We start from the raw sequence: 42,718 nt of genomic DNA on the forward strand, positions 1-42,718 counted from the left end.
GATCGCGGCGAGCGCTCCGGCCAGCACGGCGGCGGCGGCGATTCGCTTCACGAATCCGAAGTTGCGGGTGATGGTCATGGCGTGCTCCGTTCTGTTCCGGCAGATAGAACTTCTACGGTGAGTCGATATATGTGGGTCCGTAGTTCTATGTGCCGCTATTTAACGGTACGGTACACGAGTGTTTGGATAAGCGGCTATGCATTTCCCATGCCTGGGAATGAGTTGCTCTGCCGCCCGGGGTGCCGCGCTACTACCGGCGACCGGCGCGCTTCGGACCCGAGAGTCGGTACGGCGGACGCCGTGCTGTATCCGTCCCGCTCACGAGCCGGGTCAGGGCCTCGATATCCAGGTCGTTCTCCGCATGGGCGACGTCGGCCTTGCGACCCCCGGATATTCGCGCAGCCGGGGCAGCTTCTCCGGCCGGAGTACTCGGGTCGGCGGATGGTCCGTCGGCACTGCGATCTATGGCTCTTGACGCCGGCACGATCGAGCGGCGGCTCAGACGGTCCGATAACGGCTGGTCAGGGTGGCTTTTGGCGCATATATGCGAACGCGCCCTGGCCCCCGCCCGTCCTACGCCCGACCGTCCCGCGCCCCGCCCACTCGACCCCCCCGACGCTCCCACCGCCGGCCACGATCACCCGGCCACCATCACCACGCCAGATCTGGACCGGCCCGAACACGCCGCCCGGCCCGGCGTCACCTCCCGCACCGTACGGCGCGATATCGAGCTCGCACACCCTCGGCAGTTCGGTCCGGGACGACCAGGGCGGCGGTTATCGACTCGTCTCGCGGCCGCTGGTCCGGGAGTGCCGACGGCATCGCGCGCGTGCATCCCGTACTCACGCGACACCGAGATTCCCTGGATCGAGGCCCACGCGGCGGACGGCGCGTCGCCGGTTCGGCCGCCGCCTGGCCGCCGTCATCGGTGAACGCGGTAAGCCGGCCGGCCCGATCCCGCGGCCCGAACCCGGACTACGCCGCTCAGGCCGGCGGTGGACCGGGCCAGCGCCAGTTCGCCACCTCGGGAATGTCCTCGCCGTGCTCGCGGGTCCAGGTACGGGCCCGCAGACGTGCGTCGGCCATCTGCTGGCGTAGCCCCGCCGCCTGCTGCCGTAGCGCCGGCACCCGGTCGATCACATCCATCACCAGGTGGAATCGGTCGAGGTCGTTCAGCATGACCATATCGAACGGGGTCGTGGTGGTGCCGCGTTCCTTGTACCCCCGCACGTGCAGGCCCGAATGGTTGGTGCGGCGGTAGGTGAGCCGGTGGATCAACCAGGGATAGCCGTGGAAGGCGAAGACCACCGGGGAGTCCCGGGTGAACAGGGTGTCGAATTCGCTGTCCGGTAGCCCGTGCGGATGTTCGTCGGCCGGGAGCAACCGCATCAGATCGACCACGTTCACCACCCGCACCCGCAGCCAGGGCAGTTCCTCGCGCAGGATCGCCGCGGCGGCCAGCGTTTCCAGGGTCGGTACGTCACCGGCGCAGGCGAGGACCACATCGGGGGTGGTGGCCGGTTCGTCGCGATGGCCCGCCCACTCCCAGATACCGATACCGCGGGCGCAGTGCAGTGCGGCATCGGTGGGCCCGAGCCAATCCGGTTGCGGTTGTTTACCGGCGACCACGACGTTCACGTAGTGCCGGGAGCGCAGGCAGTGGTCGTACACCGACAGCAGGGTATTGGCGTCCGGCGGGAGATACACCCGCACGATCTCGGGTTTCTTGTTCAGCACCACGTCGAGGAAGCCGGGGTCCTGATGGGTGAAACCGTTGTGGTCCTGGCGCCATACATGCGACGACAGCAGATAGTTCAGACTCGCCAGCGGCTGCCGCCACGGCACCTCCGCGCTCGCGTCCAGCCATTTCGCGTGCTGGTTGAACATGGCGTCCACGATGTGGACGAACGCCTCGTAGCAGGTGAACACTCCGTGCCGGCCCGTGAGCAGATATCCCTCGAGCAGGCCCTGGCACATATGCTCGGAGAGCACCTCGATCACCCGGCCGCGGCGATCCAGTTTCTCGTCGTGGACACCGATCTCGGCCTGCCAGTTGCGTCCGGTGACCGCGAGGATGTCCTGCAGCCGGTTGCTGGCCAGCTCATCGGGGGCGAAGGTCAGGAAATTATCGGGATTGTCCGCGGTGACCTCCCGCAACCAGCCGCCGAGCACCCGGGTCGCCTCGTGTGCCGTCCGGCCCGGCTCGGTGACATCGACGGCATGACCGCGCCAGTCGGGCAACCGCAGATCCCGAACCAGCGCGCCCCCGTTGGCCACCGGATTGGCGCTCATCCGCCGGCCGCCGGCCGGTACCAGCCGGCGTAACTCCGAGACGGGCGCACCGGTCTCGTCGAACAGTTCCTCGGGCCGGTAGGAGCGCAGCCATTCCTCGAGCACCACCCGATGCGACGCGTCGTCCCGGGCACTCGGTAGCGGGACCTGATGGGCGCGGAATGTGCCCTCCACCGGATCGCCGTCCACGATCGGCGGCCCGGTCCAGCCCTTCGGGGTGCGCAGTACGATCATCGGCCAGTGCGGGCGGGTGGTATCGCTTCCGTCCCGCGCGGCCCGCTGGATCTGCGCGATCCGCTCCAGGCAGGTGTCCACGGCGGCGGCCATGTCCTGATGTACCCGCGCCGGCTCGGCGCCGGCGACGATCAGCGGTTCGTAGCCGTACCCGCGCAGCAGCGAGACGAGCTCGTCCTCGGGGATGCGGGCCAGCAGGGTCGGATTCGCGATCTTGTACTCGTTGAGGGCGAGAATCGGCACGACCGCGCCGTCGCGCGCCGGGTTCAGGAACTTGTTGCAGTGCCAACTGCCCGCGAGCGGACCGGTCTCGGCTTCGCCGTCGCCCACTACGCAGAACACGGTGAGATCCGGGTTGTCCAGCGCGGCCCCGAACGCGTGCAACAGCGAATAACCCAGCTCCCCGCCTTCGTGGAAGGAGCCCGGCGTCTCCGGCGCGCAATGGCTGGGAACGCCTCCCGGAAAGGAGAACTGGGCGAACAGCGCGCGCATGCCCTCGCCGTCGCGCGGCACATGACTGTACAACTCGGAATAGGTGCCCTCGAGCCAGGCGCAGGCATTCGGTCCCGGTCCGCCGTGCCCGGGCCCGGCGACGAACACGGCGTTCAGATCGCGGGCCAGGATGGCGCGGTTGGCATGCACCCAGACCAGGTTCAGCCCCGGCACGGTGCCGAAATGGCCGAGCAGCCGGGGCTTGATGTGCTCCGGCGCCAAGGGCTCGCGCACCAGCGGATTCGCCATCAGATAGATCTGTCCCACCGACAGATAGTTGGCGGCCCGCCACCACGCGTCGAGGCATTCCAGCTCCTCGGCGTCCAAGGGGCCCGGGGCCGCCGACAGCACATAGGGCCGGGGCGCGACGGATTCACCGCCGCGACTGCCCACATTGTCGGCGCTGGTGTCCCCGCCTGCACTCGCCAACTGCGTCATACGCCTAACCTCCTGGAGGTCGTGGTCGCGCCGGGCTCCCGCACCCCGAGTGCGGACTGCCCCCACGATAGCTGGAGGTGTGCCACACTGCCCTCGGTTCGCCGATGGCGGCCGGCGGAACTTCTCTGCTCACACCCTCGCCTTACCCGTATCGCGAAGCGGAAACCGGTGCCCGCGCCGGGATCCGGCGGCCGCGGAGCCCGCGGCGCTGCCGCTGCCCCGCCCGACGGGCGCTGAGCCGTGCGCTATCTCGGCCCTCCCGCACCCGGCCGGATCGGCGCTACCGGGCCCGGCCCGGAGATTCGCCGCTCGTCGCCGGCCCGAGAGAACACGGCGGTATGTCCCGATGGCCGGGGCGGGAGTCGGTATCGCCCCGGGAGACTCCGCCCGATCGGACCGGGCCCGCGCGGACGACGGGTCGTCCGGGCCGGAGCGGTTCTTCGTGACAGCCCCGCGATGCCCGGCGGTAGGGTGCGGCACATGCAGACAATCGGCAGGATCCTCGCTGTCACCACCGTCGCCGCGGCCGCCTTCGGCCTCGGCGGCTGCGGCTCCGACGACTCCGGTGGCACCATCACCTCCACGACGGCCGATTCGTCCGCCGCGCCGGGGCAGACCGCACCCGCCGCATCGAAGGGCCGCGAATGCACGGCCGACGATATCGACGTCCAGGGCGGGTTCGGCGAAGCCCCGCAGATCACCCTTCCCGACGACTGCGACCCGCCGAAACGACTCGTGACCGAGGACCTCGTCCCCGGCTCGGGCCCCGGCGCCGCGCCCGGTCAGCAACTGACCATGAACTACGCCCTGGTCACCTGGTCGGACAAGCAGAAACTGGACTCCTCGTTCGACCGCGGTGAACCCTTCGAACTCACCCTCGGCGACGGTATGGTCATCCCCGGCTGGGAGCAGGGCCTCGAAGGTGTCCAGCAGGGTGCCCGGCGGTTGCTGATCATCCCGCCCGACCTCGGCTACGGCGCGGGCGGCAACGGTGTGAAACCGAACGAGACGCTGGTCTTCGTGACCGACGCCGTCTCCGTCCCTCGAGGATGAGCCGTCGGGGCTCGGCGAACGGTCGCCATCCGTGGTCGGGGCGGGTGCCGGTCCCGAAGCGGCGGAGCGAAGGCGCGCCGCGACCGATCGGCGGAGTGGAGAATCGCGGTCACGCGGGCCCCGACCCGCGCCGCCGTAAACACAGCACCGGGCTGCAGGGCGCGTGACCCGGTCAACTACCCTGGTCGGGATGCGTATCCCGGGCGCGTGAAACCGCAGGTGCTCGCCGCTTCGGACGATACGCCGAGGGTGCGTACCCGCGCGCCGTCGCCAGACCACGCGCCATCACCCGGCCACCAGCACGGATATCGTGCGGGCCGGCGAACACGAACCGACGAGAACAAGGAGCATGTCCGTGAAGAGCACCGTCGAGCAGCTGAGCCCGACCCGGGTCCGGATCAATGTCGAGGTGCCCTTCGAGGAGCTGAAGCCGGACTTCGATCGCGCCTACAAGGCCCTGGCCAAGCAGGTGCGCATCCCCGGCTTCCGTCCGGGTAAGGCGCCGGCCAAGCTGCTCGAGGCGCGTCTGGGCCGCGGCGCGGTGCTGGAGCAGGTCGTCAACGACGCCCTGCCCGGCCGCTACAGCGAGGCCGTCACCACCTCCGAGGTCAAGGTCATCGGCCAGCCGGAAATCGAGATCACCAAGATCGAGGACGGCCAGGAATTGGCCTTCACCGCCGAGGTGGACGTCCGGCCGGAGATCACCCTGCCCGAGGACTACAGCACCATCGCGGTCACGGTGGACGCCATCGAGATCACCGATGCCGATATCGACGAGCAGCTGCAGTCGCTGCGCCAGCGTTTCGGCACCCTGACCGGTGTCGAACGCCCGGTCCAGGACGGCGATTTCGTCTCCATCGATCTGTCCGCCACCGTCGGCGGCGAAGAGGTGCCGGAAGCGGCCACTTCCGGACTGTCGCACGAGGTCGGGTCGGGCCAGCTCATCGAGGGCCTGGACGAGACCCTGATCGGGATGTCGGCCGGTGAGTCGAAGGAGTTCACCTCGACCCTGGTCGCCGGTGAACACGCCGGGCAGGAGGCTACCATCACGGTGACCCTCGGTTCGGTCAAGGAACGCGAACTGCCCGAGGCCGACGACGAATTCGCTCAGCTCGCCAGTGAATTCGACACCATCGACGAGCTGAAGGACGATCTGCGCTCCCGCGTCGAGCGGGTCAAGAAGGTGCAGCAGGCCGGCGATATCCGCGACAAGGTGCTCGAGCAGTTGCTCGACAGCGTCGAGGTGCCGCTGCCCGAGGCCGTGGTGAAGGCCGAGATCGACGCGGTCGAGCACGACGCCATCCACGGCTTCGACCACGACGAGGCCAAGTTCGCCGAGGCGCTGGCGGCGCAGGGCTCGAGCCGTGAAGAGTTCGACGCCGACACGAAGGAAGCCGCCGAGAAATCGGTCAAGACCCAGCTGCTGCTGGACGCGGTCGCCGAGGCCGAGGGCACCCAGGTCGGCCAGGAGGAGCTCACCGAGCGCATCCTGTTCCAGGCCCAGCGCTACGGGATGGCGCCCGAGCAGTTCATCCAGCAGGTGCAGCAGGCCGGCCAGCTCGGTGCGGTCTTCGCCGACGTCCGTCGCGGCAAGGCTCTGGCCGAGGTCGTCGGCAAGGTGACGGTCACCGACACCGAGGGCAACAAGGTCGACACCGACGAAATGTTCGGCAACGCCAAGGAATCCGACGAGGAGACCACCGAGGAGGCCACCCCCCACGCGGAGTGACCCACGCGAGAATTGCGGTAGGAAGCCCTGAGACCTAGGCGGTGTTGGCAATCCGGAGACAGAAGATCGACAATCGTCCCCGGTGCGCGCACATCCGAAGCCTCGGGGTTTCTGCTTTCCGCGAGGATGGGGATGCCTCCGGTACGCGCTGTGCCGGGACTTCGAACGACGCGTGTGCACCCGGTGCCGAGTTGCGGCGCTCGGGGGCCGGGAAGAGCGAGTCGAGTCACGGGGAATCGAGACCGGGCTTGCTCGGGAAGGCGAGAACAAGTGGGCTCGCTCGTGAAGGCGCTGTGTTTTTTGGCGCGCCTTCGGCGCGCGGGGTTGAGGCCCCCTTGGTCTCGCCGTTTCGGCCTCGAGACTCGAGCCTTCGGCTCATGCGATGTGCGGTGGGCCGTCCACAGGGTGCGACCTTTGAGCACCTTCGGCCAAGGGCCGAGACGGGCCTCAACCCTTCAAGGTGTGTCGTAAAACTCGACTCATGCGGTCGCGTCGCACACCGAGTTCCCGATCTACGGCTGGTCAGGTCCGTCCACGGTGCTACGTGGTACTCGGCTCGATGTGTTGTGTCGCATGGCGAACCCTGGAGCGCGGGCTCTGCTTGCCCGCGTCCGCAGGTTCTGGAACGGTTTCCCTCTACGAACGGCCGCATCCTCCTGGTGCCGAGTTCAGCGAGGCCCACAAAGGGTTGCGGCCCGTCCCGCCGCTTTGCCGAAGGTGCTCAACGGTCGCACCCGCGGACGGCCGACCGCACATTGCATGCGCCGAAGGCGCGAGTCTCGGGCCCTGAACAGCGGGACCGAGGGGGCCGCAACCCCGCGGCGCCGGAGGCGCCGCAATCTATATTGCGCTCTGAGCGAATCGGGGTGGTACCGGGAGTTCGGTGCCGCCCTGCTTCGTTAATGTTTGTGACAGCAACGAGCCGGCGAGAGAAGGCAGGTATCCGTGACAATCAATAAAGCCGAGGTCATGACAGCTCCGACCGCTGGGCTCAATCTCAGCGATTCGGTGTACGAGCGCCTGCTGCGGGAGCGCATCATTTTTCTCGGCACCCAGGTCGACGACGACATCGCGAACAAGATCTGCGCGCAGATCCTGCTGCTGTCCGCGGAGGACCCGACCAAAGATATTTCGCTCTACATCAACTCGCCGGGCGGGTCGGTGAACGCGGGTATGGCGATCTACGACACCATGCAGTACGCCGAATGCGATATCGCGACCACCGCGATGGGTCTGGCCGCCTCCATGGGGCAGTTCCTGCTGACCGCGGGTGCTCCGGGCAAGCGTTTCGCCCTGCCGCACACCCGGATCATGATGCACCAGCCGTCGGCCGGTATCGGTGGTTCGGCCGCCGATATCGCGATCATGGCCGAGCAGTTCGCATACACCAAGCGTGAGCTCAACGAGTTGCAGGCGATGCACACCGGTAAGCCGGTGGACCAGATCAACGCCGACGCCGACCGCGATCGCTGGTTCACGCCCGAACAGGCGCTGGAATACGGCTTCATCGATCGTGTGATCACCAATGCGCGCCAGGCGGGCGGCACGGGCAGCAACTAGGGCGTTGTCGGCGGATCCGCGCCGGGTGCCGGCCGGATTCGCGAATCCGTCCAGCGGACAGCTCACTCACAGACTTGGAGACGAATATGGCCAATCCGAACGATCCTCGTGGCCTCGGCGGTATCGCCCCGGCGGGCCCGCAGTCGCGCTACATCCTGCCGTCGTTCATCGAGCATTCGAGTTTCGGCGTCAAGGAATCCAACCCGTACAACAAGCTGTTCGAGGAACGCATCATCTTCCTCGGCGTGCAGGTCGACGACGCGTCGGCGAACGACATCATGGCGCAGCTGCTGGTGCTCGAATCGCTGGATCCCGACCGCGACATCACGATGTACATCAATTCGCCGGGTGGTTCGTTCACCTCGCTGATGGCCATCTACGACACCATGCAGTACGTGCGCGCCGATGTCGCGACCGTCTGCCTGGGTCAGGCGGCTTCGGCGGCGGCGGTGCTGCTGGCGGCGGGAACCCCGGGTAAGCGGGCCTGCCTGCCGAACGCCCGGGTGCTGATCCATCAGCCGTCGGTCGAGGGCGGTATCCAGGGGCAGGTGTCGGATCTGGAGATCCAGGCGGCCGAGATCGAGCGGATGCGCCGGTTGATGGAGACCACCCTGGCGCGGCACACGGGTAAGGACGCCGATGTCATCCGCAAGGACACCGACCGCGACAAGATCCTGACGGCCGAGGAGGCCAAGGAATACGGGATCATCGATACGGTGTTCGACTACCGCAAGCTCAGCGCTCAGAAGTGAGGCGCTACCGGGTCCGGCGCGCCGTGTGAGCGGTACGCCGGACCGGCCGGGCGGCGGGGCCCGGCCCAGGTGGATTCCCGCTGCGGCGTGGCGACACACCCCGGATGGTTCGCTATCCGGAAAACGTGCCGTGACGCGGTATCCGCGTGAATCCCCGCACAACCGCGACGAGAAACCTGCCCGAGTTGTCGACCTCCATCGCACACACCGGGTACGGTCAAACCCAGGGACCTTTGTTCCCGGTTGACAGCACCGCCCTTCGATCCGGGTGATCGAGCCGGATTTTCTCCACCGCAGGCGGCGGTCGGCTGGAAGCTGGACGGATGGTTGCACGCGAACAAGGAAGTAGGGACCCACGAGATGGCGCGCATCGGCGACGGCGGCGATCTGCTCAAATGCTCGTTCTGCGGAAAGAGCCAGAAGCAGGTCAAGAAGCTCATTGCGGGACCAGGGGTGTACATCTGCGACGAGTGCATCGATCTGTGCAACGAGATCATCGAGGAGGAGCTGGCCGAGTCCAGCGAGGTCAAACTCGATGAGTTGCCCAAACCCGCGGAGATCCGGGATTTCCTGGAGAACTACGTGATCGGGCAGGATACCGCCAAGCGCACGCTGGCGGTCGCTGTGTACAACCATTACAAGCGTATTCAGGCCGGCGACAAGGGTCGTGACGCGCGCGGGGAGAGCGTCGAGTTGGCGAAGTCCAATATTCTGATGCTCGGCCCCACCGGCTGCGGTAAGACCTATCTGGCACAGACGCTGGCGAAAATGCTGAATGTACCGTTCGCGATCGCCGACGCCACCGCACTCACCGAAGCCGGTTATGTCGGTGAGGACGTCGAGAACATTCTCCTCAAACTCATCCAGGCCGCCGATTACGATGTGAAGCGCGCCGAGACCGGCATCATCTATATCGACGAGGTCGACAAGATCGCGCGCAAGAGCGAGAACCCGTCGATCACGCGCGATGTCTCGGGTGAGGGCGTGCAGCAGGCGCTGCTGAAGATCCTGGAAGGGACGCAGGCGAGTGTGCCGCCGCAGGGCGGCCGCAAACATCCGCATCAGGAATTCATCCAGATCGACACGACCAATGTGCTGTTCATCGTGGCGGGGGCGTTCGCCGGCCTGGAGAAGATCATCTCCGACCGCACCGGGCACCGGGGTATCGGGTTCGGCGCCGAGGTACGGTCCAAGGCCGAGATCGACACCACCGATCATTTCGCCGAGGTGATGCCGGAGGATCTGATCAAGTTCGGTCTGATCCCCGAGTTCATCGGCCGGTTGCCGGTGGTGGCGTCGGTGACGAACCTGGACAAGGACTCCCTGGTGAAGATCCTGTCCGAGCCCAAGAACGCACTGGTCAAGCAGTACATTCGGCTGTTCGAGATGGACGGCGTGGATCTGGAGTTCACCCGGGACGCACTCGAGGCCGTGGCCGATCAGGCCATTCTGCGGGGTACCGGCGCCCGAGGGCTGCGCGCCATCATGGAGGAAGTGCTGCAGCAGGTCATGTTCGATATCCCGAGCCGGGACGATGTGGCCAAGGTCGTCGTGGACGCGGATACGGTGAACGACAATGTGCTGCCCACCATCGTGCCGCGCAAGCGGGAGCGTCCGGAGCGCCGCGACAAGTCGGCCTGAGGCACGCGCGAATCGCTGCCCGACGCGACGGGGCCGGTCCGGAACCGGCCCGCAGTACTCGGTGACCCCTCGGCATTCGTGCGATGGAGGAGCAGGTCATGGTGACGCGGCTGTCTGGGCGGCATATCCGGTTCGCGCGGTGCGTCGACACCGATACGCCCACGCGGGTCCACCGCGTGGGCGTACTGCTGTCGGTGACAGCGGCGGTGCTGCTCGCCTTCCTGGGCGCGGCGCCGCCGGCCGGTGCGACCGTCCGCGAGGTCAGCGTGACCCCGGACCTGAACGCCGGTATCCGGACGAACTACGGCACCGGGTGCAGCTACACCGTGCGTGCCTGGCTCACCGAGGCGGTGACCGCGGTGACCTTCCTCGACAACGGGATCCCGTTCGCCACGGTCGCACCGGCCGGCGGTGGGCTGGCGCTGGTGCACTGGGTGCCCGCCTCCGAGGGGGATCACACCCTGCAGGCGGTCCAGCCGACCGGCGGGAACGACCAGGCGCCGTACGTGCGGGTCTTCGTCGGCCGGGGCGAGCACATCGGCTACGCCTGCTGGGTCATCTGAGCCGCGCCGGCGGTGTCATGCCCAGGGCACGCGGCAGGAATCGGTGCCGAATCCCTGCGCGGTGATGCCGAGGGCGTGGTTGTTGCGGGCCCGCGAGTTCTCCAGGGCGATCTGATAGGTCAGCTCGACCAGTCCCGCCTGGCCGAAGCGTTTCTCCAGGTCGGCGACCTGTTCGTCGGTGACGGTCATCGGAGTGGCGGTCATGGCGTCGGCGTAGGCGATGGCCGCGCGTTCGTCTTCGGTGTAGTGCGGTGACGTCTCGTAGTCCGCGATGTGCTGGAGCCGCTCGATGTCCAGGCCGTCCAGCCGTTGCAGCATGGTCCCGAAGTCGACGCACCAGGAGCAGCCGACGGTCCAGGCCGTGCGGTAGACCGCGATCTCGCGGATCGCGGCAGGCAGCTTCTTCGACACCTTCTCGGCGAGCATCTCGTGTACGCCGCCGGCCACCAGCAGGCCGGTGTGGTGGGCGCCCACGGCGAATGGTTCGGGGACTTCGCCGAACCGGCGTTTGGCGAACCAGTACAGTGCCCTGGTCAGTAGCCCAGCATTCTCCGGGGCCACGGCCGGAATGCGTGATGTGCTCATCGGGTCTCCTCTGAGGTGGGTTCGTTTCCCTGCAACTCGGACGAGACAGCGACCCGCGACGTGACGCCCGGACCGCCTGCTGTGACCGAGCGCACCCGTGCCCTGTGCTCAGGGTATGCCGGGTGCGCGATACGGGCCAGGCCGGTGACGGGCTGCCCAGGGGTGGAACGAGTGGCGACTCAGTGCAGACGAGTCGCCGCGCGGCTCATTCGGGCTCCACGGACATATCGTCGGCGCCCCAGTAGGCGCGCATCCGGACGATTCGGCCCTCCGCGTCGAACTCCATGGTGTCGATCGGGCTGAGGGTCATGCGGTGTCCGCCCGCCCGGGTCACCAGAGTGAATACGAAGGCGGCGTGATTCCCGGCGATCCGCACGGTGTCCGGGGCCAGACTGGTTTCCCGCTCCAGGCTCGTGATCACGTCGTAGAACTCGCGGATGGCCTGGTGCCCCTGTTTGGGCTCGGTGCCGATCGGGTCCTCGATCACGGCGTCGGGCGCGTAGAGATCGACGATTTCCGCGGTCGGTCCCGAGCCGACCAATTTCACGTACTGCTCGACTACGTCGCGGATCTCCCGTGCCATCACCACTCCTACCGAAAATGAAACGTGTTCTAGATTTGGAAGCGTAGCAGTCGGTGGCGCGTCCGGTCGCCCGATCGCGCCGGAGAAAGATATGCGCATGAATGTCCGCCACTTCGGCGTAGCGGGGAAATGCCTGGTTATCGCGCTGACCGCGCAGGGCGGGCGGGTATCTCCGCTGACCCCTCGGTTCGCCGTTGAACCGCCGCCGTGCAGGTGTCCGTCTGCTGTGAATTTCGCAGCAGCGGGTTCGAGTGTTACGTGTTCCAGGCGTTCTTCCGTGCCGGATCCCATTGACCGGTCCGCCGGTATCCGGGCCCCCACCGGGTGATCGAATCAGAAATCATTGCTATGACTGCAGGTCCGGACGGTGTGTCGATCGGTCGGTGTCGGTATTGTGATGTTGAATCGACCCGGTCAAACCAGATGTTCGAGCGATGAGTGAAAGCGGAGGAGATATGGCACTGCCAACGATGACCGCGGAACAACGCACGGAGGCTCTGGCCAAAGCGGCGGCGGTGCGCAAGGCGCGCTCCGAACTGATCGGTCAGGTGAAAGACGGCAAAGTCTCTGTCGCCGACCTGCTGCGCAAGGCCGATAGTGATGAACTGGTCAAGAAGACGAAGGTGGTCGCCGTGATCAAGGCGCTGCCCGGCGTCGGCCCGGTGAAGGCCGCCAAGCTGATGGACCAGGCGGATATCCCGGAGGATCGCCGGATCGGCGGGCTGGGCGCTCGTCAGCGGGCGGCGCTGCTGGAGGCGCTGGCCAACTGAGGAGGTGGAGCGTTCGATAGTGGACGCTCCGAACTCCGGCCGTGGCCGAGCCGGTCGGTGACACGACCGGCGTGGCCCGGCGGGCGGCTGTCGCGAGCCGCCGTACCCGATCGGGCACGTCGATTCCGGGCGGTTCGCGGCCCCGGCCGGGGGAATATGGATGCGTGGCGAGATGGCCCTTCGTGCGGAACTCGAATCGTTCCTCGACGAATACCAATCGACTCTGAGCGCCTACGACGCCGAGCGTACGGCCGCCCTGTGGGGGACTCCGGGCACCATTGTCGCGGACGATTTCGTCGGTGCCCTGCATTCGCGGGAAGAGATGGCGCAAGGATTGGCGCAGGCTCATCCCATTTATCAGACGCTGGGTCTGGCACGGGTCGACCACACCGTGGTCGATTACGCGGAACTGACCGGTTCGCTGATCCGGGCGCGGGTGCGCTGGCATTTCTACGACAGCGACGACGCATTGCTCACCGACAGCGATTACGAGTACCTGTTGCGTCGTGACGACGAGGGTTTGCGTACCTATGTGGCGGTCGCCATCGACGAGGCCGAGAAACTGGCCCGGGTGGCGGCGGACAGGGGTGTCCGGCTGCCGGGTATGTGAGCGACGCGCCCGCGGGTGTCCGGTCCTAATCGCCGGAGGTGCCACGTGCGGTGAGCAGGGCCGCTATTCCGTCGAGAATGCGCTCGGTACCGAATTCGAGGGCGGCGTCGCGTTGCGGCGCCCCCGCTCGTGTTCCGGCGGCGGGCGGAGGTTCGGATACGGCCGCGATCAGCCGGGGGAATCGGTCGCCCGCCAACTCCAGTGCCGCGGCCATCGCACCGGTGAATTCTTCCTCGGTGGCACCGGGGCCTACGACCTGCTGGGCCAGGCTGCGTACGTGCCCGTTGAGTACGACGAGCGTGTCCAGCCGCTCCGGGCCGGTCAGCGCGATATCCGCCATCGTTTCCAGTGCGGCCTCGGTCCAGCCCAATTCGTTGGGGCCCATCGGCCGCGCTCCGGCGAGTAGTTCCATCACCCAGGGGTGGCGCCGGTACCGCTCGAAGGTGAGCAGCGCCCAGGACCGTAGGCCGGTGCGCCAGCGCGGAGATCCCGAAGTGTCCAGTGCCGGCAGGCCGGACAGCGCCTCCTCCACCATCAGGGCCGTCAGCTCCGCCTTGCCCGGCAGGTGGCGGTACAGCGACATCTTCGTGTAGCCGAGGCGATCGGCCAGCCGCTGCATGGACAGGGCTGCCAGGCCCTCGGTATCGGCCAGTTCGACCGCCGCGGCGACGATCGCGGCCCGGGTGAGCGTCGGCTTGGGGCCCCGGGTCGGGCGCCGGTCGGTTCCCCAGAGCAGCTCGAGCGTGGTCGGCGTCGCCATCGGGTTCCTCTCCGGACGTGGATTGACGTGGAACTGTGTCTACCATACGCTGAATGGCGTCCGGCGGAAACAGTTTCCATCGGACGCAGATAATGGATGGAGTTCGTCATGCAGAACCGCACCGTTCTCGTCTCCGGCGCGAGCATCGCCGGCCCGGCGCTCGCCTACTGGCTCGACCGCTACGGGTTCGACGTGACCGTGGTCGAACGGGCCCCGGCCCTGCGCCCGGGCGGGCAGGCCGTCGACTTCAAGGGGTCCGTGCAACGCACGGTGCTCGAGCGGATGGGTGTCCACGACGAGATCCGGCGGCGCAGTACCGGCGCCACCGATATGGTCTTCGTCGATGCCGACGGCCGGGAGCAGGCACGGATGTCCGGTGACTTCACCGGCGGCGACGTCGAGATCCTGCGGGGCGATCTGGCCCGGATCCTCTACGACCTGACCAGCCGGCGCTGCGCCTACGTGTTCGGTGACTCGATCAGCGCACTGCGGGAGACCGGGGACGGGGTCGAGGTCGAATTCGAGCACGGTCCGGCACGCCGCTTCGACCTGGTGTTCGGCGCGGACGGTATCCATTCCCGGGTCCGCCGGCTGGCGTTCGGGCCGGAGGAGAAGTTCGTCGGGCACCGCGGTTACTACTACGCCATCGCCGGGGAACCGCTCGCCGCCGGGCACAGCGACGGACCGCGGCGGCGAGTGTCCCACGCCTACAGCGCACCGGGCCGGCTCGCGGTGCGCGGTGGACCGAAGGCGCAGCAGATGTATATGTTCGCCGCCGCCGCGCGCGCGTTCGCCGACGACGCCGAGAAGCGGCGCGTCCTGGTCGAGCACTTCGCCGGAATGAACGGACCGGTCTCCGAGATGCTCGCCGAACTGCCCGGACACGACGACTTCTACCTGGACGCGCTGGCCCGGGTGCGGATGCCCAGCTATGTGTCGGGCCGGGTGGCCCTGGTCGGCGACAGCGCCTACGGCAACACCCTGGCCGGCTTCGGGACCGGTCTGGCAGTGGTGGGAGCGTATGTGCTGGCGGGCGAACTCGCCGCCGCCGCGGGTGAGTACACCGAGGCCTTCGCCCGATACGACCGCATCATGCGCCGGTACGCGAAACTCGGGGGCAGCAGTAGCCCGGGCCCGTTCCTGGCGCCGAAAACCGCCCTCGGCCTGCGGTTGCGGAACTGGTTCCTGGGGTCACGCTGGTTCGACCTGATGGACAGATTCGCCGGCGACGCCAAGGACGACATCGAGTTGGCCGATTACGCGGCTACGCTCGCGCGGTAGCGAGTACGGTCGGCGCACACCGAGGGAGGTGCCGCGGCCACTCGTCCCGGGTCACCCGGTGGCGCCGATACCGCGGATACGCTCCGGGTGGCTGTAGATGTTCAGGGTCTCGCCGCGTACGAACCCCGCCAGGGTGAGACCGGACTCGTCGGCCAGGTCCACCGCCAGCGAACTGGGCGCCGAGACGGCGGCGAGGACCGGGATACCGGCCAGGACAGCCTTCTGTGCCAGTTCGAACGATGCCCGCCCACTCACCACGAGCACGAGATCCGAGGCCGGGATACGGTTCTTGCGCAGCGCCCACCCGATCACCTTGTCCACGGCATTGTGGCGGCCGATGTCCTCGCGCACGACCAGGGTCGTACCGTCGGCGGTGAACAGGCCCGCCCCGTGCAGCCCGCCCGTGGCATCGAAAACCGACTGGAGGGCGCGCAGCCGATCCGGCAGGGCCGCCAGCACTTCGACATCCAGCAGCGGTCGCGGGGCCGGCAGCGGATACCGGCTGCGCATCCGGACCTCGTCGAGCGCGGTGCGCCCGCAGAGCCCACAGGCGCCGGTGGTGAGGAACGGCCGGTCCGGCAGCACGATCGGGGCGTGCAATCCCACATCCAGCACGTTGTAGGTGTTGCGGCCCGCCTCGTCGGTACCGGCGCAGTAGCGGGCGCTGTGGATATCGGCGGCCGTGCCGATCAGGGTTTCACCGAAGAGGAATCCGTGCACCAGGTCGATATCGTGGCCGGGGGTGCGCATGGTGACGGTGAGCGATTCGCCGCGCACCCGGATCTCCAGCGGCTCTTCCACGGCCAAGGTATCGGGGCGGACGATCTCCCCGGACGGGGTGATCCGCCGCATGCGGCGGCGGGCGGTGACTCTGCTCATCGGCGGTGGGTATGGGGTTCGAGCCGGACGGTGACGGCCTTCGACACCGGGGTGTTCGAGCGGACGGCCACATGATCCAGCGGCACCAGTGGGTTCGTCTCGGGATAGTAGGCGGCGGCATTGCCGCGCGGAGTGGAGTAGGCCACCAGCCGGAAGCCCTCGACCCGCCGGTCGGCGCCGTCGCTCCACTCCGAGACCAGATCGACGAGATCGCCCTCGCGGAAACCCAGTTCGGTGATATCCGCGGCGTTCACCAGGACCACCCGGCGCCCCTGGTGAACGCCGCGATAGCGGTCGTCGAGGCCGTAGATCGTGGTGTTGTACTGATCGTGGCTGCGCACGGTCTGCAGGATCAGCCGCCCCGGCGGCACCGGCACCCAGCGCAGTTCGTTCACCGCGAAATTGGCTTTCCCGGTGGCGGTCCGGAATTCCCGGGAATCGCGCGGCGGATGCGGCAGTACGAACCCGTTGCGCTGTCGGACCCGGGTGTTGTAATCGGCGCACCCGGGCACCACCCGGGCGATGGCATCGCGGATGAGGTCGTAGTCACCGCGGAACCGGTCCCACGGCACCGGATGGTCCGGACCGAGCAGTTCCCGGGCGAGTTCGCAGACGATGGCGACCTCGCTGCGCAGTTCCGGGCCGACCGGTGTCAACCGGCCGGTGGACAGGTGCACCATCGACATCGAATCCTCCACCGAGACCTGCTGCCGCACACCGTTCTGGATGTCCAGGTCGGTGCGGCCCAGGGTCGGCAGGATCACCGCGGTCTCCCCGTGCACGATATGGCTGCGGTTCAGTTTGGTGGAGACCTGCACGGTCAGCGCGCACCGGCGCAGCGCCGCTTCGGTGACCGCGGTGTCGGGGGTGGCGGAGACGAAATTGCCGCCCATACCGAAGAAGACGCGGGCACGGCCGTCGCGCAGGGCGCGGATGGCGGCGACGGTGTCGTAACCGTGCGCCCGCGGGCTGGTGATCCCGAACTCCCGGTCCAGGGCGGCCAGGAAGGATTCGGGAGCCTGCTCCCAGATACCCATGGTGCGGTCGCCCTGCACATTGGAATGCCCGCGCACCGGGCACAGACCCGCCCCCGGCCTACCGATCATGCCGCGGGCCAGCAGCAGGTTGGCCGCCTCTTCGATGGTGGCCACCGCGTGGGTGTGCTGGGTGAGCCCCATCGCCCAGCACACGATGGTGCTCGTCGAACCGGCCAGCAGTGCGGCGGTGCGTTCCAGGTCGTCGCGGGAGAGTCCGGTCGCGGTGAGCACGGTGTCCAGGTCGACAGCTCGGATATGCCGCTCGTAGTCGGCGAAACCCGCGGTGTGCCCGTCGACGAAGGCCCGGTCCAGTACGGTGCCGGGAGCCCGGTCCTCGGCCTCGAACAGCAGTTTGGCCAAGCCCTGGAACAGCGCCATATCGCCACCCAGACGGATCTGCAGGAAATCGTCGGCGATATCCACCCCGGTGGTCAGCCCCCGCACGGTCTGCGGATCGCGGAAACCGATGAGGCCGGTCTCGGGCAGCGGGTTGATCGCGATGATCCGCGCACCCGACTTCTTCGCGTCGGCCAGGGCGCTGAGCATCCGCGGATGGTTGGTGCCCGGATTCTGGCCGGCGATCAGGATCAGATCGGCGGCCGCGAAATCGTCGATCGTCACCGAACCCTTGCCGATCCCGATCGAACCGGTCAGAGCGGTGCCCGAGGACTCGTGGCACATATTGCTGCAGTCGGGCAGATTGTTGGTCCCGAAACTTCGCACCAGCAGCTGATACAGGAAGGCCGTCTCGTTGGCGGTACGACCGGAGGTGTAGAAAACCGCCTCGTCGGGGGAGTCCAGGTCGCGGAGTTGCTCGGCGACGAGCCGGTAGGCCGCCGCCCAGGAGAGGGGGGAGTAGTGCGTATCGCCGGGCCGCCGGACCATCGGATGGGTGAGCCGGCCCTGCCGCCCCAGCCAGTACCCGGACCGTTGCGCGAGTTCGTCGATCGAATACCGGGCGAAGAACTCCGGCCCGACCGTTTCGAGTGTCGCCTCCTCGGCGACGGCCTTCGCGCCGTTCTCACAGAATTCGGCAGGCCGGCGGTGCCCGGTCGGCTCCGGCCAGGCGCAGCCCGGGCAGTCGAAACCGTTCACCTGATTGACCCGAGCCAGCGTCCGCGCGGTGCGCACGACACCCATATCGGATACCGCCCGCCGCAGTGCCACGGCCACCGCCCGGACGCCGGCCGCCTGCTCCTTCGGTGGAGTGACGGTCAGCTCGGACTCGTCGATATCGTCGATCGGGGCGTTGCGGTGCATACCCACCATTGTGAGCTCTGCGATGTGCGGTGTGCGGTCGGCCATCCATAGAGGGTGGCCGTCGAGCACCTACGGTGCTGTGAGTCTCCTCAGGTCTGCCCGGGGGGACTTCCCAGGTCGGCCTGGTGGACTCCCCGGGTCGGCCTGGTGGACTCCCCGGGTCGGGCCAGGTTTCGGTTGGGTGGTCGGCGGTTGGGTAGGGGTTGCTCACCTGCGATGTTGTGGCCTGTCGGCTCGGCCCGGGTGGCAGTTCCCGGGTGGGGTCCGGCTCGTGGATGGGTGATCGGGTGTCCGGAGCGGGTCGGCAGCGGTTTCGGGTGCGCGGTCGGCCGTCCATCGACCGGCGACCATCGCGGGTCGATAGTGGCGTGAGCCCGCTCGCGTGGGGGCACCGCGTGTTCCGCCCCCGTCCGCCTACTTCGAATGTTCGGCTTGCGTGTCCGTGCCCGGGGCCCAGAGGTACACCGGGATCAGGTGGCGCCGCCGTGATAGGTGAGGACCTGTTCGCTGATGCGGATCCGGCCGCCGGGCGGGAGTTCGGTCGGGGACTGGCTGATCCGGGTCCACCGCGGTTCGCCGGGGGTGGAGACGAAGGTCCCGGCGGCGGTGCCGGCGTCGCGGAGGAACACTTTGCCCGAGTCGACCGACAGGTAGGCGTGGACCCGGGAGATATGGCGGTCGCGCTGCAGGACCAGGGGAGCGGCGGTTTTGCGGCGTACCGATTCGTCGACCGAGGGGCCGCGGCCGATGACGTAGGCCCGGTCCAGCGGGTAGGCGGTACCGTCCTCGGCCACCAGGGTCGGCGGGGCGGGATGGGCATGCTCGGCGCTGGGGGTGCGAGTGTGTGGGTGGGGCCGGGCCGGGTCCTTGCGCAGGCGGATCGGTTCGGGATCCACGCGCATGGGCGCGGGTGCGGCCGACCACGCGCGGGTGCCGGGCAGTGGTTCCGCGGCGGGCGCCTCGGCCGGACCGGTACGGGGCCCGGAGTGCGAGTCGGGTTCCGGCTCGGTCGCGGCCAGCCCGGCCGGTGCCGTCGCGACGGGTGCGTAGGTCCCCGCCGCTTTCTTCGCCGGTGTGACGGACCGGTTCCGGTTCTCGGTGCTGCGGCGTACCGCGGCCTTGATGACGAAACCCCCGCCGGGCACGACTCCCGCGCGCAGATCGGTGCGTGGATACGGGGTGATCCGGCCGTCGGCGCCGGGGCCCACGGTCAGGGTGCGCACCGGGTCCCGCACGATCTCGTCCACCCAGGTGAAAGCGCGGGCGCCGACGAGTCGCCGGGAGCCCTCGGCGCCGGAGATCATCGCCGATACCGGGCCGCGGAGCAGGACCAGGGTGCCGTCGGCGGTGGGCGCGACGAGTCCGAACGGGGGTGGCTCCGAACCGGTACCGAAGACGACCGCGGCGAGCCGCTGCGCGATGGCCGCTCCGGGGTGCTCGGCATCCGCCACGGCCTCGACCGCGCCGAGTATCCGCTCGGTGGAGGCATTGGCCCCCACGAGATAGATCACGACGTCACCGAATCGCGCGACCAGGCCCTCGCCCGGTGCGATCCCGATAGTGGACGTATCAACGCGCACCCGCGGCTCCTTCCTGGCGCACTACCGGATCCAGCATAGATGCGAATCCGTTACCCGGCGTATGAGATGGTGACGACGGATTGCCGGGGTGAGCGGGGAGACCGCCGCGCCGCACGGAACGGAGAGTAGGGATCGTCATGCCGCTCAGCGCATCGGTCGAACGCACAGCGTTGGTCGCGGTCGAGGCGTCGACCACGCGTCCGGCGCCGTCGATGCTCCGCCCGTCTCGCTACCTCGAGCGGTCGGGGCGAGCTGTCCCGGCTCGTCCCGGCTCGCCGGTTGTTCTGCGGGCGGGTGCGGCGTGATCCGGGCGGCGAGCGCGGCGGATATCCCGGTGCTGCAGGAGATCGAGGTGCGGGCGGGGCAGCCGTTCGCGGCGGTGGGAATGGACGCCGTAGCCGCCGACGACCCGCTGCCGGCCGAGGTACTGGGCGAATTCGTGTTGGACGATCGCGCGTGGGTCTGGACGGGCGCGGACGGGGGTCCGGTGGGTTATCTCATCGCGAGCGTCGTCGACGGGAACGCCCATATCGACCAGGTGTCGGTCCTGCCCGAATACCGCGGGGCGGGTATCGGCCGGCGCCTGATCGATCACGCGGTGCGCTGGGCCGCCGACCACCGGCTGCCGGCGATAACGCTCACCACCTTCACCGAGGTGCCGTGGAACGGGCCCTATTACCAGCGGCTGGGTTTCCGTTATCTCGATCCGGCCGCGGAGACCCCGCAGCTGCACGCCCTGCGGGCGGCCGAGATCGCACACGGCCTCGACCGCTGGCCCCGGTCGTGTATGTGGGCCGCGACCGAGACCTGGGAGTACGCCTGAGATCACCCCGCGCAGGCGGCCACCGCGGCTTCGGCGGCGGCCAGGGCGGCGGCTCGGTCGGCCGGGACCAGCCCGATCCGGGTGCGGCGGTCCAGCAGATCACCGGCGTCGAGGGCGCCCTCCTGTTCCAGTGACCACACGAACTCCGCCGCGAGCACGTCCAGGCCGGGGGCGACCGGGGTGGCGAGTTCGGGATTCGCGGCGGCCAGCGTGACAACCGCGGGGGCATCGGCGCCGTAGCGTTCGATCAGGAGCTGGGGTGCGGCCAGCCGGTCCCGGGCCACCCCCGCGACGGCGCCGGCCAGCGGCAGATCCTTCGTCCGGCACGGGCCGGCGCGCAGCCGCGATCGGGCCACGGCGGCGTCGACGGCGTCCTGCGCCATCTTGCGGTAGGTGGTGAGTTTGCCGCCGACCACCGTCACCAGGCCGCTCGGCGCGGTGAGGACCGCGTGTTGCCGGGAGATATCGGCCGTGCTGTCGCCGGCAGTGCGCAGCAACGGCCGCAGGCCGGCGTAGCCGCCGCGGATATCGGCGTGCGTCAGCGGGATACGCAGCACCGTGTTGACCGTGTCGAGCAGGAAGTCGATCTCGGGGCCGGTGGGCCGCGGTTCGTCGGGGACGGGCCCGGGCGCGTCCTCGTCGGTCAGCCCCAGGTAGACCCGTCCGTGCGGGGCGGGCAGGGCGAAGATGAACCGGCCGACGGCGCCGGGCACCGGCACGGTCAGGGCCGCGGTGAGTCCGCCGAAGGCGGCGGCGTCGAATACCAGATGGGTGCCGCGGCTGGGCCGCAATTCGATGCTCGGATCCACCTGGTCCGCCCAGACACCGGCCGCGTTGATCACGGCCGCGGCGCGGACCTCGAGGGTTTCGCCGGTCGAGGTGTCGCGGAGGATCGCTCCGTCGCCGCCTACCTGTTCGGCGGTGACACGGGTCAGCACGGTCGCGCCGTGCGCGGCCGCCGTGCGGGCGAGGGCGACCACGAGTCGCGCGTCGTCCACCAGTTGCCCGTCCCAGGCCTGCAACCCGCCGCGCAGTCCGTGCTGCCGCACCGTCGGTGCCAGTCGCAGCGCCTCGGCGCGGGTCACCCGCCGCGACCGGGGTAGCAGTGCCCCCGGCGTGCCCGCCCCCAACCGCAGCGCGTCGCCGGCCAGGAATCCCGCCCGGATCAGGCTCCGGGTGGACAGTCCGATACCGGGCAGCAGCGGGACGAGCTGGGGGAGCGGCCGGACCAGGTGCGGAGCATTGCGGCGCAGCAGGATTCCCCGTTCCACCGCGCTCTCGTGCGCGATGCCGACCTTCCCGCTCGCCAGGTAGCGCAGTCCGCCGTGCACCAGTTTGGAACTCCATCGGCTGGTGCCGTGCGCGAGATCGTGGCGTTCCACCAGCACGGTGCGCAGTCCGCGGGTGGCCGCGTCGAGTGCGACACCGGCGCCGGTCACGCCGCCCCCGATCACCAGCAGGTCGATGTCGGGATGGTCACCGAGAGCCGCGAGCTCACGGCGCCGGCGGGAGGCGTTCAGCGCGGGCCCCGCAGTGGGAAAAGGTTTCTCGGCCATCTGTTTCTCGGCACGGCGCCCGCCGGCGTGGCGGAACGGATTGCGGGGACGATCGCCGCTTCCGGATGCGCCGAGCTCTACTCCTTCCTGGAAGGTGGGATCACGGGGCGAGGTAGCTGTCGAGGGCGTGGCGGAGTTCGGTGTCGAGCGCGGAGCCGTCGAGCAGATGGGCGACCGTGGCCGCCGATTGCACCGCCGACTGGGTGATCAGCAGGACCATGGCCGCCAGCCGGTCGGGGTCGCCGGCCCGGACCGACCCGTCCGCCTGCCCGTCCCGGATGCCGGTGTCGAACAGCTCGAGCAGTTGCCGCTGGTTGCGGCCCAGCCGGCCGAAGACGTAGGTGAGCATCAGGTCGGTATCGGTGCGGAAGATCTTGCCGAACAGCGGGTTCGATCGGACCTCCGCCGCGCCGGTCACCACACCGGTGACCAGCCGTTCCCGGGCCGGGCCCGTGGTCGGCACGGCCGCCGCGATGATCTCGCGCAGTTCGCGCACCAGGAGTTCGGCGACCAGATCGCGGCTGTCGGCCCATCTGCGGTAGACCGTCGGCCGGCTCACACCGGCCCGGCGGGCGACCTCGGTGAGCGTGGTGCGCCGGACACCGAACTCCGCGACGCACGCGCGGGCCGCGTCCAGGATCGTCTGCTCGACGGCTGCTGCGCCGGATGACACGGACTCGACCTCGTCTCCCGCTCGGGTTACTACTTGACACTCCATGTAAAACTGTAACGCATGACAGGTGACCAAGGCGAACGTCCGGTGAACTCGGCCTCGAGCGCGCGGCGACCGGATATGGTGTGGGACGCCTGGGGTGTTCCCGCCGGACACACACCGCTGCCCGAGCAGATCCGCGGCCTGCTGACACAGGTTTTCGCAATCTCCGGGGAGCCGGCGACGCGTCGTGATGAGGGCGATGTGCCGCTCCGGCCGTCGGTCCTGTCCCCGGACCGGCGGGCCGGTCTGGCAGATCTCGTCGGCGCGGGCCATATCTCCACCGAACCGGTCGCCCGGTTGCGCCACGCCGGCGGCAAGAGCACGCCCGACCTGCTGCGCCGACGCGACCCGGCCCCACAGGACGCACCGGACGCGGTGGTCTTTCCCGCCGGCCACGACGAAGTGGCAGCCGTCCTCGCCTACTGCTCGGCGCACGGCATCGCCGTGGTGCCCTTCGGCGGCGGCACCAGTGTGGTCGGCGGGCTCGATCCGGTGCGCGGCTCGTTCGACACGGTGATCGCGTTGGACCTGCGCCGGCTGGATGCCCTGCTGGACTGCGATCCGGTCTCCGGCACCGCGACCTTCGGCGCCGGGGTCACCGGCCCGCGTGCCGAACAGTTGCTCGCCGCGCACGGTCTCTCGCTCGGGCATTTCCCGCAGAGTTTCGAATTCGCCAGTATCGGCGGATTCGCCGCGACCCGGTCGTCGGGTCAGGCCTCCGCCGGGTACGGCCGGTTCGACGATATGGTCCAGCGCGTCCGGGTGGCCACGCCCACGGGAAGCGTGCTGCTGGGCCGGGCGCCCGCCTCGGCCGCCGGACCCGATCTGCGTGAACTCTTCGTCGGTTCCGAGGGCGCGCTCGGCGTCCTCACCGAGGTCACCGTCCGGGTCCATCCCGTCCCCGCGGTCACCACCCATCTGGCCTGGTCGTTCCCGGATTTCGCGACCGGAGCCGCCGCGTTGCGCGCGGTCGTGCAGGCGGGCGCGGCGCCCACGGTGCTGCGACTGTCCGACGAAGCCGAAACCGGACTGAATCTGGCCCGGGCGGGAAACGTCGGCGGGACAGCGGTATCCGGTTGTCTCGCGGTGACCACGTTCGAGGGCACCGCCGCCCATACCGCGGCCCGCGGCGCCGAGGCCGCCGCGATACTGCGCGCCGCCGGCGGTACCGAACTCGGTCCGGAACCCGCCCGGGAATGGCAGCACGGCCGTTTCGCGGCCCCCTATCTCCGTGACGCGCTGCTGGATGTCGGGGTGCTGTGCGAGACCCTGGAGACCGCCACCACCTGGAGTGCGCTGACCGAGCTGAAGGCGAAGGTGACGAGCGCGCTCACCGATTCGCTCACCGCCCAGGGGGCGCCCGCCCTGGTGATGTGCCATATCTCGCACACCTACCCGACCGGTGCGTCGCTGTATTTCACGGTGGTCGCCAAGCTGCTCGACGATCCGATCGCGCAGTGGCGGGCCGCGAAGACCGCCGCCGGGGACGCCATCGCCGCCGCCGGCGCCACCATCACCCACCACCACGCCGTGGGCGCGGACCACCGCGCCTGGTTGCCCGACGAGATCGGTGACCTGGGCGTGCGAATTCTCCGTGCGGTGAAACGCGAGATCGACCCGGCCGGGATCCTCAACCCTGGCACACTGCTGCCATGACACGCCGCGACGTAGCGGATGCACGGGAGGTGCGGACGGTCGCCGTGGTGACCAACCCCGCCTCCGGGCAGGGGAGAGCGCGTGAGGCCGCTCGGACCGTCGTCGACCGGCTGAGCGCGGACGGCGTGGCGGTCGTCGAGATCCACGCGCCCTCCGCGGCGCGGACCCGGGAACAGGTGCGCGAGGTGGTGACCGGTGCGGCGCCCGACGCGGTCGTCTGCGTCGGCGGCGACGGCCTGGTGAACACGATCCTGGACCCGCTGGCCGGTTCGGGGGTGCCGCTGGCCCTGGTTCCGGCGGGCACGGGCAACGATCTGGCGCGTGAACTCGGTATCGCCGACGAGCCGGCCCGGGCCGCGGAACTGGTGCGCTCCGGGCGGGTGCGCACCATAGACCTGGGCCGGCTGGAACCCGCCGGGCACGATCCGATGTGGTTCGCCACCGTCACGTGCACCGGCTTCGACGCCCGGGTCACCCTGCGCGCCAACCGGATGCGCTACCCGCGCGGCCGGTCCCGTTACACCGTCGCGGCGGTGGCGGAGATCGCGCACGGCATCGCCGTGCCGTACCGGATCGAACTCGGCGGCCCGGCCGCGGAGGTGATCACCACCGAGGCGTTGCTGGTCGCGGTGGGCAACACCACCACCTACGGCGGCGGAATGCTCATCTGCCCGGACGCCCGGTGCGACGACGGCCTGCTGGATGTGACCGTGGTCGGCAAGGTCTCGCATCTGGAGATGCTGCGGATTCTGCCCGCCCTCTCGGCGGGCCGGCGGATCGAACATCCCGCGGTGAGCCAGTACCGGGCCGAATCCCTGAGGCTGCACGCGCCCGGCGCCCCGGCCACCGCCGACGGCGAACCCGCGGGCCGGCTGCCGCTCACCGTGCGCGTCGAACCCGCGGCGTTGACCGTCCTGACCCCCTGACCGCGGCGGTCAGGCGGCGAACCGGATACGCAGCCGGTCCACGCCGATCCGGTCGACCACCACGACCGAGGCGGGCGCGGGCCGGGGGCCGGCGCCCGCCTCCAGCCGCCCCAGCATCCTTCTCCAGCGCCATACGTGCCAGTGGAACGACAACCATCCGACCCGTCGCCCGCGCGCGTACTGTCCGGCCCGGGCGACCGCCGCCGGCACATCCAGCAACACCATGTGCAGTTCGCGGCCGTGCCGGACGGCCCAGCGGGTCAGCATCCGCCGCGTGAAACCGATGGTGCCGCAATCGTGGATCACCACGGGTCCGGTGTGATCGCGCAGGGCGACCCAGATACGCCCGAAATGCACCACGTGCACCACCGGCCGCCACAGCGGATAGGGCAGCCAGGCCAGCCGGTGCCGCCACGAGTTGCGGGCGTGGATGGAATCGAGCACCACCGACCGGTCGGGACCGGGTAGCGCGTGCTCGGCCTCGGGGTCGGCACCGAAGAGCCGGCGCAGCGCGGTGCTCTTGCCCGCGCCGGGAATTCCGGCGAACAGTACGGCCGCGCTCGCCGGGTACCGGAGCTCCCGCGTCGGCCGGCCCCGTAGGTCGTCCACGGCCCGGGGGCGGACGATTTCCGAATCCGATTCCGGGAAGATGGATTCCGCAGGGTCCAACGGTAACGAGTCGAGCGGGGGGTTCACCCCGTCCAGGGTCCCCAGTCGAACCGGTTTCGGCAAGAATGTCGTCTTTGTCCGCTCGAGGTCACAGCTTTCGACCGAGTCCGCCGGCGCGGCGAGCCGGGCCCCGGCCTGAGAATTCCGGTGCTCAAGCTGAGAATTGTTTATGGATTGGGAGCGCGGGCGGGGATCGGCGGTAGTCTTACTGGTGCAGGCGGAGTCTTCGGTGTCCCTCATCCACCGAAGGCTCCGCCTCGTTTTTTTCCGCCACCTTCTCCCGGGTCCGGCGTGGTGCCACCATCGTCCCCGGCTTCCGGCGGTCGCGCTCTCCTACGCGTCCCACGCAGCGGGACTCCGGTGTTCGCATTCGCGACATTCACCCTCCCACCGGTCCTTCGTCCCCGGCCGGCCCCGCCTCGTGCGCGTCGACCGAAGGCTCGCGCCCGGCCGGGTGGTCGACTGTCCACAGCGGGTTGCGTGGAGCACCGGCAGTGGGTGGGCCGCCCGGGGCAGGGCGGGACCGAACGTTCGCGTTCACCTCACGTCCGTTCCGGATGGCGGGGCTCCGACCCCGCGACACCGGCGGCGCCGCCCTAGACACTAGAATCGCGGCGTGACCAGCGCAGCCCCTGACAACACGCGTAATCGTGCCGATGCCCTCCCCAAGAGCTGGAATCCCGGCGAGGTGGAGGCCGACCTGTACGAGCGCTGGGTAGCCGCCGGTTACTTCACGGCCGACCCGCACAGTTCCGCGCCCGCGTACTCGATCGTGCTGCCGCCGCCCAATGTGACGGGCACGCTGCACATGGGTCATGCGCTCGACCACACCCTCATGGACACCCTGGCACGCCGGAAGCGGATGCAGGGGTACGAGGTGCTGTGGCTGCCCGGGATGGACCATGCCGGTATCGCCACCCAGACGGTGGTGGAGAAGCAACTCGCCGCGGACGGCAAGACCAAAGAGGATTTCGGCCGCGAACTGTTCGTGCAGAAGGTCTGGGACTGGAAGCGCGAGTCCGGCGGCGCGATCCAATGGCAGATGCGCGCGCTCGGCGACAGCGTGGACTGGTCACGCGATCGGTTCACCATGGACGAAGGACTGTCGCGCGCGGTCCAGACGATCTTCAAGCGCCTCTACGACGCGGGCCTGATCTACCGGGCCGAGCGGCTGGTGAACTGGTCGCCGGAACTGCGTACCGCCATCTCCGATATCGAGGTCAAGTACGAGGACGTCGAGGGCGAGCTGGTGTCGCTGCGATACGGGTCGCTCGACGATGCCGAACCGCACGTCGTGGTGGCCACCACCCGAGTGGAGACCATGCTCGGTGACACCGCGGTCGCGGTGCACCCGGATGATCCCCGGTACCGGGACCTGATCGGCACCACTCTCGAACACCCGATCACCGGACGGCAGATCCCGATCATCGCCGACGACTATGTGGACCCCGAGTTCGGCTCGGGCGCCGTGAAGATCACCCCCGCCCACGATCCGAACGACTTCGAGATGGGCCTGCGGCACAACCTGCCGATGCCCACGATCATGGACGAGCGCGGCCGGATCGCCGATACCGGTACCGAATTCGACGGGATGGACCGGTTCGAGGCGCGGGTCAAGGTCCGTGAGCGGTTGGCCACCGAGGGCCGGATCGTCGCCGAGAAGCGCCCCTACCTGCACAGTGTCGGGCATTCCGAGCGCAGCGGCGAAGCGATCGAACCGCGGCTGTCCATGCAGTGGTGGGTGAAGGTCGAATCGCTGGCCAAGGCGGCCGGTGACGCGGTCCGCAACGGCGATACCGTGATCCATCCGGCGAGCCAGGAACCACGCTGGTTCGACTGGGTCGACGATATGCACGACTGGTGTATCTCGCGACAGCTGTGGTGGGGTCATCGCATTCCCATCTGGTACGGGCCCGAGGGTGAAGTCGTGTGCGTCGGTCCCGACGAGCAGGCCCCCGAGGGGTGGGTGCAGGACCCCGATGTCCTGGACACCTGGTTCTCCTCCGGGCTGTGGCCGTTCTCCACCATGGGCTGGCCGGACGCGACTCCGGAACTGGCGAGGTTCTATCCGACCAGCGTGCTGGTCACCGGATACGACATCCTGTTCTTCTGGGTGGCCCGGATGATGATGTTCGGCACCTTCGTCGCCGACGACGCCGCGGTGGCCACCGGTAAGGGCGGGGACTATCAGGTTCCCTTCAAGGATGTGTTCCTGCACGGTCTGATCCGCGACCAGTTCGGCAAGAAGATGTCGAAGTCGCGGGGTAACGGCATCGACCCGCTGGACTGGATCGACAACTACGGCGCGGACGCGTTGCGCTTCACCCTGGCCCGCGGCGCCCAGCCCGGCGGCGATCTCTCGGTCGGTGAACCGCACGCCCTCGCCTCGCGCAGTTTCGTCACCAAACTGTTCAACGCGACGAAGTTCGCGCTCATGAACGGGGCCCGCCCGGGGACGGTGCCCGCGCGGGAGACCCTGACCGATGCCGACCGCTGGATCGTGGACCGGCTCGACGAGGTGCTCGCCGAGGTCGACGCCGCGTTCGACGCCTACGAGTTCGGCAAGGCCTGCGAAGCGCTCTACCACTTCGCGTGGGACGAACTCTGCGACTGGTATCTGGAACTGTCCAAGGTCCAGTTCGCCGAGAGCGAGGAGCGCGCCGAATCCACCCGGGTCGTGCTCGGGGCGGTGCTCGACGCGGTGCTGCGGCTGCTGCACCCGGTGATCCCCTTCGTCACCGAAGCGCTGTGGCGGGCGCTGACCGGCGCGGAGTCGGTGGTCGTCGCGGCCTGGCCGGAGCGCACCGGGACGCCCACCGATACCGGTGCGGCGCAGCGCATCGCCGACCTGCAGCGGCTGGTCACCGAGATCCGCCGGTTCCGCAGTGATCAGGGGTTGAACGACAAGCAGAAGGTCGCGGCCCGGGTGATCGGGCTGGACGCGGCGGGTCTGGCGCATCTCCATCCGGAGGTGAGCACGCTGGGCCGGCTCACCGAGCCCGGCGCGGATTTCGCGGCCACGGCTTCGGTGGAGGTGCGGCTCAGCGGTACCACGGTCACCGTCGAGGTCGACACCTCGGGCACCGTGGACCTCGCGGCCGAGCGGCGTCGGCTGGAGAAGGACCTGGCGGTCGCGCAGAAGGAACTGGCCGGGACGGAGGCCAAACTCGGTAACGAGGCATTCCTGGCCAAGGCCCCCGAACCGGTGGTGGACAAGATCCGGGCCCGGCGCGAGGTCGCCGCGGCCGAGGTGGAGCGGATCGGAGCCCGCCTGGCCGAGCTGAGCGGCAAGTGAACGCCCACGGCGACGAGGCCGAGCCGGACCTCCGGTACGGGGGCTCGCGGCTCGGTACCGGGCCGTCGCCGGTGGAACTGGCGGAGATGGCGCTGGTCGAGGCGGAACTCGATCAGCGCTGGCCGGAAACCAAGATCGAACCGTCGCTCACCCGGATCGCCACGCTGATGGATGTGCTGGGGTCACCGCAGCGGGGGTTCCCGGCGATCCATGTCGCCGGTACCAACGGTAAGACGTCGGTGACCCGGATGATCGACTCGCTGCTCACCGCGCTGCACCGCCGGACCGGCCGGCTCACCAGCCCGCATCTGCAGCTGGCCACCGAGCGGATCAGTATCGACAACCGGCCGATCTCTGCGGCCCGTTATGTCGAGCTGTACCGGGAGATGCAGCCCTATATCGAGATGATCGATGCCCAGTCGGCCACCGCGGGCGGCCCGGCGATGAGCAAATTCGAGGTGCTCACCGCCATGGCCTACGCGGCGTTCGCGGAGGCGCCGGTGGACGTCGCGGTCGTGGAGACCGGGATGGGCGGCAGCTGGGACGCCACCAATGTGATCGACGCGCAGGTCGCGGTCATCACCCCCATCGGCCTCGACCACACCGAATACCTGGGCCCGGACCTGACCTCCATCGCCAAGGAGAAGGCCGGGATCATCAAACGTCCTCCCGAGTCACTGGTCCCCACCGATACGGTCGCGATCATCGCCGAACAGGACCCCGAGGCGCTCGACGTACTGCTGCGCCGGGCCGTGGAAACCGACGCCGCGGTGGCACGGGCCGGTTCGGAGTTCCAGGTGCTGAGCCGCCGGATCGCGGTGGGCGGACAACAGCTCGAACTGCAGGGGCTCGGCGGGGTCTACGACGAGATCTTCCTCCCCCTGCACGGGGAGCACCAGGCCCACAACGCGGCGCTCGCGCTGGCCGCCGTGGAGGCCTTCTTCGGTGCCGGCGCGCAGCGGCAGCTGGACATCGATGCGGTCCGCGCCGGTTTCGCCGAGGTCACCAGCCCCGGGCGTCTCGAGCGGATGCGCAACGCACCCACCCTGTTCATCGATGCCGCGCACAATCCGGCCGGTGCCGCCGCGCTCGCCGCGACGCTGACCGCCGAGTTCGACTTCCGCAAGCTGGTCGGCGTGGTCGCGGTGCTGGCCGACAAGGACGTCGCCGGAATCCTCACCGCGCTGGAGCCGGTCTTCGACGAGATCGTGGTGACCACGAACGGGTCTCCCCGGGCGCTGCCGGTCGATCAGCTCGCCGATCTGGCGGTCCAGCGCTTCGGTGACGAACGCGTGGTCACCGCTGACACGCTGCCGGACGCGCTGGAAACCGCCGTCGCGCTCGCGGAGGAGGTCGGTGCGTCCGGGGAGATGGTGTCCGGCGCGGGTGTGGTGGTCACCGGGTCGGTGGTGACCGCCGGTGCCGCGCGCGCCCTGTTCGGGAAGGATCCGGCGTGATGCCGAGATCGGCCACCGCCGATGACGAGGACCAGCATGAGTGAGCCCGAAGCGCCGAAGTCCGAGGCGACGCCCCCGGCTCCGCCCGATCCGTGGAAGGGGCTGCGCGGGGTGATGGCCGGGGCCCTGGTGCTCGAGGCGATCACGGTGCTGCTGGCCCTGCCGGTGGTGGCCGATATCGCCGGTGGTGTCACCTGGGTGTCGGGCACCTATCTGGTGGTACTGGCTCTGGTGATGATCGCGGGCGCGGGCCTGCAGCGCCGCTCCTGGGCGGTCCCGTTCAATCTGGCGTTGCAGGTGCTGGTACTGATCGGTGGGGTGTTCCATCTCTCGATCGCGGTCATCGGCGTGATCTTCCTCGCGGTCTGGGCGTTCATCCTGCTGCTGCGCTCGGATGTGAAACGGCGGATGGACGAGGGGACGCTGCCGAGCCAGCGCGGCTCCGGCGGTTCCTGACCGTCGGCGCCGGACCGTGCCGGCCGTCGTCCACCCGTTCGCCCGCCCGGCCCGGTCGGGGCGTGGCTACTCGCGCGTAGGCCGGGGGAGGACTGGTTGGGCCTCACCCGGAGACGCCCATTAGGCTGACCGCGTGACAGAGCAGACGTTGATTCTGATCAAACCGGACGGTGTGGCCCGCGGCTATGTCGGCGAAGTGCTGAACCGGATCGAGCGCAAGGGTCTCACCATCGCGGCCCTCGAGCTCAAGCAGGTGACCGAGGAAGTGGCCGCCGAACACTACGCCGAGCACGCGGAGAAGCCGTTCTACCGTTCGCTGATCGAGTTCATCACCTCGGGTCCGGTCGTCGCGGCCGTCCTGGAGGGCCCGCGCGCCATCGCCGCCTTCCGGCAGCTGGCCGGCGGCACCGATCCGGTCGAGAAGGCCGCGCCCGGCAGTATCCGCGGCGACCTGGGTCTCGAGACCCAGTACAACCTGGTGCACGGATCGGACTCGCCCGAGTCGGCCAAGCGCGAAATCTCCCTCTGGTTCCCCGAATTCCCCCTCTGATCACTGTCCGGTGCCGGGCCGACCGGACCCGTGCGAGTGCCCTGCCCGGCGCCACGGCGAACACCTGGCGCACGGTGTGGGATACTGGTACTTGGTTGCGCTCCACAGGGGGCACGACCGGATGACACACTGCGGAACGATGCCGCCATCGCTGCCGCGGACGTACAGCCGGATTTCTGGGCTGCGTCTGCCCGGCGCGCTGGACGAGCGCTCGGACCGCGGAGTTCAGCCATATGCCAGGCGCCGCGTGGCCAGTTAGCCCGACCGACGTTCGATAGTGGAGATAACCGGGCACGCGGGGCGAGACCATGACCTCGCGCCAACCGCGCGAGGCGGACGGAAAGCGTCCCCGCGACGGCCGCGTCACTCGATGAGGAACGCGCCCGGGGGCCCGAGGAGACTTCGTGGCCGAACAAGAGCCGCTGGACACAACATCACAGGACGACGATCACTTGCCGGAGCGAATCCGAGTACATGCCCTGGCCAAAAGGCTCGGTGTGACCAGTAAGCGCATCCTGGCCAAACTCAGCGAACTCGGGACCGAGGCCCGTAGCCCGCAATCGAGCGTGGACCGGGCCGTCGCGGAGTCGGTGCGCGAATCACTGACCGCTCCGCCCGCACTCGCCCCGGCCGAACCCGGGCTCTTCGAGCCCACCGGCACCTCGGCGGGACCGGTCGGTTCCGGTGACGCCGCGGCTCCGGGGGCGGCCGAGGCCGCCGCTGCCCCGGCCGCGCGGGAACCGGAGCCGGCCCCCACCGCGCAGCCGGGCACCGGCTCCGGGCAAATCCCTGGCATCGGCACCGAGCCGGTGCCGACCGGTGCCGCTGCCCAGGCGCCGGAACCAGCGGCCGAACCGGGCGCCGAAGCGGAAGCGGTGGTCGCCGAATCCGGTACCCCCGCCGAGGCCGGCTCGTCCGGCCCGACCGCGGTGTCCGTGTCGGCCGAGATCTCCGCTCCCGCGGATACCTCCGCTCCCGCGGATACCTCCGCCGCGAGTGGCGCCCCGGCCGCGCCGGTGACCCCGCCGCCCGCCTTCACGGCCGCGGTGAATCTGTTCGCGAGCGCGGTGCCCGAGGAGCCCGCCTCGGCCGAACCGATCGTCTTCGAATCCGCGGTCGTCGCGGCCCCGCTGTTCCTCTCCCCGGATGCCGCGGCCGCCGAACAACTGCGCCGCCGCCGTAAGCCCGAACCGGAACCCGAGCCCGAGGCCGCCGCCGAGACCGAGGCCGACACCGGAGCCGATACCGAGGATCAGTCCGAGCAGGGCGACTCCGACGATCAGCCGCGGCGTCGCCGGCGCGGCCGGCGCGGACGCGGGCGTGGCCGGGGCGAACAGGCCACCGACGCCGAGGACACCGAAACAGACGGTGGGCCGGGCCCCGATACCGAGCAGGCCACCGATACCGACGACGACGATGACGACCGGACCGCCGAATCCGGCGAGGCGGACGAATCCGGGGCCGAGGATTCCGGCGAGGCGGGCGACGACTCGGAGAGCGGGTCCAGCCGCCGTCGGCGGCGCCGCCGGCGGCGCAAGGTCGCCGGTGAATCCGGCGACAGCGAACCGGCCGACGACGATCCGCCCAATACGGTCGTCCATGAGCGCGAACCGCGGAACAAGACCCGTACCCGCGCCACGGTCGACGAGGTGCAGGGCATCACCGGGTCCACCCGGCTCGAGGCCAAGCGGCAGCGTCGGCGCGACGGCCGGGAGGCCGGTCGCCGCCGCCCGCCGATCCTCACCGAATCGGAGTTCCTGGCCCGCCGCGAGGCCGTGGACCGGGTGATGGTCGTGCGTGAGAAGGAGTTCCCGGGTCATCCGGCCGCCACCCAGGTGGCCGTGCTCGAGGACAATATCCTCGTCGAGCATTTCGTCACCAGCACCGGCTCGGCGTCCATGGTGGGCAATGTCTACCTGGGCAAAGTGCAGAACGTGCTGCCCAGTATGGAGGCCGCGTTCGTCGATATCGGCCGGGGCCGCAACGGCGTGCTCTACGCGGGCGAGGTCAACTGGGAGGCCGCCGGGCTCGGCGGTAAGGAACGCAAGATCGAGCAGGCGCTCAAACCCGGTGACCAGGTGCTGGTCCAGGTGAGCAAGGACCCGGTCGGCCACAAGGGCGCGCGCCTGACCACCCAGATCAGCCTGGCCGGTCGCTTCCTGGTCTACGTGCCCGGCGGCACCTCCACCGGGATCAGCCGCAAACTGCCCGATACCGAGCGCAAGCGGCTCAAGGAGATCCTGCGCGAGATCGTCCCGGCCGATGCGGGCGTCATCATCCGGACCGCCTCCGAGGGCGTCAGCGAGGCCGAACTCACCCGTGATGTGGAGCGGCTGCAGACGGCCTGGCGCAAGATCACCGCGGCCGCCGAGAACCAGTCGAACGCGCCGAAGACCCTGTACGAGGAGCCCGATCTCCTCGTCAAGGTCGTCCGCGATCTGTTCAACGAGGATTTCTCGCGGCTGGTCATCGAGGGCGAGCGCTCCTGGAGCACCGTCGAGAACTACATCGGCACCGTCGCCCCAGACCTGCTCGCCCGGGTCTCCCGGCACGAGAACAACGGTGTCGACGTCTTCGAGACCTACCGCATCGACGAGCAGCTGGCCAAGGCGCTCGACCGCAAGGTGTGGCTGCCCTCGGGCGGCACCCTGGTGATCGACCGCACCGAGGCGATGACGGTGATCGACGTCAACACCGGTAAGTTCACCGGCTCCGGCGGCGGCAACCTGGAGGAGACGGTCACCCGGAACAACCTCGAGGCAGCCGAGGAGATCGTGCGCCAGATGCGGCTGCGCGATATCGGCGGCATGATCGTGGTCGACTTCATCGATATGGTGCTGGAGTCCAATCGCGACCTGGTGCTGCGCCGTCTCACCGAGGCCCTGGGCCGGGACCGCACCCGGCACCAGGTCTCCGAGGTCACCTCGCTGGGCCTGGTCCAGATGACCCGTAAGAAGCTCGGTACCGGACTGGTGGAGGCGTTCTCCACCACCTGCGAGCGCTGCCACGGCCGCGGCATCCTGGTGCACAGCTACCCCGTGGAGCCGTCGGGCTCCGACGAGGGCGGTGCCGGCCGGGGCCGGGAATCGGGTTCGCGGCGCCGTCGCAACCGGGACAAGGCCGCCGCCGCGCCCGCGGCACCGCAGCCGTCCACTCCGGAGTTGTCGGAAGAGGACGCGGCGGCCAAGCGGGCGCATCCGGTGGCACTGGCCATGGCGGCCCATCACCCGGACACCGATCAGGGCGAGCCGGCGCCGGGCACCACGCCCGACGCGTCGAGGGAACCGGCCGGTGAGGCCGCGGAGCTCGCTGCCGTGGGCGACGCGGGGGGCTCCGGTGCGGTGCCGGAGGGGGCCGCGAGCGGCAAGGGCGATGCGGCCGTCGCTGAACCGCGGCGCCGTCGTACCCGGGTCCGCCGATCGGCCGGTGCCGCCGGTACTCCGGCCGCGGAACCGAACGGCAGCGGTACATCCACCGGCTCCGTGGCCGCCGAACCGGCCGCCACCGAGCCCACCGTCACCGAGCGGGTCGGCTCCGAACGGGCCGCCACCGAATCCACGGCGGCCGAGCCGGTCGCTTCCGAACCGGCGGCGGTCGAGCCGGTTGTTCCCGAACCCGCCCCGACCGAACCGGCGGCCTCCGAACCCGCCCCGGCCGAAGCGGTCGCCACCGCACCGGGCACGGTCGAAGGCGGCGGAACCACCGCACCGGAGCCGGAGCTCCCGGCGGACACTGCGGCCGGTGCCGATACGGCGGAGGTACCCGCCGTAGCTGCCGCCGAGACCGTTGCGCCCGCCGCGGAGCGCAACGGGACGGCCGCCGCGTCGAACGGCACCGCCCATCCGGTGGAGCCGGGCGCCGCTGCGGCGGCGGCCACGGAACACGCCGGCGACGGTGTCGGGGAAACCCGGAGCAGGCGGCGCCGGGTCGCCCGCTCGACCTCCGCTCCGGCCGCCGACAGCGCGGGCGCGGTATTCGTCTTGGCGGCCGCCGAGCAGCCCGCCGCGCCGGTGACCGATTTCACGGCCGACCAGCCGGAGGTCGAGGTTCCGGTGCGCCGGGCGCGCCGCCGGGCCGCGGGCCGTCCGTCCGGGCCGCCGGTCGACGAGCAGAACTGAAACGAGCGTCCGGTGCCCGGTCCGCGGAATGCGGGCCGGGCACCGGCGCGTCGGTACCGGGGTGGGCCGGGCGCCCTCCGGCGGAGTGCCGTGCCAGGCGGTGCGGCAGGTCCGCGAGGATGCCGTACGGGGACCGGTTTGGTCGCATGTACCGCCATCCTGTAATCTTGGCAGTCGCTGCCCGGCGACAGCATGTGCTGTTTCCGTGGCCGGTTCCCGATACCGAGAGCCACCAGTAGCCGAGGCGGCGATTATCAGACCAGTCGTGCGGTGGACCCCGGTGCGAAACCGAGGTACTACCGTGTGAACGAGTGCCGAGCACTAGAGGAAGAAGGGCAGCCGACCGATGGCAACGTACGCGATCGTCAAGACCGGCGGAAAGCAGTACAAGGTCGCGGTCGGTGACCTGGTGAAGGTCGAGAAGATCGAGGGTGCGCCGGGCACCTCCGTGGCACTGTCGCCGGTGCTCGTCGTCGATGGCGCCGAGCTCACCACCGCCGCCGACGCGCTGGCGAAGGTTTCGGTGTCGGCCGAGGTGGTCGAGCAGACCAAGGGCCCGAAGATCCGCATCCACAAGTTCAAGAACAAGACCGGCTACCACAAGCGCCAGGGACACCGTCAGCCGCTGACGGTCCTGAAGGTCACCGGCATCAAGTAACCACCCCGCAGGGCCGCGCAGGCCCGCGCTGAAGGAGTATCAGCAATGGCACATAAGAAGGGCGCATCCAGCTCCCGGAACGGCCGCGATTCCAATGCCAAGCGGCTCGGCGTGAAGCGTTTCGGCGGGCAGTCGGTGAAGGCCGGCGAGATCCTGGTGCGGCAGCGTGGCACCCACTTCCACCCCGGCGTCAATGTCGGCCGTGGCGGGGACGACACCCTGTTCGCGCTCGAGGCGGGGGCCGTCGAGTTCGGTAGCAAGCGTGGTCGCAAGACCGTCAACATCGTGGTCCCGGAGCCGGTCGAAGCCTGACCGGCTGACGACTCCACCACAGCGAGCGGGTCAGGGTGACAAACCCTCGGCCCGCTTTTCGCGTTTCCACCCCCGGCGCCGCCGCCCCGACCGGGCCCGGCCCTGTTCCGGGCGTTGCGACTTCCTCATCCCCGGAACGCAGTGTCCGTCCCACCCCCCGAACCCCCTGAGGAGGATGATCCGGCCATGGCCAAGTTCATCGACCGTGTCGTTCTTCATGTCCGTGCCGGCAAAGGCGGGCACGGTTGCGCGTCGGTGCACCGGGAGAAGTTCAAACCGCTGGGCGGCCCCGACGGTGGCAACGGGGGCAACGGCGGGGATGTGATCCTCGAGGTGGACGCCAATGTGCACACGCTGCTGGACTTTCATTTCCATCCGCACGCCAAGGCCGGTAACGGCAAACCGGGTGAGGGCGGCAACCGGGACGGGAAGAAGGGCGCGGAGCTGCTGCTGAAGGTCCCGGACGGGACCGTCGTGCTGGACGCCGACGGGGAGGTCCTGATGGACCTGGTCGGGGCCGGTAACCGGTTCGTCGTCGCCAAAGGCGGCCGGGGCGGGCTGGGCAACGCGGCCCTGGTGTCCCGGGCCCGGAAGGCGCCCGGTTTCGCGTTGCTGGGCGAGGAGGGCGAGGCCCACGATGTGGTCCTCGAGCTCAAGTCCGTCGCCGACGTGGGGCTGGTCGGGTTCCCGTCCGCGGGGAAGTCCTCGCTGGTCTCGGTGCTGTCCGCCGCCAAACCGAAGATCGCCGACTACCCCTTCACCACGCTGGTGCCGAACCTCGGCGTCGTGAACGCCGGCGATACGACCTTCACGATCGCCGACGTCCCGGGACTGATTCCCGGGGCCAGCGAGGGACGCGGCCTCGGCCTGGACTTCCTCCGGCATCTGGAGCGGTGCGCGGTACTGGCCCATGTGGTGGATCTGGCGACAATGGAACCGGGCCGCGATCCACTCTCCGATATCGACGCTCTCGAAGCCGAACTCGCCGCCTACAAACCCGCCCTGCGCGGTGACGTGAGCCTCGGCGATCTCGCGGATCGGCCGCGGGTGGTGATCCTGAACAAGGTCGACGTGCCCGAGGCGGAGGAGCTCGCCGATCTGGTCACGCCCGAACTGCGGGAGCGGGGTTGGCCGGTGTTCCGGATCTCGGCGGTCGCCCATTCCGGTCTGCGGCAACTGACCTTCGCGCTCGCCGAACTGGTGCAGGCCTATCGCGACGCGCATCCGGCGGCCGCACCGAAGCGGCCCGTGATCCGCCCGGTCCCGGTGGACGATTCCGGTTTCACGGTGCGCGCCGACGCGGAGGAACCGGGCGGGTTCATCGTGCGCGGCACCCGGCCCGAACGCTGGGTGCGCCAGACCCAGTTCGACAACGACGAGGCCGTCGGATATCTCGCCGACCGCCTGGCGCGGCTCGGCGTGGAGGACGAGCTGGTACGGCTCGGTGCGGAGCCGGGCGCACCGGTGACCATCGGCGAGGTGACCTTCGACTGGGAACCGCAGATCGCCGCGGGCACCGATATTGTGCCGACCGGTCGCGGTACCGATATCCGGCTCGAACAGTCCGATCGGGTCAGTGCGGCCGAACGTAAGCACGCGTCGCGGGTGCGGCGCGGTCTGGTGGACGAGGACAGCGAGGAGTAGGCGGGTGAACCAGGGTGACCACGGAGCAGGGGCACGGCCGTGACCCAGGTTTCCGCAGAGCTCAGTGATGCCCGGCGTGCCATCGCCGGGGCCCGCCGGGTGGTGGTGAAGATCGGCTCGTCCGCGCTCACCAGCCTGACCGGTGGACTCGATATCGCCCGGCTGGACCGGCTCGCCGAGGCCATCGAGGCACGGATGCGGGCCGGTTCCGATGTGGTGGTCGTCTCGTCCGGGGCGATCGGGGCGGGGCTGGCTCCGCTGGGCTTGACCCGGCGGCCGCGTGACCTCGCGACCAAACAGGCCGCGGCCAGTGTCGGCCAGCTCGCCCTGGTCCATGCCTGGGGTACCTCGTTCGCCCGGTACGACCGCACCGTCGGTCAGATCCTGCTCAGCGCAGACGATTTCGCCCGGCGGGAACACCACCGCAACGCGCAGCGCACCCTGGACCGGCTGCGCTCGCTCGGCGCTGTGGCGGTGGTGAACGAGAACGATACCGTCGCCACGGAGGAGATCCGGTTCGGCGACAACGACCGGCTGGCGGCGCTGGTGGCCCACTTGGTGGGCGCCGACGCCTTGTTCCTACTGTCCGATGTGGCCGGGCTCTACGACGGTGATCCGCGCAAAGGCGACGCGAACTTCATCGGTGAGGTGCGTACCAGCGCCGATCTCGACGGCGTGATCGCCGGGAGCGGCGGCGTACTCGGCACCGGGGGAATGGCCTCCAAACTGTCGGCCGCCCGGCTGGCCGCGGACGCCGGTGTCCCGGTCCTGCTGGCGGCGGCCGCGGAGGCCGCCGAAGCGCTCGGGACGGGTACGGTCGGTACCGCTTTCGCCGCCCGCCCGGTGCGGTTGTCCGCGCGCCGGTTCTGGGTCCGGCACGCCGCCGACAGCCGGGGTGCGATTCTCATCGACTCCGGGGCGGTCGAGGCGGTGGCCCATGCCCGGCGCTCCCTGCTCGCCGCCGGAATCGTCGGGGTGCGCGGCCGCTTCCACGGCGGTGACGTGGTGGATCTGGTGGGCCCGGATCGCACGGTCGTGGCGCGGGGAGTCGTGGAATACGACGCCGCCGAACTCGCGACGGTGCTCGGCCGGTCGACCCGGGAACTGCCGGACGGTATGCAGCGCCCGGTGATCCACGCCGACGATCTGGTCCGCGTCTGACCTCTGCTCGGCGAAACCGTTCCGGGAGCACCGGCCGGGCTCGGTCGGCCGGGGATCGGACCCGCGGTCCCTCCGGCATCGGTCCTCTGGCGGGGGGTGCAGAGCGGGTCGGCCGCCGCGACCGGATGGAGGCCGCGGGTTCGGCGGATCGGGTGCGGCCGGGACCGGCGCGGATCTCGGTGGGCGGGACCGGCGCGGATCTCGGTGGGCGGCGGCGATCACGCCGCGCCGCCGGCCACGGGGTTCAGGCGATACGGCCCAGATGGTCGGCCGTGCGGGTGGTTTCCGGTAACCGGTAGTGCGGGGCCAGCCGCAGCACCAGCGCGCAGGCGGAGTCGAGGGTGAAGCGATGTCCGACCGAGACGAACAGCGGTGTGACTCCCGGTTGGGTACGCAGGGCGCGGCCGACGACCGCACCGTCCATGGTGACCGGGCTCGAATCACCGCGGGCCGGACCGGGCTCGCTGTACTCGCCCGCGGATTTCTTCGCGACACCGATACTCGGCAGCCCGGTGAGTACACCCAGATGCGCGGCGAGACCGAAGCGGCGGGGATGGGCCAGCCCGTGCCCGTCGCAGACGAGCACATCGGGCTCCACGCGCAGGGCCTCGAGCGCACGGGTCAGTGGGGGGATCTCGCGGAATGCGAAAAGACCCGAGATATAGGGGAACTCGACACGTTCCCGGACGATCGACTGGTCCACCAAGGTCAGCGAGTCCACCTCCAGCACGGTGACCACGCCTATCGCGATATCGGGATCGCGATAGGCGACGTCCAGTCCGGCGGCCCGCCGGATCGGACCGTGTTCGTCGCCCACCAGTACCCGGTCCCGCAGCCGCCGCTGCACGGCGACGGCTTCGTCCGTGCCGACCGCCCATTCGTGCATCTGCCGGACCCGTACCATGCCGGAAGCCTATCCGGCCCCGGTCCTACCCGTGACGCGAGGAACCGGTCCAGCGGGCCGTGTGATCTGCTCCGGCAGAATCCGGCACCGGCCGGGATCGCCGGCATCGGAATCCGGACTGCCCGTGGCTGTTCGGTGGCCGGATGTCGTGGTGGTGTGGGCCGCTGCGTGAATCCCCCGTTCCGAGGCGATCAGGTCGTGCATCGGCGAACATTCCAGACCACCGGCGGCGATCAGCGCCGGTCGGCGGCGAATTCGGGAACGACGGCGTAGCGGCGCAACCGTTCGGCGGCCCGTGCGTCGGCGAGTTCGGCGCGCAGGTCCGGGTTCTCGTGGTAGAAGCGGATCAGCCAGTACGTGGCGGCCGAGCCGATCGAGAGTTTTTCCGCGTGGATACGTTTGGTGACCAGGCGACCGGGTCTGCGGCCGGGGCGTGAGATCCGGATGGTGCCCTTGGAATTGTTGCGCGAGACCACCTCGATCTGTTCGATCGAAGTCCAGCTCACCATGTTCGCGACCGAGGTCTTGGTGGGCAGCACGATATGCATCGGTGTGAGCACCAGCCGGCGGATCTCGGGACGCCGGGCGTACACACAGAGATACAGCAGGAGCAGGACGGCGGCGACCAGGGCCGGCCACGGCGGCACCGGTGGATGCGGGTTCAGGGTGAGGGTGCCGGTCCAGGTGCCGATACCGAAGATCGCGCACACTGCCGCCAGGCTCAGGAAGCAGACCACCAGGGCGACCTCGTAACCGAGGGATCGGCGGATCACCAGCGTGTCCTGGTCGCTTGCGAATCGCGCGCCTTCGATCCGGATCCGCGAACGGCCGCGCGAGGTCGCCGAGAGCATCGGCAGGTAGGAGGCCACCCAGACGGCCGCCGCGATATGGATCGCGGGCTGCAACGGTTGCCCGGAGTCGAGCGCGAGCGCCGCTTGGGCCAGGAGGAAAGTCGCGAGCACGGCCACGAGGAACACCGCCGGATAGGTCCAGCCGTTCAGATTGCCTCGTAGTTCCCGTGGTGGCGGGAAATAGTCCCGGTCCGGAGCCGGTCGCGGACCGGCCGCCGCGGCCGGCCCCGCACCGGCCTCCGGCTCCTCGGGGGATACGGTCTGCGGCTGGCTTGTCATCGGTACTACCTGCACTTCAGGATTCGATCGGGCGCCTGCGATGATATCGGCAATCGGAGGGCAACTCCGCCTCCTGCACGGTGACGTCTGTGCGCCATGGGGCGATACCTTCGCCCCGGTCGGTGATCGCGGCGCGATTCGCCGTGATCACCGTCCAGGTGTGGTTCGCGGGGTTCACGATTCGACGGCGGGCGGGCGGTCGTCCGCCGCGTCGCCGAGCGCAGCGCCTCGCCGGTAGCGGTGGTGGGGACGCCCGAGGCGATTTTCGAGGGTGCGGTGGCGTGGTGCTGTGACACACCATCTACCTCGACCCGGATGTTGGCAGACTTGGCGCCGCCCAGGACTACCCGATGCTCGACGCCGACGTAGCCAGGGCTGCACCGTTCACCTGAACGCACATCATCATCGACGGTCATTACAGCTTCGGTCCGCCAGATCTCGGCGAAACACACCGGCCATTGTGGCGGGTACCCGATAATGCGTCCACCCGGAAATTGAGTCCGGGTCGTTCGGTTGGTGTTCAGTCGATCCCGCAGGCCACCGGATGGTGGGTGCAGGTGCAGGACGCAGCGTACTCGGCCGGGGTGCG

The 42,718-nt window shown here is 69.5% G+C and carries 33 protein-coding genes; 21 read left to right on the plus strand and 12 right to left on the minus strand.

From position 1 onward, the window contains the following. Positions 1 to 984: 984 nt before the first annotated feature. Positions 985 to 3,456, minus strand: a complete 2,472-nt coding sequence (locus tag ABZV91_RS24965) for a phosphoketolase family protein (protein WP_355246239.1) — start codon at positions 3,454 to 3,456, stop codon at positions 985 to 987. A gap of 480 nt (positions 3,457 to 3,936) precedes the next feature. On the opposite strand from ABZV91_RS24965, the gene ABZV91_RS24970 reads away from it, so the two are divergent. The 6 genes from ABZV91_RS24970 (at position 3,937) to ABZV91_RS24995 (ending at position 10,754) form a co-directional block, all read left to right on the plus strand. Continuing rightward, positions 3,937 to 4,509, plus strand: coding sequence for an FKBP-type peptidyl-prolyl cis-trans isomerase (locus ABZV91_RS24970; protein ID WP_355246242.1), 573 nt, complete (start codon positions 3,937 to 3,939; stop codon positions 4,507 to 4,509). A gap of 355 nt (positions 4,510 to 4,864) precedes the next feature. Continuing rightward, positions 4,865 to 6,238 carry a trigger factor gene (gene tig / locus ABZV91_RS24975; protein ID WP_355246245.1) on the plus strand — a complete coding sequence of 458 codons (1,374 nt, stop codon included), beginning with the start codon at positions 4,865 to 4,867 and terminating at the stop codon, positions 6,236 to 6,238. Positions 6,239 to 7,207: 969 nt separating this feature from the next. Then, positions 7,208 to 7,798 carry an ATP-dependent Clp protease proteolytic subunit gene (locus tag ABZV91_RS24980; protein ID WP_039823336.1) on the plus strand — a complete coding sequence of 197 codons (591 nt, stop codon included), beginning with the start codon at positions 7,208 to 7,210 and terminating at the stop codon, positions 7,796 to 7,798. Positions 7,799 to 7,884: 86 nt separating this feature from the next. After that, positions 7,885 to 8,550 (plus strand): ATP-dependent Clp protease proteolytic subunit, encoded by a 666-nt coding sequence (locus ABZV91_RS24985; RefSeq protein WP_063038045.1) that lies wholly within the window; start codon positions 7,885 to 7,887, stop codon positions 8,548 to 8,550. 360 nt (positions 8,551 to 8,910) lie between these two features. Further along, on the plus strand, positions 8,911 to 10,191 hold the full coding sequence (gene clpX / locus ABZV91_RS24990) for an ATP-dependent Clp protease ATP-binding subunit ClpX (RefSeq protein WP_030523255.1): 1,281 nt from the start codon (positions 8,911 to 8,913) through the stop codon (positions 10,189 to 10,191). Positions 10,192 to 10,289: 98 nt separating this feature from the next. After that, positions 10,290 to 10,754 carry a hypothetical protein gene (locus tag ABZV91_RS24995; RefSeq protein ID WP_355246248.1) on the plus strand — a complete coding sequence of 155 codons (465 nt, stop codon included), beginning with the start codon at positions 10,290 to 10,292 and terminating at the stop codon, positions 10,752 to 10,754. A gap of 15 nt (positions 10,755 to 10,769) precedes the next feature. Here the strand turns inward: ABZV91_RS24995 and ABZV91_RS25000 are convergent, their stop codons facing one another. Then, positions 10,770 to 11,339 (minus strand): carboxymuconolactone decarboxylase family protein, encoded by a 570-nt coding sequence (locus tag ABZV91_RS25000; protein ID WP_355246251.1) that lies wholly within the window; start codon positions 11,337 to 11,339, stop codon positions 10,770 to 10,772. A gap of 205 nt (positions 11,340 to 11,544) precedes the next feature. Beyond that, positions 11,545 to 11,922 (minus strand): nuclear transport factor 2 family protein, encoded by a 378-nt coding sequence (locus ABZV91_RS25005; RefSeq protein ID WP_355246254.1) that lies wholly within the window; start codon positions 11,920 to 11,922, stop codon positions 11,545 to 11,547. Positions 11,923 to 12,377: 455 nt separating this feature from the next. Here ABZV91_RS25005 and mihF point away from each other — a divergent pair, with 455 nt between their 5' ends. Together mihF and ABZV91_RS25015 are read left to right on the plus strand one after the other, a co-directional pair. Continuing rightward, positions 12,378 to 12,692 (plus strand): integration host factor, actinobacterial type, encoded by a 315-nt coding sequence (gene mihF / locus ABZV91_RS25010; protein ID WP_030523251.1) that lies wholly within the window; start codon positions 12,378 to 12,380, stop codon positions 12,690 to 12,692. Positions 12,693 to 12,864: 172 nt separating this feature from the next. Then, complete coding sequence (locus tag ABZV91_RS25015) at positions 12,865 to 13,302, plus strand: hypothetical protein (protein WP_355246258.1); 438 nt, start codon at positions 12,865 to 12,867, stop codon at positions 13,300 to 13,302. Between the two features lie 25 nt (positions 13,303 to 13,327). Here ABZV91_RS25015 and ABZV91_RS25020 read toward each other — a convergent pair whose 3' ends face one another. Next, a complete protein-coding gene (locus ABZV91_RS25020) occupies positions 13,328 to 14,062 on the minus strand; it encodes a TetR/AcrR family transcriptional regulator (protein ID WP_355246261.1) in 735 nt (244 codons plus the stop codon). A 108-nt stretch (positions 14,063 to 14,170) separates the two neighbouring features. On the opposite strand from ABZV91_RS25020, the gene ABZV91_RS25025 reads away from it, so the two are divergent. Next, positions 14,171 to 15,343 carry an FAD-dependent monooxygenase gene (locus ABZV91_RS25025; protein ID WP_355246264.1) on the plus strand — a complete coding sequence of 391 codons (1,173 nt, stop codon included), beginning with the start codon at positions 14,171 to 14,173 and terminating at the stop codon, positions 15,341 to 15,343. Between the two features lie 51 nt (positions 15,344 to 15,394). Here ABZV91_RS25025 and fdhD read toward each other — a convergent pair whose 3' ends face one another. From fdhD to ABZV91_RS25040, 3 genes are all read right to left on the minus strand, one after another. After that, a complete protein-coding gene (fdhD, locus tag ABZV91_RS25030) occupies positions 15,395 to 16,222 on the minus strand; it encodes a formate dehydrogenase accessory sulfurtransferase FdhD (RefSeq protein ID WP_355246267.1) in 828 nt (275 codons plus the stop codon). Further along, positions 16,219 to 18,519 (minus strand): FdhF/YdeP family oxidoreductase, encoded by a 2,301-nt coding sequence (locus ABZV91_RS25035; RefSeq protein ID WP_355246270.1) that lies wholly within the window; start codon positions 18,517 to 18,519, stop codon positions 16,219 to 16,221. Before ABZV91_RS25035 ends, fdhD begins: the two co-directional genes overlap by 4 nt. 470 nt (positions 18,520 to 18,989) lie before the next feature. Further along, a complete protein-coding gene (locus tag ABZV91_RS25040) occupies positions 18,990 to 20,099 on the minus strand; it encodes an FHA domain-containing protein (protein ID WP_355246273.1) in 1,110 nt (369 codons plus the stop codon). Positions 20,100 to 20,400: 301 nt separating this feature from the next. Between ABZV91_RS25040 and ABZV91_RS25045 the strand changes: the two genes are divergently transcribed. Beyond that, positions 20,401 to 20,922 carry a GNAT family N-acetyltransferase gene (locus tag ABZV91_RS25045; protein WP_355246276.1) on the plus strand — a complete coding sequence of 174 codons (522 nt, stop codon included), beginning with the start codon at positions 20,401 to 20,403 and terminating at the stop codon, positions 20,920 to 20,922. A 2-nt stretch (positions 20,923 to 20,924) separates the two neighbouring features. Here the strand turns inward: ABZV91_RS25045 and ABZV91_RS25050 are convergent, their stop codons facing one another. Continuing rightward, entirely contained in the window at positions 20,925 to 22,478 is a 1,554-nt protein-coding gene (locus ABZV91_RS25050; protein ID WP_355246279.1) for a glycerol-3-phosphate dehydrogenase/oxidase, read from the minus strand. Between the two features lie 100 nt (positions 22,479 to 22,578). Then, positions 22,579 to 23,196: a helix-turn-helix domain-containing protein gene (locus ABZV91_RS25055; protein WP_355246282.1), complete on the minus strand. Its 618-nt coding sequence runs from the start codon at positions 23,194 to 23,196 to the stop codon at positions 22,579 to 22,581. A gap of 75 nt (positions 23,197 to 23,271) precedes the next feature. Between ABZV91_RS25055 and ABZV91_RS25060 the strand changes: the two genes are divergently transcribed. Continuing rightward, on the plus strand, positions 23,272 to 24,849 hold the full coding sequence (locus ABZV91_RS25060) for an FAD-binding oxidoreductase (RefSeq protein ID WP_355246318.1): 1,578 nt from the start codon (positions 23,272 to 23,274) through the stop codon (positions 24,847 to 24,849). Next, positions 24,846 to 25,775 carry a diacylglycerol kinase family protein gene (locus ABZV91_RS25065; protein ID WP_355246285.1) on the plus strand — a complete coding sequence of 310 codons (930 nt, stop codon included), beginning with the start codon at positions 24,846 to 24,848 and terminating at the stop codon, positions 25,773 to 25,775. The genes ABZV91_RS25060 and ABZV91_RS25065 overlap by 4 nt, the downstream gene beginning before the upstream one ends. A gap of 9 nt (positions 25,776 to 25,784) precedes the next feature. On the opposite strand, the gene ABZV91_RS25070 is transcribed toward ABZV91_RS25065, so the two are convergent. Further along, a complete protein-coding gene (locus ABZV91_RS25070) occupies positions 25,785 to 26,471 on the minus strand; it encodes a hypothetical protein (RefSeq protein WP_355246289.1) in 687 nt (228 codons plus the stop codon). Positions 26,472 to 27,060: 589 nt separating this feature from the next. On the opposite strand from ABZV91_RS25070, the gene ABZV91_RS25075 reads away from it, so the two are divergent. The 9 genes from ABZV91_RS25075 to proB all read left to right on the plus strand — a co-directional run bounded on the left by ABZV91_RS25075 (position 27,061) and on the right by proB (position 40,095). After that, positions 27,061 to 29,739, plus strand: a complete 2,679-nt coding sequence (locus ABZV91_RS25075) for a valine--tRNA ligase (protein ID WP_355246292.1) — start codon at positions 27,061 to 27,063, stop codon at positions 29,737 to 29,739. Between the two features lie 86 nt (positions 29,740 to 29,825). Beyond that, on the plus strand, positions 29,826 to 31,196 hold the full coding sequence (locus ABZV91_RS25080; RefSeq protein ID WP_355246321.1) for a folylpolyglutamate synthase/dihydrofolate synthase family protein: 1,371 nt from the start codon (positions 29,826 to 29,828) through the stop codon (positions 31,194 to 31,196). A 36-nt stretch (positions 31,197 to 31,232) separates the two neighbouring features. Then, a complete protein-coding gene (locus tag ABZV91_RS25085) occupies positions 31,233 to 31,652 on the plus strand; it encodes a DUF4233 domain-containing protein (RefSeq protein ID WP_355246295.1) in 420 nt (139 codons plus the stop codon). Between the two features lie 133 nt (positions 31,653 to 31,785). Further along, complete coding sequence (ndk, locus tag ABZV91_RS25090; protein WP_355246298.1) at positions 31,786 to 32,202, plus strand: nucleoside-diphosphate kinase; 417 nt, start codon at positions 31,786 to 31,788, stop codon at positions 32,200 to 32,202. Between the two features lie 404 nt (positions 32,203 to 32,606). Next, positions 32,607 to 36,320: a translation initiation factor IF-2 N-terminal domain-containing protein gene (locus tag ABZV91_RS25095; RefSeq protein ID WP_355246301.1), complete on the plus strand. Its 3,714-nt coding sequence runs from the start codon at positions 32,607 to 32,609 to the stop codon at positions 36,318 to 36,320. 346 nt (positions 36,321 to 36,666) lie between these two features. Continuing rightward, positions 36,667 to 36,978: a 50S ribosomal protein L21 gene (gene rplU, locus ABZV91_RS25100; protein WP_030523233.1), complete on the plus strand. Its 312-nt coding sequence runs from the start codon at positions 36,667 to 36,669 to the stop codon at positions 36,976 to 36,978. Positions 36,979 to 37,023: 45 nt separating this feature from the next. After that, positions 37,024 to 37,290 (plus strand): 50S ribosomal protein L27, encoded by a 267-nt coding sequence (gene rpmA / locus ABZV91_RS25105; protein ID WP_030523232.1) that lies wholly within the window; start codon positions 37,024 to 37,026, stop codon positions 37,288 to 37,290. 186 nt (positions 37,291 to 37,476) lie between these two features. After that, on the plus strand, positions 37,477 to 38,934 hold the full coding sequence (gene obgE / locus ABZV91_RS25110) for a GTPase ObgE (RefSeq protein ID WP_355246305.1): 1,458 nt from the start codon (positions 37,477 to 37,479) through the stop codon (positions 38,932 to 38,934). Between the two features lie 39 nt (positions 38,935 to 38,973). Then, a complete protein-coding gene (proB, locus tag ABZV91_RS25115) occupies positions 38,974 to 40,095 on the plus strand; it encodes a glutamate 5-kinase (RefSeq protein ID WP_355246307.1) in 1,122 nt (373 codons plus the stop codon). A 244-nt stretch (positions 40,096 to 40,339) separates the two neighbouring features. Here proB and ABZV91_RS25120 read toward each other — a convergent pair whose 3' ends face one another. After that, the gene (locus ABZV91_RS25120) at positions 40,340 to 40,999 is read right to left on the minus strand and encodes an endonuclease V (protein WP_355246310.1); all 660 of its coding nucleotides are present in this window, start codon (positions 40,997 to 40,999) and stop codon (positions 40,340 to 40,342) included. Positions 41,000 to 41,232: 233 nt separating this feature from the next. After that, the gene (locus ABZV91_RS25125; RefSeq protein WP_355246313.1) at positions 41,233 to 42,129 is read right to left on the minus strand and encodes a hypothetical protein; all 897 of its coding nucleotides are present in this window, start codon (positions 42,127 to 42,129) and stop codon (positions 41,233 to 41,235) included. Positions 42,130 to 42,718: the final 589 nt, after the last annotated feature.

The sequence above is a fragment of the Nocardia sp. NPDC004568 genome, assembly GCF_040609955.1.
GTDB lineage: Bacteria > Actinomycetota > Actinomycetes > Mycobacteriales > Mycobacteriaceae > Nocardia.

Coding starts and splice junctions, on each gene's coding strand:
- ABZV91_RS25055 (WP_355246282.1), bottom strand. CDS start 23,196: ATGGAGTGTCAAGTAGTAACCCGAGCGGGAGACGAGGTCGAGTCCGTG.
- mihF (WP_030523251.1), top strand. CDS start 12,378: ATGGCACTGCCAACGATGACCGCGGAACAACGCACGGAGGCTCTGGCC.
- ABZV91_RS25085 (WP_355246295.1), top strand. CDS start 31,233: ATGAGTGAGCCCGAAGCGCCGAAGTCCGAGGCGACGCCCCCGGCTCCG.
- ABZV91_RS24965 (WP_355246239.1), bottom strand. CDS start 3,456: ATGACGCAGTTGGCGAGTGCAGGCGGGGACACCAGCGCCGACAATGTG.
- ABZV91_RS25000 (WP_355246251.1), bottom strand. CDS start 11,339: ATGAGCACATCACGCATTCCGGCCGTGGCCCCGGAGAATGCTGGGCTA.
- fdhD (WP_355246267.1), bottom strand. CDS start 16,222: ATGAGCAGAGTCACCGCCCGCCGCCGCATGCGGCGGATCACCCCGTCC.
- ABZV91_RS25120 (WP_355246310.1), bottom strand. CDS start 40,999: ATGGTACGGGTCCGGCAGATGCACGAATGGGCGGTCGGCACGGACGAA.
- ABZV91_RS24970 (WP_355246242.1), top strand. CDS start 3,937: ATGCAGACAATCGGCAGGATCCTCGCTGTCACCACCGTCGCCGCGGCC.
- ABZV91_RS24980 (WP_039823336.1), top strand. CDS start 7,208: ATGACAGCTCCGACCGCTGGGCTCAATCTCAGCGATTCGGTGTACGAG.
- clpX (WP_030523255.1), top strand. CDS start 8,911: ATGGCGCGCATCGGCGACGGCGGCGATCTGCTCAAATGCTCGTTCTGC.
- ABZV91_RS24995 (WP_355246248.1), top strand. CDS start 10,290: ATGGTGACGCGGCTGTCTGGGCGGCATATCCGGTTCGCGCGGTGCGTC.
- obgE (WP_355246305.1), top strand. CDS start 37,477: ATGGCCAAGTTCATCGACCGTGTCGTTCTTCATGTCCGTGCCGGCAAA.
- ABZV91_RS25125 (WP_355246313.1), bottom strand. CDS start 42,129: ATGACAAGCCAGCCGCAGACCGTATCCCCCGAGGAGCCGGAGGCCGGT.
- ABZV91_RS25025 (WP_355246264.1), top strand. CDS start 14,171: ATGCAGAACCGCACCGTTCTCGTCTCCGGCGCGAGCATCGCCGGCCCG.
- rpmA (WP_030523232.1), top strand. CDS start 37,024: ATGGCACATAAGAAGGGCGCATCCAGCTCCCGGAACGGCCGCGATTCC.
- ABZV91_RS25060 (WP_355246318.1), top strand. CDS start 23,272: ATGGTGTGGGACGCCTGGGGTGTTCCCGCCGGACACACACCGCTGCCC.
- ABZV91_RS24985 (WP_063038045.1), top strand. CDS start 7,885: ATGGCCAATCCGAACGATCCTCGTGGCCTCGGCGGTATCGCCCCGGCG.
- ABZV91_RS25065 (WP_355246285.1), top strand. CDS start 24,846: ATGACACGCCGCGACGTAGCGGATGCACGGGAGGTGCGGACGGTCGCC.
- ABZV91_RS25050 (WP_355246279.1), bottom strand. CDS start 22,478: ATGGCCGAGAAACCTTTTCCCACTGCGGGGCCCGCGCTGAACGCCTCC.
- rplU (WP_030523233.1), top strand. CDS start 36,667: ATGGCAACGTACGCGATCGTCAAGACCGGCGGAAAGCAGTACAAGGTC.
- ABZV91_RS25005 (WP_355246254.1), bottom strand. CDS start 11,922: ATGGCACGGGAGATCCGCGACGTAGTCGAGCAGTACGTGAAATTGGTC.
- ABZV91_RS25035 (WP_355246270.1), bottom strand. CDS start 18,519: ATGCACCGCAACGCCCCGATCGACGATATCGACGAGTCCGAGCTGACC.
- ABZV91_RS25020 (WP_355246261.1), bottom strand. CDS start 14,062: ATGGCGACGCCGACCACGCTCGAGCTGCTCTGGGGAACCGACCGGCGC.
- ABZV91_RS25080 (WP_355246321.1), top strand. CDS start 29,826: ATGGCGCTGGTCGAGGCGGAACTCGATCAGCGCTGGCCGGAAACCAAG.
- ABZV91_RS25015 (WP_355246258.1), top strand. CDS start 12,865: ATGGCCCTTCGTGCGGAACTCGAATCGTTCCTCGACGAATACCAATCG.